Source organism: Wenzhouxiangella sp. YN9 (assembly GCF_056324165.1).
The window spans coordinates 54,441-111,896 of the sequence record NZ_JBJNIP010000055.1 but is presented as its reverse complement, the minus strand read 5'-3'; the positions used below and the strand labels follow the sequence as shown (position 1 = coordinate 111,896).

At 63.7% G+C, this 57,456-nt stretch carries 43 protein-coding genes, 9 tRNA genes and 1 riboswitch (2 of these 53 running past the window's edge); of the genes, 37 read left to right on the top strand and 15 right to left on the bottom strand.

The window, feature by feature from the left end:
- The 4 genes from pstA to ACEWQ0_RS02505 all read left to right on the top strand — a co-directional run.
- On the top strand, positions 1-500 hold the final stretch of the coding sequence (gene pstA / locus ACEWQ0_RS02520) for a phosphate ABC transporter permease PstA (RefSeq protein WP_476484381.1). It extends 1,168 nt beyond the left edge of the window; the window shows 500 of its 1,668 coding nt (coding positions 1,169-1,668); its start codon lies off the left edge, out of view; it ends in the stop codon at positions 498-500.
- Between the two features lie 42 nt (positions 501-542).
- Positions 543-1,379 (top strand): phosphate ABC transporter ATP-binding protein PstB, encoded by an 837-nt coding sequence (pstB, locus tag ACEWQ0_RS02515; RefSeq protein WP_476484380.1) that lies wholly within the window; start codon positions 543-545, stop codon positions 1,377-1,379.
- Between the two features lie 46 nt (positions 1,380-1,425).
- Positions 1,426-2,154 (top strand): phosphate signaling complex protein PhoU, encoded by a 729-nt coding sequence (phoU, locus tag ACEWQ0_RS02510; RefSeq protein ID WP_476484379.1) that lies wholly within the window; start codon positions 1,426-1,428, stop codon positions 2,152-2,154.
- Positions 2,155-2,234: 80 nt separating this feature from the next.
- On the top strand, positions 2,235-2,405 hold the full coding sequence (locus tag ACEWQ0_RS02505) for a hypothetical protein (RefSeq protein WP_476484378.1): 171 nt from the start codon (positions 2,235-2,237) through the stop codon (positions 2,403-2,405).
- Positions 2,406-2,428: 23 nt separating this feature from the next.
- Here ACEWQ0_RS02505 and ACEWQ0_RS02500 read toward each other — a convergent pair whose 3' ends face one another.
- The 3 genes from ACEWQ0_RS02500 to ACEWQ0_RS02490 all read right to left on the bottom strand — a co-directional run bounded on the left by ACEWQ0_RS02500 (position 2,429) and on the right by ACEWQ0_RS02490 (position 5,950).
- A complete protein-coding gene (locus ACEWQ0_RS02500; RefSeq protein WP_476484377.1) occupies positions 2,429-3,931 on the bottom strand; it encodes an aminotransferase class III-fold pyridoxal phosphate-dependent enzyme in 1,503 nt (500 codons plus the stop codon).
- An 82-nt stretch (positions 3,932-4,013) separates the two neighbouring features.
- The gene (tsaE, locus tag ACEWQ0_RS02495; RefSeq protein ID WP_476484376.1) at positions 4,014-4,472 is read right to left on the bottom strand and encodes a tRNA (adenosine(37)-N6)-threonylcarbamoyltransferase complex ATPase subunit type 1 TsaE; all 459 of its coding nucleotides are present in this window, start codon (positions 4,470-4,472) and stop codon (positions 4,014-4,016) included.
- Positions 4,469-5,950 (bottom strand): NAD(P)H-hydrate dehydratase, encoded by a 1,482-nt coding sequence (locus tag ACEWQ0_RS02490; protein WP_476484375.1) that lies wholly within the window; start codon positions 5,948-5,950, stop codon positions 4,469-4,471. The genes tsaE and ACEWQ0_RS02490 overlap by 4 nt, the downstream gene beginning before the upstream one ends.
- Here ACEWQ0_RS02490 and queG point away from each other — a divergent pair.
- The gene (gene queG / locus ACEWQ0_RS02485; RefSeq protein ID WP_476484374.1) at positions 5,942-7,024 is read left to right on the top strand and encodes a tRNA epoxyqueuosine(34) reductase QueG; all 1,083 of its coding nucleotides are present in this window, start codon (positions 5,942-5,944) and stop codon (positions 7,022-7,024) included. The two genes, ACEWQ0_RS02490 and queG, sit on opposite strands and share 9 nt — an antisense overlap.
- A gap of 19 nt (positions 7,025-7,043) precedes the next feature.
- On the opposite strand, the gene ACEWQ0_RS02480 is transcribed toward queG, so the two are convergent.
- Both ACEWQ0_RS02480 and ACEWQ0_RS02475 read right to left on the bottom strand, forming a co-directional pair.
- A complete protein-coding gene (locus ACEWQ0_RS02480) occupies positions 7,044-7,490 on the bottom strand; it encodes a YkgJ family cysteine cluster protein (RefSeq protein WP_476483647.1) in 447 nt (148 codons plus the stop codon).
- A 13-nt stretch (positions 7,491-7,503) separates the two neighbouring features.
- A complete protein-coding gene (locus tag ACEWQ0_RS02475; protein ID WP_476483648.1) occupies positions 7,504-8,700 on the bottom strand; it encodes an RtcB family protein in 1,197 nt (398 codons plus the stop codon).
- A 319-nt stretch (positions 8,701-9,019) separates the two neighbouring features.
- On the opposite strand from ACEWQ0_RS02475, the gene ACEWQ0_RS02470 reads away from it, so the two are divergent.
- Positions 9,020-9,433 (top strand): PH domain-containing protein, encoded by a 414-nt coding sequence (locus ACEWQ0_RS02470; protein ID WP_476483649.1) that lies wholly within the window; start codon positions 9,020-9,022, stop codon positions 9,431-9,433.
- A gap of 19 nt (positions 9,434-9,452) precedes the next feature.
- On the opposite strand, the gene ACEWQ0_RS02465 is transcribed toward ACEWQ0_RS02470, so the two are convergent.
- A complete protein-coding gene (locus ACEWQ0_RS02465) occupies positions 9,453-10,178 on the bottom strand; it encodes a DUF1499 domain-containing protein (RefSeq protein WP_476484373.1) in 726 nt (241 codons plus the stop codon).
- Between ACEWQ0_RS02465 and ACEWQ0_RS02460 the strand changes: the two genes are divergently transcribed.
- Positions 10,177-12,063, top strand: coding sequence for an LTA synthase family protein (locus tag ACEWQ0_RS02460; RefSeq protein WP_476484372.1), 1,887 nt, complete (start codon positions 10,177-10,179; stop codon positions 12,061-12,063). The genes ACEWQ0_RS02465 and ACEWQ0_RS02460 overlap by 2 nt on opposite strands.
- A complete protein-coding gene (locus ACEWQ0_RS02455) occupies positions 12,060-12,905 on the top strand; it encodes an undecaprenyl-diphosphate phosphatase (protein ID WP_476484371.1) in 846 nt (281 codons plus the stop codon). Before ACEWQ0_RS02460 ends, ACEWQ0_RS02455 begins: the two co-directional genes overlap by 4 nt.
- Positions 12,906-13,057: 152 nt before the next feature.
- On the opposite strand, the gene ACEWQ0_RS02450 is transcribed toward ACEWQ0_RS02455, so the two are convergent.
- Positions 13,058-13,498 (bottom strand): DsrE family protein, encoded by a 441-nt coding sequence (locus ACEWQ0_RS02450; RefSeq protein ID WP_476484370.1) that lies wholly within the window; start codon positions 13,496-13,498, stop codon positions 13,058-13,060.
- A gap of 395 nt (positions 13,499-13,893) precedes the next feature.
- Positions 13,894-14,137: riboswitch (cobalamin riboswitch) on the top strand.
- A 200-nt stretch (positions 14,138-14,337) separates the two neighbouring features.
- Between ACEWQ0_RS02450 and ACEWQ0_RS02445 the strand changes: the two genes are divergently transcribed.
- Both ACEWQ0_RS02445 and ACEWQ0_RS02440 read left to right on the top strand, forming a co-directional pair.
- Complete coding sequence (locus ACEWQ0_RS02445) at positions 14,338-16,923, top strand: ribonucleoside-diphosphate reductase subunit alpha (RefSeq protein WP_476484369.1); 2,586 nt, start codon at positions 14,338-14,340, stop codon at positions 16,921-16,923.
- Positions 16,924-17,009: 86 nt separating this feature from the next.
- A complete protein-coding gene (locus ACEWQ0_RS02440; protein WP_476483654.1) occupies positions 17,010-18,125 on the top strand; it encodes a ribonucleotide-diphosphate reductase subunit beta in 1,116 nt (371 codons plus the stop codon).
- Between the two features lie 42 nt (positions 18,126-18,167).
- On the opposite strand, the gene ACEWQ0_RS02435 is transcribed toward ACEWQ0_RS02440, so the two are convergent.
- Together ACEWQ0_RS02435 and mutS are read right to left on the bottom strand one after the other, a co-directional pair.
- Entirely contained in the window at positions 18,168-21,473 is a 3,306-nt protein-coding gene (locus ACEWQ0_RS02435; protein WP_476484368.1) for a S41 family peptidase, read from the bottom strand.
- An 85-nt stretch (positions 21,474-21,558) separates the two neighbouring features.
- Positions 21,559-24,135 carry a DNA mismatch repair protein MutS gene (mutS, locus tag ACEWQ0_RS02430; RefSeq protein ID WP_476484367.1) on the bottom strand — a complete coding sequence of 859 codons (2,577 nt, stop codon included), beginning with the start codon at positions 24,133-24,135 and terminating at the stop codon, positions 21,559-21,561.
- A 192-nt stretch (positions 24,136-24,327) separates the two neighbouring features.
- Here mutS and ACEWQ0_RS02425 point away from each other — a divergent pair, with 192 nt between their 5' ends.
- The 10 genes from ACEWQ0_RS02425 (at position 24,328) to ACEWQ0_RS02380 (ending at position 34,399) form a co-directional block, all read left to right on the top strand.
- Positions 24,328-24,831, top strand: coding sequence for a CinA family protein (locus ACEWQ0_RS02425; protein WP_476484366.1), 504 nt, complete (start codon positions 24,328-24,330; stop codon positions 24,829-24,831).
- On the top strand, positions 24,831-25,346 hold the full coding sequence (thpR, locus tag ACEWQ0_RS02420; protein WP_476484365.1) for an RNA 2',3'-cyclic phosphodiesterase: 516 nt from the start codon (positions 24,831-24,833) through the stop codon (positions 25,344-25,346). Before ACEWQ0_RS02425 ends, thpR begins: the two co-directional genes overlap by 1 nt.
- Before the next feature lie 293 nt (positions 25,347-25,639).
- On the top strand, positions 25,640-26,695 hold the full coding sequence (gene recA, locus ACEWQ0_RS02415) for a recombinase RecA (protein ID WP_476484364.1): 1,056 nt from the start codon (positions 25,640-25,642) through the stop codon (positions 26,693-26,695).
- Between the two features lie 14 nt (positions 26,696-26,709).
- A complete protein-coding gene (locus tag ACEWQ0_RS02410) occupies positions 26,710-27,159 on the top strand; it encodes a regulatory protein RecX (RefSeq protein WP_476483677.1) in 450 nt (149 codons plus the stop codon).
- 103 nt (positions 27,160-27,262) lie between these two features.
- A complete protein-coding gene (locus ACEWQ0_RS02405; RefSeq protein ID WP_476484363.1) occupies positions 27,263-28,243 on the top strand; it encodes an RHS repeat domain-containing protein in 981 nt (326 codons plus the stop codon).
- Positions 28,244-28,468: 225 nt separating this feature from the next.
- Positions 28,469-31,102, top strand: a complete 2,634-nt coding sequence (gene alaS / locus ACEWQ0_RS02400) for an alanine--tRNA ligase (RefSeq protein ID WP_476483675.1) — start codon at positions 28,469-28,471, stop codon at positions 31,100-31,102.
- A gap of 240 nt (positions 31,103-31,342) precedes the next feature.
- Positions 31,343-31,434, top strand: a tRNA-Ser gene (locus ACEWQ0_RS02395).
- A gap of 99 nt (positions 31,435-31,533) precedes the next feature.
- Positions 31,534-32,499 (top strand): Gfo/Idh/MocA family protein, encoded by a 966-nt coding sequence (locus tag ACEWQ0_RS02390; protein ID WP_476484362.1) that lies wholly within the window; start codon positions 31,534-31,536, stop codon positions 32,497-32,499.
- The gene (locus tag ACEWQ0_RS02385) at positions 32,496-33,602 is read left to right on the top strand and encodes a DegT/DnrJ/EryC1/StrS family aminotransferase (protein ID WP_476483662.1); all 1,107 of its coding nucleotides are present in this window, start codon (positions 32,496-32,498) and stop codon (positions 33,600-33,602) included. Before ACEWQ0_RS02390 ends, ACEWQ0_RS02385 begins: the two co-directional genes overlap by 4 nt.
- A 161-nt stretch (positions 33,603-33,763) precedes the next feature.
- Entirely contained in the window at positions 33,764-34,399 is a 636-nt protein-coding gene (locus ACEWQ0_RS02380) for a bifunctional 4-hydroxy-2-oxoglutarate aldolase/2-dehydro-3-deoxy-phosphogluconate aldolase (RefSeq protein ID WP_476481660.1), read from the top strand.
- A gap of 57 nt (positions 34,400-34,456) precedes the next feature.
- Here the strand turns inward: ACEWQ0_RS02380 and ACEWQ0_RS02375 are convergent, their stop codons facing one another.
- From ACEWQ0_RS02375 to ACEWQ0_RS02365, 3 genes are all read right to left on the bottom strand, one after another.
- Entirely contained in the window at positions 34,457-35,869 is a 1,413-nt protein-coding gene (locus tag ACEWQ0_RS02375; protein ID WP_476484361.1) for a dihydrolipoyl dehydrogenase, read from the bottom strand.
- Between the two features lie 45 nt (positions 35,870-35,914).
- Positions 35,915-38,113 carry a TonB-dependent receptor gene (locus ACEWQ0_RS02370; RefSeq protein WP_476484360.1) on the bottom strand — a complete coding sequence of 733 codons (2,199 nt, stop codon included), beginning with the start codon at positions 38,111-38,113 and terminating at the stop codon, positions 35,915-35,917.
- A gap of 70 nt (positions 38,114-38,183) precedes the next feature.
- Positions 38,184-40,325 carry a cytochrome D1 domain-containing protein gene (locus ACEWQ0_RS02365; RefSeq protein WP_476481663.1) on the bottom strand — a complete coding sequence of 714 codons (2,142 nt, stop codon included), beginning with the start codon at positions 40,323-40,325 and terminating at the stop codon, positions 38,184-38,186.
- Positions 40,326-40,535: 210 nt separating this feature from the next.
- Between ACEWQ0_RS02365 and ACEWQ0_RS02360 the strand changes: the two genes are divergently transcribed.
- The 13 genes from ACEWQ0_RS02360 (at position 40,536) to ACEWQ0_RS02300 (ending at position 49,841) form a co-directional block, all read left to right on the top strand.
- Positions 40,536-40,612, top strand: a tRNA-Arg gene (locus ACEWQ0_RS02360).
- A 292-nt stretch (positions 40,613-40,904) separates the two neighbouring features.
- Positions 40,905-40,981 (top strand) — tRNA-Pro (locus ACEWQ0_RS02355).
- 37 nt (positions 40,982-41,018) lie between these two features.
- Positions 41,019-41,095: transfer RNA gene (locus tag ACEWQ0_RS02350), tRNA-Arg, on the top strand.
- A 67-nt stretch (positions 41,096-41,162) separates the two neighbouring features.
- Positions 41,163-41,238, top strand: a tRNA-His gene (locus ACEWQ0_RS02345).
- 4 nt (positions 41,239-41,242) lie between these two features.
- Positions 41,243-41,318, top strand: a tRNA-Lys gene (locus ACEWQ0_RS02340).
- A 71-nt stretch (positions 41,319-41,389) separates the two neighbouring features.
- Entirely contained in the window at positions 41,390-42,673 is a 1,284-nt protein-coding gene (gene tig / locus ACEWQ0_RS02335; protein ID WP_476481664.1) for a trigger factor, read from the top strand.
- Entirely contained in the window at positions 42,670-43,275 is a 606-nt protein-coding gene (gene clpP / locus ACEWQ0_RS02330; RefSeq protein ID WP_476481665.1) for an ATP-dependent Clp endopeptidase proteolytic subunit ClpP, read from the top strand. Before tig ends, clpP begins: the two co-directional genes overlap by 4 nt.
- A 72-nt stretch (positions 43,276-43,347) precedes the next feature.
- Positions 43,348-44,607: an ATP-dependent Clp protease ATP-binding subunit ClpX gene (gene clpX, locus ACEWQ0_RS02325; RefSeq protein ID WP_476481666.1), complete on the top strand. Its 1,260-nt coding sequence runs from the start codon at positions 43,348-43,350 to the stop codon at positions 44,605-44,607.
- 134 nt (positions 44,608-44,741) lie between these two features.
- The gene (lon, locus tag ACEWQ0_RS02320) at positions 44,742-47,159 is read left to right on the top strand and encodes an endopeptidase La (RefSeq protein ID WP_476481667.1); all 2,418 of its coding nucleotides are present in this window, start codon (positions 44,742-44,744) and stop codon (positions 47,157-47,159) included.
- A gap of 257 nt (positions 47,160-47,416) precedes the next feature.
- Positions 47,417-47,689: an HU family DNA-binding protein gene (locus ACEWQ0_RS02315; protein WP_476481668.1), complete on the top strand. Its 273-nt coding sequence runs from the start codon at positions 47,417-47,419 to the stop codon at positions 47,687-47,689.
- A gap of 14 nt (positions 47,690-47,703) precedes the next feature.
- A tRNA-Val gene (locus tag ACEWQ0_RS02310) sits at positions 47,704-47,779 on the top strand.
- 6 nt (positions 47,780-47,785) lie between these two features.
- Positions 47,786-47,862 (top strand) — tRNA-Asp (locus ACEWQ0_RS02305).
- Between the two features lie 77 nt (positions 47,863-47,939).
- Entirely contained in the window at positions 47,940-49,841 is a 1,902-nt protein-coding gene (locus tag ACEWQ0_RS02300) for a SurA N-terminal domain-containing protein (RefSeq protein ID WP_476481669.1), read from the top strand.
- 141 nt (positions 49,842-49,982) lie between these two features.
- On the opposite strand, the gene ACEWQ0_RS02295 is transcribed toward ACEWQ0_RS02300, so the two are convergent.
- On the bottom strand, positions 49,983-50,768 hold the full coding sequence (locus ACEWQ0_RS02295) for an enoyl-ACP reductase FabI (protein ID WP_476481670.1): 786 nt from the start codon (positions 50,766-50,768) through the stop codon (positions 49,983-49,985).
- 110 nt (positions 50,769-50,878) lie between these two features.
- On the opposite strand from ACEWQ0_RS02295, the gene ACEWQ0_RS02290 reads away from it, so the two are divergent.
- The 3 genes from ACEWQ0_RS02290 to ACEWQ0_RS02280 are packed head-to-tail and all read left to right on the top strand — an operon-like array spanning position 50,879 to position 55,664.
- Positions 50,879-51,526 (top strand): TetR/AcrR family transcriptional regulator, encoded by a 648-nt coding sequence (locus tag ACEWQ0_RS02290; RefSeq protein WP_476484359.1) that lies wholly within the window; start codon positions 50,879-50,881, stop codon positions 51,524-51,526.
- On the top strand, positions 51,523-52,596 hold the full coding sequence (locus ACEWQ0_RS02285) for an efflux RND transporter periplasmic adaptor subunit (RefSeq protein ID WP_476481672.1): 1,074 nt from the start codon (positions 51,523-51,525) through the stop codon (positions 52,594-52,596). Before ACEWQ0_RS02290 ends, ACEWQ0_RS02285 begins: the two co-directional genes overlap by 4 nt.
- Entirely contained in the window at positions 52,593-55,664 is a 3,072-nt protein-coding gene (locus ACEWQ0_RS02280) for an efflux RND transporter permease subunit (RefSeq protein WP_476481673.1), read from the top strand. Before ACEWQ0_RS02285 ends, ACEWQ0_RS02280 begins: the two co-directional genes overlap by 4 nt.
- A 201-nt stretch (positions 55,665-55,865) precedes the next feature.
- Here ACEWQ0_RS02280 and ACEWQ0_RS02275 read toward each other — a convergent pair.
- Positions 55,866-55,942 (bottom strand) — tRNA-Arg (locus tag ACEWQ0_RS02275).
- An 11-nt stretch (positions 55,943-55,953) separates the two neighbouring features.
- Positions 55,954-57,114 (bottom strand): ribonuclease D, encoded by a 1,161-nt coding sequence (locus ACEWQ0_RS02270; protein ID WP_476484358.1) that lies wholly within the window; start codon positions 57,112-57,114, stop codon positions 55,954-55,956.
- A 160-nt stretch (positions 57,115-57,274) separates the two neighbouring features.
- Between ACEWQ0_RS02270 and ACEWQ0_RS02265 the strand changes: the two genes are divergently transcribed.
- Positions 57,275-57,456 carry the 5' end (the start) of an SUMF1/EgtB/PvdO family nonheme iron enzyme gene (locus ACEWQ0_RS02265; protein ID WP_476481675.1) on the top strand. 1,651 nt of this gene lie beyond the right edge of the window, so 182 of the gene's 1,833 nt are visible here — the first part of the coding sequence; its start codon is at positions 57,275-57,277; its stop codon lies off the right edge, out of view.

Sequence of the window (57,456 nt, the reverse complement as noted above, 5' to 3'; positions counted from 1 at the left end):
TCGGCACGCCGGGACTGTTCTGGGCCTCGCTGACGCTGGCCCTGCTGACGCTGCCAGTGGTGATCGTGTCCACCGAAGAGGGACTGGCCCGGATTCCGCGCTCCGTTCGCGAGGGTTCGCTGGCCCTGGGCGCCACCAAGTGGGAGACCTTGTGGAAGGTGGTCGTGCCGCTTTCGGCCCCGGCCATGATGACCGGACTGATTCTGGCGGTCGCGCGCGCGGCCGGCGAGGTTGCGCCGTTGATGCTCGTTGGTGTGGTCAAGCTTGCGCCCAGCTTGCCGATAGACGGCGAGTTCCCCTACATACACCTCGAGCGCAAGATCATGCACCTGGGTTTCCATATCTACGACGTCGGTTTCCAGAGCCCCAACGTGGAGGCGGCCCGACCGCTGGTCTACGCCACGGCTTTGACCCTGGTGGTGCTGATCCTGATTTTGAACCTGACGGCGATCGCTATGCGTAATCGCTTGCGCGAAAAGTACCGTTCCGAGAGCGATTGAGATGATGAACAAATCGCAAAGACGCAAAGAGCACAAGAGATAATGCAAGACAATCAACACGCACTACAGGTTGCAGCCGGCGTTTCCATGAAAAAGAATCGCCGGGAACTCAACATCGAGCGCGAGGATATCTGTATCGAAACGCGCGCTCTCAACCTTTACTATGGCGCGGACCAGGCGCTGAAGAACGTCGACCTGCGCATTCCGCGCAACCGGGTGACCGCCTTCATCGGACCCAGCGGTTGCGGCAAATCAACCCTGCTGCGCTGCTTCAACCGGATGAACGACCTGATCGATATCTGCCGCATCGAGGGCGAGATCCTGATCGACGGACAGGATATTCACCACCGCGACGTCGATGTCGCCGAGCACCGTCGGCGCGTGGGCATGGTGTTTCAGAAGCCCAATCCTTTCCCCAAATCGATCTTCGAGAACGTCGCCTACGGTCTTCGTCTCCAGGGGGTCAACGATCGCCGCAAGCTGATGGAAGTGGTCGAAAACGCACTGCGATCAGCCGCCCTCTGGGACGAGGTTAAGGATCGACTGAACGACAACGCGTTCGGTCTGTCGGGCGGACAGCAGCAGCGCCTTGTGATTGCCCGGGCGATTGCCATCGAGCCGGAGGTGGTCCTGCTCGACGAACCCTGCTCGGCGCTCGATCCGATTTCGACGGCCAGGGTCGAGGAGTTGATCATCGAGCTCAAGCAGCGGTATACCATTGTCATTGTGACCCACAACATGCAGCAGGCAGCACGTGTATCGGACTTTACCGCTTACATGTATCTGGGCGAGCTGATCGAGTTCGACGACACCTCGCGGCTGTTTACCAACCCGCGCCGCAAGGCCACGGAAGACTACATAACGGGTCGCTACGGCTGAGCTATCCAGATTCTTCGGGCAATCAGCTTTCAAAGGACAGATAATCATGGACAAGCTGCATCTCGACAAACATATCTCGCGCCAGTTCAACGAGGAACTCGAGGCGTTGCGCCAGATGGTGATGAACATGGGCGGTCTTGCCGAAGAGATGATCAGCGATGCTACCCGGGCGCTGGTCGCGGGCGATTCCGGGCTGGCGCAGAAGGTTGTCCAGGCCGATGATCGTGTCAACGACATGGAGAAAGCCATTGATGAGCGCTGTATCATGATTCTGGCCAGGCGCCAGCCGACCGCCAGCGACCTGCGGCTGGTCGTTGCGATCATCAAGACCATCAATGATCTCGAGCGCATCGGTGACGAGGCTGAAAAAATCGCGCGCATGGCCATTCGTCTGACCGAGGTCGATCGCCCGCGCAACAACTATCGCGAGCTCGAGATCATGGGCCTGACCGTGCGCGGCATGCTCCATGACGCTCTCGACGGCTTCGTGCGATTGGCACCTGCAGTGGCAATCCACCTGGTGCGCGAAGACGACAAGGTCGATGCCGATTACGAAGCGGCCTTGCGCCAGTACCACACCTACCTTGCCGAAGAGCCGCGCAATACGCGTCGCATCATCGACGCCATCTGGGTGGCGCGCTCAATAGAGCGCATCGGTGACCATGCCAAGAACATCGGCGAGTACATCGTTTACCTGGTCGAAGGCAAGGATCTGCGTCATGCCTCGCTGGCTGAGATGGAACGGGAGCTCGGCGAAGATCGCGATTCGCATTAGGACCACTCCGGCAGCCATTCTCAGCTTTTGAGAAGCCCCCGTGCTGAACTGGCATCACGTTCAAGTGATGGAGTACAGCCATGCAGGTCGCTTTGAGAGTTCAACAGGCCCGTCCCCGGGTCCATCGTCGCGAATCATTCCGCCAGCATGTCCGGCAACTGGGCATGGTGGCCGGTGAACTCGTGGCTCTGGCCAGTCTGGCCGTGGCGCTTGCTGCCGGGTTGACGGTGCTGACCGGGCTCCTGGGTTGAGCCCGGTCCTGTTCCAACCCCTGTCAGGCCGCTTTTTCGGACTGACGAATGGGGCCGTTGAGCAGTGCGTCGCGGGTGGCCTCGACAATCATGTCGACCTCGGCCGAGGTGATGCCGAAAGGCGGCGTGTAGCGCAGGGCGTTGGCGCCGCCGTGGATCACGTTGATCCCGTGCATCCGCAGGTATTCCTCGGTGGAGTCTTCGCCGAAGGCCTTGTAGCGGCTGTTGTCGAGTTCGACCGAAAACAGCAGGCCGGTACCCTGGACGCGCGTGATGCGCCCGTCGAGCTCCGCGGCCAGCCTGCCGAATTTCTCCAGAAACTCCTGCCCGCGGGCAACGATGTTCTCGCGCAGCTCGGGCGTGATCTCGCGCAGAACCGCCGTGCCGACGTCGAGCGCGCGTGGGTTGGCGGTCATGGTGTTGCCGTAAACTCCTTTTCGATACAGGCCGGCGGCCTTTTCGTTCATGGCCAGGACCGACAGCGGGTACTGGCCGGCGTTGAGGGCCTTGGAATAGGTTTCCAGATCGGGCGCTTCCAGGCCTTCGAAGCCGGGGTAGTCGACGATCGACAGCACGCCCTGGCTGCGCAGGCCGGCCTGGATGGAATCCATCAGCAGCAGGGTGCCGTGTTCGGCGGTCAGGCGCCGCGTCTCGGCGTAAAACTCGGGCGTGATGGCCATGCCCGGATTGCCTTCGCCCATCACCGGCTCCATGAACATGGCCTCGATGAAGACCTTGTTCTTTTCGGCCCAGTCGAAAACCTGCCTGAGCTGCTCGATGTTGTTGGGCTCGACGGTAACCAGCGTGTCTTCGTCGCGATAGGACGCCAGATGCTGAATGTAGGTCTTGCGCGTGGAGTCGGAGAAGCGCGCCGGCTGGTCGGTGCGGCCGTGGAAACTGCCGGTAAGCGAAAGCCTGTGCAGTTTGAAGCCGGGTTTGGGGCCATCCGGGTCGGTCATCTGCTTGGCGTTGACATCAGAGATACGGGTGGCCACGCTGACCGCCTCGGAGCCGGAGTTCATGCACAGAAAGCGGTGGAACGGGCAGCCGTTGTCGCGGCGATGACCGATCTCGGCGCTCAGTTCATCGAAAAAGCGCTGGTGCGAGAAGTTCGGCGTCATGATGTTGGCCATCACGTGCGGCTGGTTCATGGCCGCAAGCACGGCTTCGGGCGCATGGCCCAGGCCGAGCATGCCGTAGCCGCCTGAATCGTGCAGCAGCGCACCCTTGGCGGTGACGATCCAGGGCCCGCGCGCAGCCAGCGCCACGTAGGGATTGACGCAGTCGTCGGCGTAGAAGTTGACGTAGCCCGATTGCAGGGCTTCTTTCTGCGCCGCCTCGTCGATGCCGATCAGATCGGGGTAGGCTTCGCGCCAGCATTCGAGCACACCCAAAGCGTCGTCGACCGCCTGTCCAAGTCGGGGGTCGCTGTTGGCGAATCGTTCGATGACGTCGTCGGTCAGGCCGGTGGTCAGCGGCTTGCCGCCGAGCTGGCGCAGGGTGTCGAGTTTGTTGATGATGCTCACGCGCGTCTCCTTCGAGAATGTGGGCTGGTGTCGCAGCGGGTCAAACTGTCTATTGTAACAAGGCGGGGCCGCGAAAGCCTTTTCAGTCAGGCTCGGGCTCGCCGCTGCCCGGGCGGGCGCGCGCGATCCGGATGACGCGCCCGCCGCCGGCCCGATCGTCGATGCGGATGCGCCAGTCGGCAGCCGGCAGCCAGCCCCGGCCACGCTCGGGCCATTCGACCAGCAGCAGGCTGCCTTCGGTCAGCAGATCTTCCAGCCCGAGGTATTCGATCTCTTCGCCGTGGCCGAGGCGGTAGAGATCGAGATGGTGGATGTTCCGGCCGCCGATCGTGTAGCTTTCGATCAGCCCGTAGCTGGGGCTCTTGACCCGGCCTGAAAAGCCCAGCGAACGCAGCAGCCCGCGCACCAGGGTGGTCTTGCCGGCGCCCAGATCGCCGGACAGGTAGACGATGCCGCCGCCGGCGAACAACTCGGCCAGCTCGGCGCCCAGCGCCAGGGTGCCCGCCTCGTCAGCCGGCTTGAAGGTGATCGCGTCAATCACGCCGGCAGCACCCGGGCGAGTTCGTCGATCAGATCTCCGGCGAGTATCTGCCGGGTTGTTCGGGCCGCACGGTCACCGGCCAGGGCATGGGCAAGCACGCCGCAGCAGGCGGAATCAAAAGGCGTGAGTCCCTGGCCAAGCAGCGAGGCGACGATGCCGGTCAATGCGTCGCCCATGCCGGCCGAAGCCATGGCGGGGTTGCCGTACGGACACACGGCGGCCGGCGATCCGGGGCCGGTGACGAGGCTGCCGTGGCCCTTTAGAATCACGACCGCGTCAAAGCGCTCGGCCAGCGTCGTGGCAGCGGCGAAGCGGTCGGCCTGGATGCTGGCGACGTCGGATTCGAGCAGCCGCGCGGCTTCGCCCGGATGTGGGGTGAGAATCCAGTTCTCGCGCCGCCGCGGTTCGGCCGCCAGCAGGTTGAGCGCGTCGGCATCGACTACCAGAGGTCTGTCATGTTCCGCCGCGCGCCGCCACAGCGCGCGCGCCCACTCGTCCTGTCCCAGACCCGGCCCGAGCGCCAGCACGTCGGCGCGCTCGACCAGTTGCTCGAAGTCTTCGAGCGTCTCGACGCCGTGGCTCATCAGTTCGGGCTGGAGGCTCGGGGCGAGGGTGGCGTGGTCGGCGCGGGTGGCAAGCGTGACCAGGCCGCTGCCGCTGCGCAGCGCCGCACGGCCGGCCAGCACCGGCGCGCCGGCCATGCCGTGGTTGCCGCCGGCTATCAGCACCCGCCCGAGCATGCCCTTGTGCGCGTCGGCCGCTCGCGGCCGCAGGCAGTAACGCAGCCGTGACGCATCCAGCAGGGTGGCCTCGGGCGCGACGGCGTTGTGGATTGCCGCCGGCGTGTCGAGCGCATCGAACAGCACGTCGCCGCAGAATCGGCCGGCCTGGCCGGTGTGCAGCCCGCGTTTTCGGCCGATGAATGTCACGGTTGCATCGGCCTGTACACAGTGGCCCAGCGGCACGCCGGTATCCGCGCTCAGGCCCGACGGCACGTCAATGGCCAGCACCGGGCGGCCGGCGTCGTTGATGTGCTCGATCAGCCGGGCGTAGTCATCGCGTACCGGCCGGTCCAGGCCGGTTCCCAGCAGGGCGTCGACGATGACGTCGCCGCGCAGGCGCTCTCCGGGGGCTGCGATGCCGCCCTCGAGGGCCAGCCAGTCGCGTGCGGCCTTTGCGGCGCTGCCGGCAAGCTCATCGGCTGGTTTCATGGCGATCAGCTGAACCGACAGGCCGGCCTCGCGCGCCAGTCGGGCCATGACGTAGCCGTCGCCGCCGTTGTTGCCGCCGCCGCAGCAGATGGTCAGCGCCCGGGCTTCGGGCCAGCGGGCGCACAGGATCTCGAAGGCGCGTCGTCCGGCCCGGCGCATCAGCTCGTAACCATCGATGCCGTGCTCGGCGATGGCCAGGCGGTCGAGTTCGCCGACCGTGGCGCCACGGTAGAGCGGCACGGTGGGATAATGTTGCCCATGAGTCATGATCGCGATTATAGGCAAAGCGGCGGGGACCCTGCCGCGCTGGTCGAGCGCATTCGCCAGTGGGGTCGCGAGCTGGGCTTCTCGGCGGTCGGCGTGACCGACACTGATCTGTCGGGTTACGAAGAGGACCTGGATGCCTGGTTGGCGGAAGGGCGCCACGGCGAGATGGCCTGGATGGCCGCCCACGGGCGCAAGCGAAGCCGCCCGGCGCTGCTGCACCCCGGCACGCGTTCGGTCATCGTCACCCGCATGGACTATCTGCCCGAGACAGCGCGTCCGGTCGCCGAGCTGCTCGACGAGCCCGAGCGCGCGGTGGTGTCGCGCTATGCGCTGGGCCGCGATTACCACAAGCTCATCCGCAAGCGGCTCAAGAAGCTGGCCGAGCGCATCGAGGCCGAGATCGGTCCGTTCGGTCATCGCGTGTTCACCGACTCGGCGCCGATAATGGAAAAGCCGCTGGCGGAAAAGGCCGGGCTGGGCTGGATCGGCAAGCACACTCTCGTCCTGAGCCGTCATGCGGGCTCCTGGTTCTTTCTGGGCGAAATCTTTACCGACCTGGAGCTGCCGCCGGACGAGCCGGTCAGCCAGCACTGCGGCAGCTGCCGGCGTTGCATCGACGTGTGCCCCACCCAGGCAATCACGGCGCCGTATCAGCTCGACGCGCGTCGCTGCATTTCCTATCTGACCATCGAGCTCAAGGGCTCGATTCCCGAAGAGCTGCGGCCGCTGATGGGCAACCGCGTGTTCGGCTGCGACGACTGCCAGATGGTGTGCCCCTGGAACCGCTACGCGCAGTTCAGTGAAGAAGACGACTTCACGCCGCGCAAGGACCTGGACGCCGGCGATCTCGTCGAGCTGTTCGGCTGGGACGAGGCTACTTTTCTTGCGCGCACCGAGGGCAACGCCATTCGCCGCACCGGCCACGAGGGCTGGCTGCGCAATCTGGCCGTGGCCCTGGGCAACGCACCGACCACGCCCGAGGTTGTCGAAGCCCTGCGCGCGCGCCTGACCCATCCTTCGGAGATCGTGCGCGAGCACGTGCAGTGGGCGCTGGCCCGGCATCAGGCCGGGTAGGGCGCCGCGGACCTGGCGATTACTCGACCCGGATCGGGATGCGCGCAATCACGTGCCGGCGCATGTGTCGCCGCGGTACCGCACTGGCCGGCAGGCTGTAGCGGTTGACCTTGATGCCCTTCTTGCGCATGCGCTCACGACTGCCGGTCAGCAGCGGGTGCCACGCCGGCAGCGGCTGTCCGAAATGCAGGCGGCGATAGGCGCAGGTATCGGGCAGCCAGTGGTAGCGGGGCACGTTGGAGGCGCTGAGCTGATGGCAGTGCGGCATCTTCTCCTGCCGGTTTTCATAGTCGCTGCAGCGCACCGTGTCCATGTCCAGCAGCGGGCAGGCCACGCCGTAGACGGTGACTTCGGTGTTGCCCTTCTCGCGCATCAGGCAGCACTGGCCGCAGCCGTCGCACAGGGCTTCCCATTCTTTCCGGTTGAGCTCACCCAAGGAGAAGTGCTCCCAGAATCTTTCTCGCATGTTTCAGAACCCATCAGCCCTTGACGTTGACGATCTGGCGCAGGACGTGGACGACTTCGGTCAGGTCCTTCTGGTTTTCCATGACCTCGTCGATGTCCTTGTAGGCCGCCGGAATCTCGTCGACAACGCCCTTGTCCTTGCGGCTGATCACGCCTTCGGTCTGCTTTCTCAGATCGTCGGCGGTGTAGCGCTTTCTGGCCTGGGTGCGGCTCATGCGCCGCCCGGCGCCGTGGGCGCTGGATTCGAAGCTGTCGGGATTGCCCAGGCCGCGCACGATGTAGCTGCGCGTGCCCATGCTGCCGGGCACGATGCCCAGCTCGCCGCGGCCGGCGCGAATCGCGCCCTTGCGGGTCACCCACACCTGGTCGCCGAAATGCTGCTCGCGGGTCACGTAGTTATGGTGGCAGTTGACGGCGTTCTTGGTGATGGTGAACGGCGGCAGATGACGACGCAGGCCTTCGAGCACCAGTTGCATCATCTCTTCGCGGTTCTGGCGGGCATAGCTCTGCGCCCACTCGACGGCTTCGACGTAGTCGTCGAAGTGCTCGGTGCCTTCGCGCAGGTAGGCCAGGTTGCGGTCGGGCAGCTGAGTGTTGAGGCGCATCATGTCCTCGCGCGCCTTTTCGATGAAGTAGGTGCCGATGGCGTTGCCGATGCCACGGCTGCCCGAGTGCAGCATCACCCAGACCTGTCCGGATTCGTCCAGGCACACTTCGATGAAGTGGTTACCGCCGCCGAGCGTGCCCATCTGCTGGACCCAGCTCGAGCGTTTGCCCATGCGCTTCATCACGTCGGGGTGCTTGGCCAGCACGCGCTCGAGACCGGGCTTGAAGCGTTTGGCCGCGTTCACCCGCGCGCGCTCGCTCTCGTGCTGGGCAAAGCCCACCGGCACGTCGCGCGAGATCTGGCCGAACACGCGCTTGAGCATGCGCTCGTCAAGGTCTTCGGCCCGCAAGGACAGCTGCAGCGCCATCATGCCGCAGCCGATGTCCACTCCGACGGCGGCGGGAATGATGGCTTCGCGGGTGGCCAGCACCGAGCCCACGGTCGAGCCCATGCCCAGATGGGCATCGGCCATGGCGGCAACGTGGCGATGAATGATCGGCAGCTGCGCCGCGTTCTCGAGCTGCTGCCGGGCAGCCGGGTCGAGATCCTTTGCCCAGCTGCGAATGGGCCAGGGCCCCGTCGTTGGCTGAGTCTGAACAGTCATGAATGCAACCTTCCTTCTGATGCCGATCCTTGGGTGATGCCTGTGCGGGTCACGCCGGTCTTGCGGGCGCAGGCAAGCGACCGTCGGGGCCGGGGCCGCGGCGGCAATCACGCAGTTATCGGAAATATGCACAACGGCCGCAAAGCCGGCGCGAGTCACTTTGTTGTACATATATACACTAGCATGAACGCCCCCGACCGGGCCAGTCGGCGCCGCGTTTTCCGGCGCCCGGCGGCGGCGATTGCCTGGGCAGTGGGGTGGTAATCGGATCGGTTATGATTCAGGCGTTTACCGTCAAGAGCCTGCAGGTCAGCTGCCGATGCGAAGAGTCTACAAGTCGAAAATCGATGCCTGGCTGCTGGCGGCGCTGGCCGGCGGCGTGGCGGTCCTGGCCTATATCGCCGGCATGACGCTGATGAGCGGGGGGCCGATGGTCCGGCTGCAGAGCCTGATCGTGGTCGCTGCTCTGGCGCTGACGCTCTGGGTGCTGCTCGGCACCCGTTACACCATGGAACCCGAGCGGCTGCTGATTCGCAGCGGCCCGTTCAAGTGGACGATCGCGCTGGCCGACATTCGCGCCATCAAATCCACCAACAATCCGGTGGCCAGCCCGGCGCTGTCGCTGAAAAGGCTGCGGATCGACTACGGCAAGGATCAGGTCGTGCTGATCTCGCCGCGCGATCGCGACGCATTCGTGCGCGAGCTCGAGAGCCTTCGCCGCCAGGCGCGTTGATCACGCGCTGCTTGAAGGCTCAGGACTGCAGGTGCGCGAGCAGCTCGTCGAAGTAGTCGCGGATGCGCGCGGCGTTGGTGCCGGTATCGCTCAGGCCCACGCGCGACTTCGAGCGCACGTCGACGGCGCTGCCGCCGTCCGCGCCGCGGATGCGAATGACCACGTCGTCCTTGAAGCCGAACCAGAAGGTCGTGGCGGTCGCTTCGATGCGGCCCTGGGCCTCGTCGGCCGCGACGATTTCCCAGCCCTGCGCCCGGGCAACCGCCAGGGCGTGCTCGAAGGCGATGGCCGGCCAGGCGTCGATCTTGAGCGTCTGAATGTCGGGATAGGCCTCGCGCTGCTTGCGCGCCGTCTGTTCGCCGGCGTACTCGGGCGGGTTGGGTGCATCGGCTCGCAGCGGCGCAATGGCGACGAACTCGGGCGGGTCGGCGGTGTCGGTGGTGATGTCGTGAATCTTCGGCACCGAGCCCGCGCTTTGCGCCAGACTCCAGGGGATGCCGGCGGTGGCCAGGCCAACGACCAGCGCGGCGACCAGACCCGCCGCTCCGCCGCGGCGCGTGGTCGGAATCAGCAGCAGCGCGATCGCCAGCGCCGCGGCGGCCACGCCGCCGTACACGGCCCAGCGCATCAGGGTAAAGCCAAGGCGGAAATCCCACAGCCCCAGGCGCGTGCCCGGCCCGGCCAGAAGTAGTGCAGTAGCGGCCACGATAGCGACCAGGAGAATCAGTTGAACTAATCGGTGCATGTCGAACCCCTCGCCTGGATGGGCGAAACCATCAGTAAGCTCGTTATGCAAGCTATCATACGGGCCATTGTCAAAGCGAGAACGGATCTTCGTGTCTGAGGCTCTCAAACGACTTTACCGGCTTGTGTTTTCGGGCTGGCCGCTGCTGGTGCTGCTGTTGTTCGGCGCGTTGTTCGCCTTCCGGGCCTGGGTGGTGGAAAATCATTACGGTCAGGCGCTGGCCTGCGAAGGCTGTTTCTTCATGCCGGCACTCTTGCAGGATCTATGGATTCTGGTCATAGCCTGCGGCTTGCTGCTTGTGGTGATCCTGTCGCCATGGCGACTGATTTCGCTGGTGGCAAGTCTGGCGCTGGGGATCCTGTTCCTGGCCTACGTTGCCGACGTTTATATTCTGCATGCATTCGGCATACGTCTGTTCCTGGCCGATGTGGCCATCTATGGTCTCAACGCCTACTTGATCTTCGAGCAGTTCTCGTCTTGGGCCGGAGGGCCATTGGCGAGTGCTGTAGTTGTCTTGGTTCTGGTGCTCCTGGCTGTTATCCCGGCGCTGCTTCCGCGACCAAAAGCGCCGCGAGTGGCATGGATCGTGGTGGCTATCGCCGCGCTGGCGTCCTCGACGGCGGCGCTCACCGACGAGCCTGATTTCGTCAATAGTTGGATCTATGCCAATTTTCTGCAGGCCAATAGTCACACCAGCGAGTCGGTACGCTATAGCCCGGCGGAAGCAACGCAGCATATGGCCGCCTATGAGGAGCATTTTCCGACGCGCTGCGTCGACGCCCCGATCGACCGGCGAAACGTCATAATCCTGCTCGTCGAGTCGCTGTCGAACTATCAAAGCAAGCTGTTCGGTGGCCACCTGGATTGGACGCCTGCGCTCGATGCCGTAGCTGCAAACAGCGTTCGATTCACCCACATGCATGCGGGCGGTTTCAGCACTGTTGAAGGATTGATCAACACGCTCGGCGGAGTACGGCTGTGGGCCCCCTTTCAGCATCTGTTCGACTCGGCGGGCTTCACCAATGCGTGGGGAATCGAGGATGGTTTGGTGAGAATTTTCTTGCGAGCCGGTCACCATACGGCTTTTCTGAGCACCAGCCCGTTGAACTTCCTCCAGTGGGGTGAATGGCTGGATGATGCCGGCTTCCAATACATCGAGGGTAACCAGCACCCCTTCTACCGTGACTGGCCCAAGGTCTCTTTTCACGCGGCCGCCGACGAGGCTCTCTATCGGCGCGCCCTGCAGTGGATGGAACAGCGGGATCAGGATGAGCCTTATATGCTGGTACTGGAGACGGTCAGCAGTCACCAGCCTTTCATCAATCCCGATACCGGCGCCTACGACATGGAAGGCACCTTCCGCTATGCTGACCACTGGGCCGGCTGGTTTCATGACCAGCTCGAAACACGCGGCTATTTCGACAGCGGCGTGCTGGTCATTCTGGGCGACCACCGCAGCATGACGCCGATCAGCCAGGCCGAACACGAGAACTTCGGCCGGGCAGCCGCTTCACTGATCCCCCTCATTGTTGTCGATCGGGAGTGGGCGGGTCCGTCGGTAGTCGATCGGGTCCATGGCCAGGCCGATCTGGTGCCCGGGTTTCAACAGCGCCTGTACGGCGAGGTCTGCCTCGACGGTGTGCAGACGGCGTTGTTCGAAAACAGCGACGCGCCGCCTGGCTGCGCCTTCCATCTGCGCGGCACGCCGCGCGGCATCGTCGATGTGTTCTGCGACGATGGCGCAGGGCAGGTCAGGCTAGACGGTGACGACACGCGTTTCGTCGAGAGCAACGGTCTGTCGCGGCAGCGTCGGGAGCAATTGCTCAACGTGATCGCCGTCGAGCGTCTTCGCGGTCTGCAGCGCCGCCGGCCGCAAAAGCCATGACCCCGCTGGCGCAGGCGATCGAGGCGGCGCAGGCGGACACGCTCGGCTGGCTGCAGACGTTGCTGATTGCCCTCATCCAGGGCCTGACCGAATTTCTTCCCGTCTCCAGCCAGGCGCATCTGGTGCTGTATTCCTGGGTCACCGGCGGTGCTTATCAGGGCCTGGACTTCGACATCATCCTGCATGCCGGGTCGCTGCTCGCCGTGGTGGTGTACTTCCGGCGAGAACTCGTGGCCATGGCGCGCTCCTGGTTCGGGTCGCTGGCCGGGGGCGGTGGTGATCGTGATTCCCGCCTGGCCTGGTGGCTCATCATCGGTACCCTGCCGGCCGTGGTCTTCGGCTTCTTGCTCAAGGATCTGGCCGAAGAAGAGTTGCGCGCGATCTGGATCATGGCCGCATCGCTGGTCGTCTTCGGCCTGGTGCTGGGCTGGGCCGATCTGCGCGGGCGGCGTGAGCACGATGAGCATCAGCTGGGTTTGAAGGGCGTGCTCATCATCGGGTTTGCCCAGGTGCTGGCGCTGATTCCCGGAACCTCGCGCTCGGGTATCACCATCACCGCGGCGTTGTTTCTGGGCCTGACGCGCGAAGCCGCGGCCCGCTTTTCCTTCCTGCTGTCGATCCCGGTGATCACCGGCGCCACCGTGCTGGGGCTGCGCGATCTGTCGGTCGCCGAGCTTTCTGCACCGTGGGCGCTGCTGCTGCTCGGTTTTGTCGTCTCGGCGGTGAGCACCTTCCTCTGCATCCACTATTTCCTGGCGTTCATTCGCCGCATCGGCATGCAGCCGTTTGTTGCCTACCGCGTTGTGCTCGGGCTGGTGCTGCTCGGGCTGGTGTTGCTGTAACCGATTACGACTGTGCTGGGCTGGCGCCGGGCGCGGGCGCGCCTCTGCGCAGAAATCAACCCGGCAGGAATGGGAATGACATTCCTGCCGGGTTGATGACCACCGGCTTCGGCGTTGAAAGCGCCGCCACGCGAGTGTCTGGCCGGGATGGCTCAGAAGCTGAAAACGCGGATGCCCGGGTCCAGCATCTGCGCGGCCATGTCCAGTGGCGTGGCCACGCCCACACCGTCGATCAGGTCTTCCTTGCTGTAGTCGCTGTGGGGCAGATACAGCGCACAGACGTTGGCAGTGGCCCCTTGCTGCAGCAGCCCGCGCATCATCTGGCCCGGGGTGACGTTGTTTGGCCGGAGCGCGGGCGCGTCATATTGCTGCAGCGCCAGATCACCGGCGGTGTCACACAGCAGGATGTTCACCTTGGCGCCTTGCTGAGCCATCGTGCTGGACAGCACCATCGCCATGCCCTGGGTTTGCAAGGATTCGCTGGTCACGATGACCAGCACTTCATCGACCTTCTGTGAATCGGCTGCGTGGGCGCCGATCGAGGCGGCGAAAACCATGGCTGCCGCCACTACTGTCTTGAGCATGTTCATCATCGCGTTGTTCTCCTTGGGGTTGAGGGTGGTTCAGAGCGCCCTGGTGAAAAAACACCAGTCGGTGCAGCCGTAGCCGCTACTGGCTGTTTCCCCTTTCATTGGACATGGTGAGGTCTCCTTGAGTGGGGGACGACCGTGCGGGCCGTGTGCACGTGCGCTGCAAATAAGGGCTTGCCTGCCGTCGCGCTTGAGGGGCACGGGTAATACAGGAATATTAGATTATCATGATACAGCGTTGTCGACTGGGTATCCAATGGATCGGTCATTTATCGCTGACAGCGCTGGCTCATGCCTTCTCGGCAAGCCCCCTTCAGGGTGATCATCGACTGTTTTTCGGGCAAACGATCGAATTCCCTGATGCGCAACATGTTGTGTTGACAGTGCGTCTGTTCCCCATTATCTTGTGCCATGCTGGTACTCGACGGCGGTGCGGAAAGGTTCACCACCGCCCGAGGGTTTAATAGGGAATCCGGTGCAAGTCCGGAACTGCCCCGCAGCGGTAAGCGAAAACGAAATGCAGCATCAGCACTGGGCCGCAGATTGTCCGGGAAGCGCTGCAGAGTAGGTGGCTCCATCGATCAGCATGATCAGGGCACCGCGTTCGCAAGTCCGAAGACCTGCCGGCACGTCGGGTGCAATTGCAAGCTCGCCCGGCGCGGGTAACCGCTTCCGCGGGGAGGCGTGTTGCGCGGGGACTCCATGGCGCCGGGTTGCGGCCTGCCCCGAAGCGACGTTCTCCGAAAGCGGTGTTGCCCACAGGTCCTGCGCGAGGGAGCAGGAGAATGTGCCGCAGCGTCAGTGAACTGAACGTTCCTGCGCGCCGCAAACGGAGTCAAATCATGGATTATTCCGAACTCTCAGCGCAGCCGGAGACGGCTGAGCGCTCTTCTTCCACCCGTGCCTCCTGCGCCAGCGATAAAGCGCATACGCATGACGGCAAGGCGGGCGAGCATCATCACAGCGGGCTGAAAAACATCATCAAGCGTGATGGTCGCGTCGAGCCCTATATTCCCGGCAAGGTCAACGGTTGGGGGCAGTGGGCAGCGGCCAATATCGGCCGGCAAGTCGACTGGTCGGCTGCGGTCATTGACGCCGTCAGCGCCATGCCGGAAACCGCGCCCAGCGCCGAGCTGCAGGAAAAGCTCATCCGCAGCTGCCTCGATCACGACACCTGGTCGTGGTACCTGATGGCCGGGCGCTTGTATGCATCGCATCTGCACAAGACCATTCATGGCTCACGCATCCCGACTCTGGCCGCGCTGCACGAACGCATGGTCGAGGATGGCATCATGAAGCCGCTGGCCTATGATGGGGAAGAGTACGCGCTGGCCAATACATGGATCGATCACAAGCGCGACTATGAGACACCGCACTTTTCGCTGCACTACCTGCGCCGCAAATACAGTTTGCAAAATCGTATTACCGGTCAGGAATATGAAACCCAGCAGTTTGTGTACATGCGCATGGCCATGGCTCTGGCCGAGCATGCGCCTGCCGAAGAGCGCATGGCGCTGGTCGAGCGCTATTATCGCGCCTTTTACCGCAAGCTGATCTCCGCGCCCACGCCCAACTATGTCAACCTTGGAACGCGTCTGCGCGGTTTCGCGTCATGCTGCCTTTATGTCAGCGGTGATACCGAACAGTCGCTTGCCATCGGCGACCACATTGCCTATCGCATGACGGCGGCTTCGGCCGGGATCGGCAGCCACATCATTACCCGCAGCAAGGGCGACCCGGTGCGTGGCGGGGCCATTGAGCACATGGGCAAGCTGCCGTACTTTGCCGCGATGGGCAAGGCCATTCGCGCCAATATGCAGGCCGGTCGCGGCGGCGCCTGCACGACCTATTACTCGGGCTTTGATCCCGAGGCCGAGGTGATTGCTCATTTGCGCAATCCGCGCAGCACCGAAGACCGCAAGAATCGCGATCTGCATTATGCGCTGGTCACCAACCGCCTGTTTGCCGCCCGGGCGGCGCGCAATGAGCGCGCGTTTTCCTTCAACGTGCACAATGCACCCACGCTGACCGAGCTGTTCTTCAGCGGTGATGCCAAGGGCTTTGCCCGCGAGTATGCCCGTCTGGAGCGGGATGAGTCATTCGAAAAACAATGGTTCAGCCCGCGTGATCTGGTTCTGACCGCGCTCAACGAGGCGCTTGAAACCGGCGTGGCGTATCTGGTCAACATCGACGAGATCAATCGCCATACGCCGTTCAAGGAGCCGATTCATTCAAGCAACCTGTGTCTGGAGATCTGTGAGCCCAACCGCCCTTATCAGGACATGCGCGACCTCTACAGCAGTGAAGAGGTCGGGCGTATCACCGTGGCCGACGAGCACGGCGGCGCGCATTATTTCAACTTCAATCAGGAACTGAGGCTGTCTTGTGGACGCAGGGTGTTTGCCGGAGAGCTCGAGGCCGGGGATCAGCTGGCGGGCAAGCGCCGTGGCAGTCGTGCCGAATGTGCCGGCATCAAGGTGGCTGGCGTGCTTGAAAGCTACCCGGAGCCCGAGGTGGCTCTGTGTTCGCTGGGCGCCATTGCGCTGGACAACTTGCCCGACGGCGATGACGAGGCCTATCAGGAGGCGATGTATCTGACGCTCAAGATGATCGACTACTGTATCGATCATGCCGACTACGTTTTGCCTCATGTCGGCGTGACCGCCCGCGCGCGGATGAACGCCGGTGTGGGTTTGATGGGCGTGGCGGCGCACATGGCGCGCAGGAGACTGCAATTCGACACTCGTCGCGGCCGCGAGGAGCTGCACCACATCGCCGAGCGACACATGTACCACGCCATTCGTGCTTCGCTTCGCCTGGCTCGGGAGCGCGGCAAGCCGCGCTGGATACACAAGACGAAATGGCCCGACGGCTGGCTGCCGATCGATACCTACAATCGCAATGTCGATGAGCTGGGTGATTTCGAATACTGCTACGACTGGGAAGCCCTGCGCGCCGAGGTGGTCGCCAACGGCGGCATTGGTCACTCCTGCCTGGTGGCTTTCATGCCGGGTGAATCGTCTTCCAAAGCGCTGGGCCAGCCCAACTCGATCTACCCGGTGCGTGATGTGGTACTCGGCAAGACCGACGGCAGCGTGACGGTGCGCTGGGCGGCACCGGACAGCGACGACCCGCAGGTGGCTTATCAATCGGCCTGGGATATTGCCGAGATCGACATGATCAAGGCTTATGCCGTGTTTCAGAAGTTTACCGATCAGGCCATCTCGGCCGACTTGTGGCGGCGGATTGCCGACGACAGCAAGGTCAGCAGCAGCGAATTGCTCTCGCACTATCTGGCGATGTTCAAGTATGGCCTGAAGACGCGCTACTACTACAACTCGAACGTGGCCTCCGACAAGTCCATTGCCAACGCCGGCAGCATGACCGATGCCGAAGACACAAACGGTTGTGACAGCTGCACGCTGTAACGGCAGTGCCGCGCTTGTTGTTTGTTCGTATTTTTTCCTGCTCGGCGAAGCCGATCAGGTCACATCAAGTTCGAGGAGTTTAATCGATGACTACCGTGTTGCCAGACAAGATCTTCAACACCGAAAAGACTGACTACGCAAAGCCGGAGATCCTTCTCGGCGAAGCGCCCGGGCTGTTCGATACCATCAACAAGTCCTACCCGGAGCTGTGGAAGCTTTACAAGACGCTCAAGTCTCAGGACTGGGACGAAAACGAGTTTGACTACGCGCCCTGCAACGTGCAGTTCAAGACCTGTGACAAGACCACCTGGGACATGATGGTCAAGACCCTGGCCTGGCAGTGGGAAGCCGACAGCGTGGCCGCGCGCTCCATTGCCGGGGTGCTCGGGCCGGTTTGTACCAGCAGCGAGGCCTGGGCAGGCTGGCTGGAAATCACCCGCAATGAAATCGTGCATGCGGCCACGTATTCCGAGATCGTGCGCAACAGCTTCGACGATCCCGACGAGATTCTTGATGACATCCTGGCGGTTCAGGAGGCCATGGCGCGGCTCAAGGTCGTAACCGAAGTCTTCGATGAGGCCTGGCAGGTCAGCTACGACTACGCCCGCGGCGCCCGGCCGAACAACCAGGAAACCTTCAATGCCGTCTACCTGTTCATTGTCGGTCTTTTGTGCATGGAGCGTATTCAGTTCATGGCTTCGTTTGCCGTTACATTCGGCATCTGCGAAGGCACCGGTCTGTTCCAGCCCATCGGCAAGGCAATACAGAAGATCGCCCAGGATGAGTTCGAGGTGCACGTGACCTATGGCAAGGAGGTGCTGCGGGCGCTCTACAGGACCGAGCGCGGGCGCACCGCTTTCGAACAGTGCCGCGAGCGCATCGTGGCCATCATCGAGGAGGTCACTCGAAGTGAGGCTGAGTGGACACGCTACGCTTTTTCGGAAGGCCGCGAGTTGACCGGCATCACCTGTGAAATGATGCTCGACTGGGTCTATTTCGCGGCCACGGACGTGGCTTCATTCCTTGGTCTTGAAGCGGAAGTGAGTTTCCCCCTGGTTCATGAAAACCCGCTCAAGTACATGGAAAACTGGCTGGACATGAGCAAGATCCAGGCTTCCAATCAGGAAGAGGATACCGCGCAGTACAAGGTCGGCGTGATGCAGCGCGACGATGAAGACGCAGTATTCGACGTGGATTTCTAGCCGCAACCGCCCTGCGCCGACGCAGGGCGGACGGCCGCCGGGTCAGGACTGACCCGGCGGCGTGATATCGGCAGCGGCTTCACCCACCGGAGCGATGGGTCCGGCCTCCAGCGGCGGGATCGGTTCTTCGGCCAGCTTGTGTTCAAGGTATTCCAGCGCCGCCTCGAGCTGGGCGTCGCCGCCGGTGGCGCTGGCGTGTGGCGGGTTGGCGACTTCGATATCGGGTGCGACGCCGCGGCCTTCGATGATCCAGTCGCCGGTCATGTCGAACTGGCCGGTTTCGGCGATGCGTGCCAGGCCGCCGTCGCGCAGGCGGTTGTTGTCCGACAGCCAGATCCCGGCGCCGGCGGTACGCTGGCCGATGACCGGTCCCAGGCCCAGCGACTTGACCGCGGCGGCGAAGGTCTCGCCATCGGAGTAGGTGAAGCGGTCGGCCAGCACCACCAGGTGGCCGCGGAAGGCCTGCTGCATGTTGGTGTACGGCGGGCCGTTCGGTCCCTGCCAGAAGGCCCAGGCCCGGCGCAGCAGCTTTTCGATCACCCAGCTGTCGATGTTGCCACCGCGGTTGCGGCGCACGTCGATGATCAGCGCGTCGCGGTCGTACTGGGCGTAGAAGTCGCGCACGAAACCGGCGAAGTCTGACGAGCCCATGGCATACAGATGCAGATAGCCGACCCGGCCGTCGCCGGCGGTCTGCACCCGCTCGGCGTTGGCGCGCAGCCAGTCGCGATAGCGCAGGCGGGTTTCGGTGCGCATGGAAACCGGCTCGATGATGCTGCGGTGGCCGCTCTTGCCGCGGGCGACATCGAGCAGCACCTGCTGGCCGGCCTGGCCGCGCAGTGCGCGCGCCACTTCGGCGCGGCTGGCCACGGGTGAGCCGTTGATGGCGACGATGACATCGCCATTGCGGATATCGACGCCCGGGCGCTCGAGCGGGCCCGCATTGCCGGGCAGCTCGGGGTCGCTGCGGTAGACATGCTCGATCACGACACCGTCTTTGCTGGCGGCAAGCCGGGCCCCCAGGCTGGACGGCTCGGGCGCGTCGCGGTCGCTGCGGTAATCGCCGCCGCGCACCTGGGAGTGCAGAATGCCCAGCTCGGCGATCATCTGGCCGAGCAGGTCATCGAGCTCGCGACGGTCGTTGACGCGATCGACCAGCGGCTGATAGCGCTCGCGAACCGCCGCCCAGTCCACGCCGCGCATGGCCGGGTCGAAGGAGAAGTGGCGGTGCATGTTCCAGGCATCGGCGAACATCTGTCGCCACTCCGCGACCGGCTCGATGCGCAGCGACCAGCCGTCGAGCGCGACCCGGGCCTCAGCGGTGTCTGTCGGCGCCTTCTCGCCGGCGGGCAACAGCAGGATCTTGCCGATGCGCTGATTCTTGCCCGGCTTGATGACCATCAGCCGCTCGCCATCGGCGCTGAGCTGCATGGCCACCACGTCGTGCATCCAGGTCTTCGCCTCGTCTTCACCCGCTGCGATGGCCAGCGACCGGAGCGTGGCCCGGCGCTTTCCCGCCTCGCGCGCGAGAAGGTACAGCCGCTCGCGGCCGGCCTGCAGGCCGCTGTAGTTGCCGGGCGCAAGGGCCACCTCATGCAGGCGGTCTTCCAGATTGTCGAAGACGATATCGGGGCCGGCTTCAGCGGCTTCCGTTCCGTTGTCCTTGTCTTTGTCCTGCGCCTCGCGCGGCGCATTCGGGGCCAGCTCGTCGTCCGGCCGGAAGGGGAAGCGCAGCCCCGGCTGCAGGGCCAGCGCGTAGATGCCGGCGCGCTTGTCGAATTGGGCACCGGTGTTGCGGTCGCCCCAGGGCGAGCCGGGAGTCGGCGAGAAGTGGCGGTCGGAGATGAAGTACAACCACTTCCCGTCGCGCCCAAACGCCGGAGCGTAGCTGGCGTAGCGGTCCGAGGTCACTACGCGGATGGTCCGGGTGGCCGCTTCGGCCACGACCAGCTGGGCCATTGTGCGCGTGGTATCGGGACGCGAGAAGGCCAGGTAGCGGCCGTCGGCCGACCAGTTCAAGTCGTCGTAGCTGTTGCCGCCGCCGTACTCGGCGGTGTCGAGCAGTTCGTTCCCGCCCGATTCGAGGTCGAGCAGCCACAGTCGGTCGTGTTTGTCCGCATGCGCCAGCCAGCGGCCGTTGGGCGAGGGCCAGAGCTGCTGGCGGTAGGCATTCTGATCGTCGACCAGTACGGTAGTATCCGGCGAGCCGTCGGCGGCAAATCGCCAGATTTCACTCTTGCCGTCGTGGTCGACAATGGCGAAGACGTGCTGGCCGTCGGCCGCCGGAACTGCGGCGCGGGCGCGGGCGTCGTCGGGCACGGCCAGGCGGATGCGGCGCAGCGATTCAGTGCCCGCCAGCCAGGCCTGGCCGCGCACGCTCAGCGCCACGCGCTCGCCTCCGGCATCCGGGTTGGCATCGCTGATCCATTTCAGCGGGTTTTCCAGATAGCGCGCGCGGCGCTGCAGAAAATCGGAACCCAGGCTGATATCGAGCTTGCGGTTTGCGCCGGCGGCGATGTCGTGGAGGTGAATATCGGCGCCGACCCGGTAGATGATCCGGCCGTCGTCGATGCGTGCCTCGCGCACTGCGAAGGGTTCGTGGGCGGTCAGCTTTTCAGGGTTGGTGCCGTCGGCATCCAGTCGCCAGAGATTCGCGCGTCCGTCGGCGTCGGCAATGACGTAGAGCCGGCCGTTCCACCACATCGGATGGCTGACGTTGGCGCCCCAGTTGGCGGCCAGGCGTTCGGCTTCATCTTCATTGTCGGTGCTCCAGCGCCAGAGTTGCGCCATGGCGCCGCCGCGATAGCCGTGGACGTGATCGCCTGAAACCGCCAGCCCGAAGCGGGTGAACCACAGGGTTCGGCCGGCGTCGTCAAAGGCGGCCTGGCGAGCGTCTGCCAGCGGCAGGGCTTCGTCCTTGCCGCTGGCGGGATCGATCGTTCTCAGGCTGCGGCCAAAGCCGGGCCCGACCACGTGTTCGGTGGCGTAGGCCACCCGCCCATCGGGGACGAAGCCGGCCGGCCAGACCCGGCTGCCGTCGAAGGTCAGGCGCTCTGGCTTGCCGCCGGCCATCGGCATGATATAGAGATCCGGGGCGCCGTCGTAGGAGGCGACAAAGGCGACCTGCGTGCCGTCGGGCGAGATGACGGGGCGGGATTCGGCGGCTGGATGGGTGGTCAGGCGCTGCGCGCGGCCGCCCTCGGCCGAAGCCCGCCACAAGTCGCCCTCGGAGACGAAGACCACGGTGTCGCCGTGCAGTGCCGGATGGCGATAGTAGCCGTCCTGGGCCCAGGCCATGCTGGCGGCTGATAGCAGGGCGGCGGCAAGCAGCCAGAAAGAAAAGCGCATCGCTTCGGCTCCGATCGTGGGTCAGGGCATCGCATTGTAGCGAATACGCTGGCCGGGCCAGCCGGGGTTCGCGGCGGTGCGCCGTTCAGGTCTTGTCGAGCGCTTTCAGCCGGTAGAGCCAGTCCAGCGCCTCGCGCGGGCTGAGGTCGTCGGGGTGGACGTCGTCGAGCATCTCGCGCAGCGCATCGGAGCCGGAATCGAAAGGTTCAACGGCCTGTGATGGCGCCTGTCCGAACAGGCCCAGCTGCGGGCTGCTGCTGCCGGTGGCCTCGTTTTCGAGGCGGTCGAGGTGCTTTCTTGCCTGCGCGATGACCGCTTTGGGCACTCCGGCCAGGCGCGCGACCTGCAGACCGTAGCTCTGGCTGGCCGGGCCTTCGCGCACGGTGTGCAAGAACACGATCTCGTCGCCGTGTTCGCGCGCGTCCAGATGTACGTTGGCGATGCCTTCGTGGTCTTCGGCCAGGCGGGTGAGCTCGAAATAGTGCGTCGCGAACAGGCTCAGCGCCCGCAGGTTGAGCGCCAGCTCGGTGGCTACCGCCCAGGCCAGGGCCAGGCCGTCGAAGGTCGAGGTGCCGCGACCGATCTCGTCCATCAGCACCAGCGAGTGCTCGCTGGCGTTGTGCAGGATGTTGGCGGTCTCGACCATTTCCACCATGAAGGTGGAGCGCCCGCGGGTGAGGTCGTCGCCGGCGCCGATGCGCGAGAAGATGCGGTCGATCGGGCCGATGCGCGCGGACTTTGCCGGCACGAAGGAGCCGGCGTGGGCCAGGATGGTGATCAGGGCGGCCTGGCGCATGTAGGTGGATTTCCCGCCCATGTTGGGGCCGGTGATGACGAGCATGCGGCGCTCCGGATCCAGCCGGCAGTCGTTGGGCACGAAGGCGGCATCCTGCACCCGCTCGACCACCGGGTGGCGGCCTTCGATGATGTCGACGCCGGGCTGCTCGTCGAGTTCGGGCGCGTTGAGCTGGAGTGTTTCGGCGCGCTCGGCGAAAGTCGTCAGCACGTCGAGCGTGGCCAGCCCCGCGGCAATGATCGCCAGCCGGCCGTGCTCGCCGCTCAGGCGCTCGATGAGCTGGTCGTACAGCGCTTTCTCGCGGGCGAGGGCGCGCTCGCGCGCTGAGAGCACCTTGTCTTCGAAGGTTTTCAGCTCCTCGGTGATATAGCGCTCGGCGTTCTTGAGCGTCTGGCGGCGGCTGTATTCGGTCGGCACCTTGTCGGCGTGGGTCCTGCCGATCTCGATGTAGTAGCCGTGCACGCGGTTGAAGCCGACCTTGAGCGTCTGGACGCCGGTGCGCTCGCGCTCCTGCTGCTCGTAGCGCACCAGAAAATCGCCGGCGTTCTGGCTCAAGGCTCGCAGTTCGTCGAGCTCGGCGTCGTAGCCTTCGGCGATCACGCCGCCGTCGCGAATGACCATCGGCGGCTGCTCGATCACCGCTGAATCCAGCAGCTCGAATAGATCGGGGCAGGGCGCCAGGTCGTCGCGCAGTTCATCGAGCAGCGGCACCGAGACGCGTTCGAGCAGGTCGGCCAGCGTCGGCAGTCGTCCCAGGCCTTCGCGCAGCGTGGCCAGGTCGCGCGGGCGCGCCGACTTGAGCGCGATGCGGGTCAGCACGCGCTCGATATCGCCCAGGCCGGAGAGCTGTTCCTCGAGCTCGGGCTGGAGGTGTGCCGCCAGCAGCGCGGAAACGGCGCTGTGGCGCTCGCCCAGGCGGGTGCGATCGCGCAGGGGATGGGTAATCCAGCGCTTGAGCTTGCGGCTGCCCATGGGCGTGGCCGCGGTGTCCATCAATCCCACCAGGGTGTGTTCGGAACGCCCGTCGGGGTGCACGTCGATTTCGAGATGGCGGCGGGTGGCGGCATCGAGCACCAGGTGCTCGGCCGGCTGCAGCGCGCGCATGCCGGCAAGATGCGGCAGCTCGCCGGAGAGCATGTCGCGGGCATAGCCGAGCAGGGCGCCGGCGGCGCCGACCTCGGGGCCGCGACCGGCAATGCCGAAGCCCGACAGGTCCTGCACCCGGAACTGGCGGCACAGCTCGCGCTCGGCCGATTCGGCGTCGAAGGCCCAGGGCGGATGCTCGCGCACGGCCATGCCCTCGCGGCCGAACGATGCCGCTGCATTTTCCGGCAGCAAAGTCTCGGCCGGACGCAGGCGTTCGAGCTCGGCGTTGAGCTCGGCGGTCGATGCCAGCGCGCAGCAGCGCAGACGGCCCCCGGCCAGGTCCAGCCAGGCCAGGCCGTAGCCCTGTTTTTCGGGCAGGATGGCCGCCAGCAGGCGCTCGGCGCGATCCTCGAGCAGCGACTCTTCGGTAACGGTGCCCGGCGTGACGATGCGCACCACCTTGCGCTCGACCGGCCCCTTGGCCGCCTCGACATCACCGACCTGCTCGCAGATCGCCACCGACTCGCCCTTTTTCAGCAGGCGGGCGAGATAGCCGTCGACGCTGTGATAGGGCACCCCGGCCATCGGGATGGGTTCACCGGCTGACTTGCCGCGATGGGTCAGGGTGATATCCAGCAGGCTCGCCGAGCGCCGGGCATCGTCATAGAACAGCTCGTAGAAGTCGCCCATGCGAAAGAACAGCAGAATGTCCGGATAGTCGGCCTTGATCCGGAGGTACTGCTGCATCAGGGGCGTGTGCTGGGTGCTCGTATCGGCCATTCGTTAGCAAGCTCTCACAAAGCAGGTCCACAGATGGACATTGATGTACACAGATAAAAAAAAAACAGAAAACCGGAAGTCGAGAAGCGGTTTATCCTGCCCGACCGGTCTCAGGTGCTCTGAAGGAAAAGTTCTTATTATCCGTGTTTATCTGTGGACACAAGGTTTTCCAAAAGAAGCATTATAGAAGTCATGGCAACCCGACACGACGACGAAGCGCTTGCTCTTCTGGCCACCGCGCTGGCGGCCGAGCTGAAAATGCTCGGGCGTCGCCTGGTCACGGCCGAGTCCTGCACCGGCGGCTGGATCGCCAAGGTCTGCACCGATCTTCCGGGCAGCTCGGAGTGGTTCGAGCGCGGACTGGTGAGCTACGCCAACGAGGCCAAGACCGACCTGCTGGGCGTCAGGCCCGCCGATATCCACCGCTTTGGCGCGGTCAGCGAAGCGGTGGCAGCCGCCATGGCGCGCGGCGCCATCGAACACAGTCGCGCTGATGTGGCCGTCGCGGTGACCGGCATTGCCGGGCCGGGCGGTGGCAGCCCGGACAAGCCCGTCGGCACGGTGTGTTTCGGCTGGGCGCTGCCCGGCGACATTGTCGAAACCGAGGTTCACCACCTGCGCGGCGATCGCGAAGAGGTGCGCCGGGCCAGCGTGGTCAGGGCACTGGAGGGTCTGCTCGAGCGCCTGGCGGGGTGATGTCCGAGGCGACGCGACGCCTGTTCTTCGCCCTGTGGCCCGACGAGGACACCCGCCACGGCATGCGCGCGCGTCGCGAGCTGCTCGGCCGCGTCAGCCGCCGGCGGGTACCGGATCACAATCTTCATCTGACGCTCGCCTTCCTCGGCGACCAGCCCGTCGATCGCCTGCCGGAACTGCAGGCCGCGGCCGGCGACATCAGTGGCGCCTCCTGCACCCTGGCGCTCGATCGCTTCGGCTGGTTCGCCCGCGCTCGGGTGCTGTGGCTGGGCGGCGAGGCGCCCGCGCCCTTGATCGATCTGCAGGCGGAGTTACAGCGGCGCATGCTCGAGCTGGGACTGCGGCTCGATGCGCGTCCGTTCCGACCGCATGTCACGCTGTTTCGCCAGGTCTCACGGCCACCGCCTCTGGTCGACCCCGAGCCCCTGGCCTGGCCAATCCGGGATTTCGTGCTGGTCGAGTCACTGCCGGGCGCGCCCTATCGCGTGGTGCAGCGCTGGCAGTTACGCGCCTGATCCTCAACGGCCCGAAGTGAGGCCGCATGTGGAGCCTGCATCAAACCCCCAAGCCCCAATCCTTGGCTGATAGCGCTGCGAGTGAGAAGCGGCAGGCTGATCGGTGCGGGAGCGCAGCGACATTCTCGGGTTTTGAGAACGCAGTCCTTATACTGGTGCCTGAGAGATAGCCGCGAATCCCTGTAGGAGAAGCCAGCAACGCGGGTGAACCGCCGAGGTTCATGTTGTTGCTGTGAGATAATCCGAATCGATCGCGGCAGCACCCGAACGAATGGAAAAGAGAGGACTTTATCGTGGATGACAATCGCAAGCGGGCACTGGCCGCGGCACTGGGCCAGATCGAGAAGCAGTACGGCAAGGGCGCGATCATGCGCATGGGGGACGACGCCGGGCGCAGGGATGTGCCGGTGGTCTCCACCGGGTCGCTGGGGCTGGACGTTGCGCTGGGTGTCGGCGGGCTGCCGCGCGGACGCGTCGTTGAAGTTTACGGGCCGGAGTCTTCGGGCAAGACCACGTTGACGCTGCACGCCGTGGCCGAGGCGCAGAAGGCCGGCGGCACGGCCGCCTTCGTCGACGCCGAGCACGCGCTGGACCCATCCTATGCCGAAAACCTGGGCGTCAACGTCGACGACCTGCTGGTCTCGCAGCCCGACACCGGCGAGCAGGCGCTGGAGATCACCGACATGCTGGTGCGCTCGGGTGCCGTCGATATCGTTGTGGTCGACTCGGTCGCCGCGCTCACGCCCAAGGCCGAGATCGAGGGCGAGATGGGCGACTCCCACGTCGGGCTCCAGGCGCGCCTGATGAGCCAGGCGCTGCGCAAGCTGACCGCCAACATCAAGCGCACCAACTGCATGGTCATCTTCATCAACCAGATCCGCATGAAGATCGGCGTGATGTTTGGCTCGCCCGAGACCACCACCGGCGGCAACGCGCTCAAGTTCTATTCGTCCGTGCGCCTCGACATTCGCCGCATCGGTGCAATCAAGCGCGGCGACGAGGCGGTCGGCAACGAAACCCGCGTGAAGGTGGTCAAGAACAAGATGGCGCCGCCGTTCCGGCAGGCCGTTTTCGAGATCCTCTACGGCGAGGGCATTTCGCGCGAGGGCGAACTCATCGAGCTGGGCGTCGAGCATGGCCTGGTGAAGAAGTCCGGCGCCTGGTACAGCTACGGTGACGACCGCATCGGCCAGGGCAAGGACAAGGTGCGCCAGTTTCTCAAGGACAACCCCGACATCGCTGCCGATATCGAGCGTCAGGTGCGCGAGAAGCTGCTGCCGAAGACGGCCAACGCGACGACCGGCGAAGCCGAGGCCTCCGGCGAAGGGGCCGAGTCGAACGTCGGTTGACTCGAGAAGCGGACTTGACCGACGACGACGTCAACCCGGCCGAGCTTCGCGAGGCCGCGCTGCGCCTGCTGGCGCGGCGCGAGCACTCGCGCCTTGAGCTGGCCGGAAAGCTCGCCCGGCGCGGCTGGCCGGAGGCTGCAGTCGACGGTCTGATCGACGAACTGGCTGAAGAGAACCTGCAGTCCGACGAGCGCTTCGCGGAAAGCTACGTGCGCCAGCGCGTCGGCAAGGCCTACGGCCCGGTGCGCATCCGCGCCGAGCTTTCCGAGCGCGGCATCGATCGAAGCCAGGCCAGGTGGGCGCTCGAGGCCGAATCCCCCGACTGGTTCGCGATTGCTGCCGACTGGTACGAAAAACGCTACGGCCCCGAGCCACCGGCCGACTTCAAGGAAAAATCCCGCCGCCAGCAGGCGCTGGCGCGGCGCGGCTTCGCCCACGAACATATCCGCGAATTGCTGGATTGATACCGCCGGGCGGGTGAATGATGCAGGCTGGCTGCCCTGCGGTGTGATCCGTGTCCGTGCCGGTGTGATATCGAGCCACACGGGAACCGGGAGGAGTCATTCAATGAACAGGTACACGCGCTTGAAGCTCGGCTTGTTGGCCATGGCCGCCGCACTCTTGTTGATGGTGGCGGGCTGTGACACCGCGCCATACATGGACGGGATCAAGAAAGACAGCGATCTGAAGGAAATGGGTCTGGAAGGCCCGGTCAAGTCCCTCCGGGTCAGGAAGTATCGCATCTCCCGGAACAGGAACACCGGTGAAATCATCAATTACGGGCTGTCGAAATCCGACGCCCGGAACCTGTCCTACCGCTTCAACGAGCACGGGAATATCAGCCAAAAGACGAGCTATACCGGCGACGATGAAATCAGCAGGCGCTGGACCTATGCCCATGATCAGAACAAGGGGCGAATCACTGAAATGGTTCATCAGGGAACGGGTGATGACCCCCTTTTCCGGAACGTGGACGTCTATGACAAGAATGGAAACCGGATCGAGCATCTGAGCTATTCGCAAGGGGACGACGATCCCTACAAGGAGACGTTCAAGTACGACGCGGACGGGAATCTCCTCGAGCAGATCGAGTACGTGAACAACGGCCCCTTGAAGACCCTCTACCGCCATGACGATCAAGGCAGATTGATCGAAAAGAGCCAGCGCATGGGCGACCAGCCGATGATGACCGAGACCTTCCAATACGATGACGCCGGGAACCTGGTCTCTTCGCGTCAGGAAGAAGGGCGTACCGTGCACGCGCAGTATGTCTTCGAAAAGAAGTACGAGGGCGGCAGGGAGACCGAACGCACGGTCTACAGGGACGGCGAACGGGCCAGCCGCTTCGTCTACAGCTACAACGAGCACGGGCATCGCGCCGAGTCCCGGGAGTACGACGCGGACAACCAGCTCGTCTCCGTGGAAAAGATCGACCATGAATACGATGATCACGGCAACTGGGTGAAAAAGATTCCCTCGGACCAGCGGGGCGCGCCGCGGTACCTGCTGGAGCGAGAAATCGAGTATTTTCCGCAGCTGGGGGGCTGAGGCGGAGAAACGGTCGCGACTGTCGCCGCAGCGACCCGCAGGAGAGCGCCGCGAAGCCGCCAACCCTCGCGATCGGACTGCGCGTGTGCCTGGCCGGCGACCGGCGGCTTGCCGTCGCCAGCCTTCTTCGGCTCCGGGCTGCTATTCTTTGTAGCCCGATGCAATCGTTGCGATTGCATCAGTAAACTATACGCCCGTTCCAAACACGTTCTTCCCGGACTCCTGATGCATACCACCGCCGAAATACGCCAGGCCTTTCTCGACTTCTTCGCCGACCGCGAGCACCGCATCGTGCCTTCCAGCCCGCTGGTGCCGGCCAACGATCCGACCCTGCTGTTTACCAACGCCGGCATGGTTCAGTTCAAGGATGTCTTTCTGGGCTCGGAGAAGCGCTCGTACACGCGCGCGACCTCGTCGCAGCGCTGCGTGCGTGCCGGCGGCAAGCACAACGATCTGGAAAACGTCGGCTACACCGCCCGGCACCACACCTTCTTCGAGATGCTGGGCAACTTCAGCTTTGGCGACTACTTCAAGCGTGAGGCCATTGAATACACCTGGGCGTTTCTGACCGAGACCTGCGGCCTGCCGCCGGAGAAGCTGTGGGTGACGGTCTATGAGGACGACGACGAGGCGGCTGAAATCTGGCTCGATCACATCGGCGTCGATCCGGAGCGCTTTTCGCGCATCGGCGATGAGCCGGGGCGGAAGTTCGAAAGCGACAACTTCTGGGCCATGGGCGATACCGGCCCCTGCGGTCCGTGTTCGGAGGTCTTCTACGACCATGGCCCGGAAATACCCGGCGGCCCGCCGGGCACGCCCGAGGAAGATGGCGACCGCTACATCGAGGTCTGGAATCTGGTGTTCATGCAGTACGACCGTTCCGCCGACGGCAGCATGAGCCCGCTGCCGGCGCCGTCGGTGGATACCGGCATGGGGCTCGAGCGCCTGGCCGCCATTCTGCAGGGCGTGCACTCCAACTACGACATCGATCTGTTTCGCCATCTGATCGACGCCGCTGCCGCCCTGACCGGCACGCCGGATGGGCAGTCGGCCTCGCTGAAGGTGATTGCCGATCACATCCGCGCCTGCGCGTTTCTGATCGTCGACGGTGTGTTGCCGTCCAACGAGGGCCGCGGCTACGTGCTGCGTCGCATCATCCGCCGCGCCGTGCGCCACGGCTACAAGCTGGGCTGCAAGGACTTGTTCTTCGGTCGCATGGTCGCGCCGCTGGCCGAGGCAATGGGTCAAGCCTACCCGGAGCTGGCGAACCAGCGCGACTTTGTTGCCGAGGTGCTCGAGCGCGAGGAAAAGCGTTTTGGCGAAACCCTGGACCAGGGCATGAAACTGCTCGAGGGCGTGATTGCCGAGCTCGACGGCAGCGAAATCCCCGGCGAGGTTGCCTTCAAGCTCTACGATACCTATGGCTTTCCGGTCGACCTGACCCGCGATATCGCCCGCGAGCGGGAGCTGACCGTCGACGAGGACGGTTTCGAGCAGGCCATGAGCCTGCAGCGTGAGCGCGCGCGGGCGGCCGGCAAGTTCGCCGGCGCCGACGAGATGCCCGCCGAGCTGATCGCCGAGCTGCCGGCGACGCAGTTTCTCGGCCATGGACAGCATGCAATCGACGACGCCGAGGTGCTCGCCATTCTGGTCGATGGCCGACCGGCGGATTCGCTGGCGGCCGGCGATGAAGCCGTGCTGGTGCTCGATCGCACGCCCTTCTACGCCGAGTCGGGCGGGCAGGTCGGCGACACCGGCCGGCTCGAAGGCGAGGGCGGGCGGTTCGAAGTGAGCGATACGCGCAAGTTCGGCGGCGCCTTTCACGGGCACGTCGGCCGCCTGGCGGAAGGCGCACTACAGCTCGGCGATTGCCTGGCCGGGCAGATTGACTCGCAGCGCCGTGCTGACATTGTTCGCCATCACTCGGCAACGCATCTGCTGCATTCCGCCCTGCGCGTCGTGCTCGGCGATCACGTTCAGCAAAAGGGCTCGCTGGTTGCGCCCGAGCGGCTGCGCTTCGACTTTTCGCATCACGCGCCGGTCAGCGACGACGAGCTGGCCGCAATCGAGCGCCTGGTCAACCAGCAGATTCAGGCCAACGCCGAGGCCGAAATCCGGGAGATGCCCTTCGACGAGGCCATCGAAGCCGGCGCGCTGGCGTTTTTCGACGAAAAATACGGCGACGACGTGCGCGTGCTGCGCTTCGGTGATTTTTCGATGGAGCTGTGCGGCGGCACGCACGTCGATCGGGTGGGCGATATCGGCCTGTTCAAGATCGTCTCCGAGACCGGCATTTCCGCCGGCGTGCGCCGCATCGAGGCGGTGGCCGGCCGGGTCGCCGTCGAGTGGCTGCAGAACCTGGATCGCACGCTGCGCGCGGCTTCAAGCCAGCTCAAGACCGGCCCGGAGCAGCTTTCCGAGCGCATCGGCCAGCTGTTGGGTCGATCCCGGGAGCTGGAAAAGGAGCTCGAGCGGCTCAAGGGCAAGCTCGCCTCGGCGGCCGGCTCCGACCTGGCCTCGCAGGCGGTGGACGTCGAGGGTGTGAAGCTGATTGCCGCGCGTCTCGAAGGTGCCGACCCCAACGGCCTGCGCGATACCGTCGACCAGCTCAGGAACAAGCTCGGCTCGGGCGTGATCGTGCTCGGCACGGCCGCCGGCGGCGGCGTACGCCTGGTCGCCGGCGTCACCAAGGATCTCACCGGCAAGATCAAGGCCGGCGAGCTGGTCAACCACGTCGCCGGCCAGGTCGGCGGCAAGGGCGGCGGCCGACCGGATTTTGCGCAGGCGGGGGGGAGCGACGCGTCGGCTCTTCCCGCGGCGCTGGATTCGGTGGCGGAATGGTTGAGGGAGCGGTTGTAGTTTCGGGCAATGTTCGATTTACAAGCATCAATTCTGCAAACAAGAACCAATTCTCGAATTTCCAATGAACCAAACTGCAGCCCTGATCGCTGCCGGGGTATTGGTTCTGGTCATTGCAGATTGTTTGTGAATTGGAGTTTGGTACTTGGGCCTTGGGCCTTGGTACTCGGGCCTTGGTCAGAGCGTTGACCATCGGTACTGCGGCACGTAGGCCGCTCATGTATAATTCGCCCGCTACAAGGAGAGGTGGCAGAGTGGTTGAATGCGGCGGTCTCGAAAACCGTTAACGGGTTTATGCCCGTTCGAGGGTTCGAATCCCTCCCTCTCCGCCACCTGCACAAGCTGAAATCCACACCCGAAAGATGGCGCCACCGGGTCCGAGTCACGAAGAGGCGGGCCCCGGCCCCGCAGTATATGTCTGATCAGTTTTCATGAAACCCACCAAGTGCGCCGTCATCGGGGTTGGCTATCTCGGGCGTTTCCACGCCCGGAAGTACGCTGGCCTCGACAACGCCGAGCTGGTGGCTGTGGTCGACATCGACGAGCAGGCTGCGCGCCGCTCAGCCGAGGATTGCGACTGCCGGGCACTGCTCGATTATCGCGATGTGATCGGAGAAGTCGATGCCGTCTCCATTGCCGTGCCCACGCGGCGTCACTACGACATCGCGCGTGATTTTCTCGATGCTGGTGTGCATGTTCTGCTGGAAAAGCCCATTGCGAGCACGCTTGAGGAGGCCCGGGCGCTGACCCGACTGGCGGCCGAACGGGAGCTGGTCTTCCAGATCGGGCATCTCGAGCGCTTCAACGCTGCTTTCCTCGATCTCGGCGGATTCGAACTCAACCCGCTGTTCATTGAATCTCACCGGGTAGCGCCGTTCAAGCCACGCGGCACCGATGTCAACGTGGTGCTTGATCTGATGATCCACGACATCGATCTGATTCTGGGCATGGTTCAAAGCCCGGTCGCCTCGCTGGCCGCCAGCGGCACGCCGGTGCTGGCCGAAGAGCTCGATATCGTCAATGCACGCCTGGAGTTCGAGAACGGCTGTGTAGCCAATGTGACTTCCAGCCGGGTGAGCGTCAAATCCGAACGACGCATGCGCATTTTTCAGCCCGAGGCCTATATTTCCATCGATTTCCAGAACTGTCGGCTGGCGGTGCATCGTATCGGCGACCGGGAGATGTTCCCCGGGGTGCCGGAAATCCTGCGCGAGGAGTCGTCTTTCGAGCAGAACGATGCGCTGCTGCTTGAAATCGAGTCTTTCGTTTCTGCGGTTCGCGACGGCACGCCGGTGGTGGTGACCGGCGAAGACGGCCTGCGTGCGCTGGAGACCGCCATGCACATCACTGCGATGATTGAATCCGAAACCCGAGCCCGGAAAGTGCGTTTGGCATGAAGCCGATTCCGATGGTCGACCTGGGCGTTCAGTACGAGCGGCTGCGCGCACAACTTGATGCCGCCGTGGCGGAGGTCATGGCGGCTACGCGCTATATTCTGGGCCCCAACGTGCAGGCTCTGGAGGCCGAGCTGGCGGAGTTTCTCGGTGTGCGCCACGCGATCGGCTGTGCCTCCGGCACGGATGCCCTGCACCTGTCCCTGCGTGCCGCCGGTATCGGGCCGGGTGATGAGGTGATCACCACGCCGTTTACCTTCATCGCCACGGCCGAGGCGATCCGCTACTGCGGTGCCGAACCGGTGTTTGTCGACATTGATCCGCGCAGCTTCAATATCGATCCTGAAGGCGTTGCCGAGGCGGTGTCCGCGCGCACTCGGGCCATCCTGCCGGTGCATCTGTTCGGGCAGCCGGCCGACATGGACGCGCTCTCGGCGATTGCCGACAAGTACAAGCTGTTCATGATCGAGGACTGCGCGCAGAGTTTCGGCGCCTCGCTTTCCGGGCGCCAGACCGGCAGCATCGGTCTGGCCGGCGCCTTCAGTTTCTTTCCGAGCAAGAATCTCGGCGCCTTCGGTGATGGCGGGCTGATCACCACCAGCGACGCAGCGCTGGCCGACGAGGTCCGGATGCTGCGCAACCACGGTCGCCGGGTGGATGGCTACCAGCACGAGGTGGTGGGCTACAACAGCCGCCTCGATGAGCTTCAGGCCGCCATTCTGCGCGTCAAGCTCGGCCACGTCGACGAGTTCAATCGCCAGCGTCAGCGGGTGGCGGCAGGTTACCGCGAGCTTCTGGCAGACAGCGGGGTCGAGCTGCCCTTCGAGGATGGTTTCGGGCAGCACGTCTACCACCAGTTTACCGTTCTGGTTCCGGAAGGACGCCGCGAGGCGCTCCAGGCTGCCTTGCGCGAGGCCGACATTGCCAGCGCCGTCTACTACCCGACGCCGCTGCATCGCCAGCCGGCGTTTTCCAGCTACAGCCGCCCCGGTTCCCTGAGCCATAGCGAGTCGATTGCTGAGCGCTGCCTGTCCCTGCCGATCTTCCCGGAAATGACCGAAGCTCAGATCGAGCGCGTTGCAAAGGTTGTGAAGTGTGAAGTGTGAAGTGTGAAGTGTGAAGTGTGAAGTGTGAAGTGTGAAGTGTGAAGTGTGAAGTGTGAAGTGTGAAGTGTGAAGTGTGAAGATCGTTGCGACGATTTTGATGTTGGTGGTTTTGGTTTGATTCTTTACACTTTACACTTGACACTTCACACTGGCTTTTATAAATGTCACCACAGGATTTCGTCCAGCAGCTCGGCAATGTCCGGGCTTCCGCCATTCTCCGCACCGATGACGCCGATGCCGCCCATCAGGCGATGGAAGCGGCCGTGCGCGGCGGGTTCACGATCTGTGAATTCACCCTCACGGTGCCGCGCGTCTACGAGCTGATCGCTGATTTTTCGCAGCGCTATCCGGACATCGTCTTTGGTGCCGGCACGGTGCTGACGGTAGACGAGGCAGAAAAGGCCGTGTCTGCCGGGGCAAAGTTCGTGGTTTCGCCGGTGACCGACGAGGCCGTCATCGCAGCCGCCGCCAACCTGGGTGTGGCCGCGATGCCGGGCACGCATACGCCCACCGAGATGCTGCGCGCCCATCGTGCGGGTGCCGGGCTTCAGAAGCTGTTCCCCGCGCCCGGCATCGGTCCGGATTTCGTGCGTGCCTGTCTGGGGCCGATGCCGTTTCTCAACATCGTGCCTACCCATGGCGTGACCGAAGCCAACGCCGCCGACTGGCTGGCTGCCGGGGCGCATGCGATTGGCTTTGTCGCGCCGTTGTTCGACCCTGCGTTGATCGCCGCCGGTGACTTCGACGCCATCGAGCAGCGCGCTCGTCGACTGCTTTCAGCGCTCGACCGCGACTGAGTTTGCGGGTGATCCGTTCGACGGGCGGGCGCTTGCCCTTCCGTCGGGCAAGTGGCGCTACAGGCCGGGCAGCGATGCCTCGGGCGGGCGGCACAGCGGCAGATCGGGCCGGCGTTCGCGCTTGGGCAGCTGGCGGCGAATGCCGTGCAGGGCGGTGCGCAGGCCCTCTTCGAGCACCGGATGATAGAAGGGCAGCTTGAGCGCATCGATCACGCCCGTGCGCTGCTGGATCAGCCAGGCCAGCTCGTGAACCATGTGTTCGGCACCGGCGCAGGCCATTTCCGTACCGATGAGGCGACCTGAGGTGTCGGCGAAAACCTTCATCTGGCCGTGACGATAGCCCTTGATGACGGCGCGGCCCTGACGGCTGAAGTCGGCCTCGCCGGTCAGGGCCTCGTCGGGCAGCTGGCTGCTGCGCAGGCCGGCCCAGGCGACTTGTGGTTCGGTAAAGACAATGCCCATTGGCGTGCGCCGGGCCAGGCACTCGTCTTCGGGATGCAGCGCATGCCAGGCGGCCAGGCGGCCTTCGTCGGCGGCTTCGTGCATCAGCGGGCGGATGCCGTTGACGTCGCCGGCGAACCAGACCGGGGCATCGCCGGCGCGCAGGCTTTCGCGATCGATCTCGGGCAGGCCGCGCTGGTCGAGCGCCACGCCCAGGTGCTCCAACCCCAGATCGTCCAGCGGCGCACGTCGGCCGATGGCAGCAACGACCAGGTCGACCTCGATGGTCTGGTCGCCGCAGTGGATTTCGACGCCGTCGCCCGCTGGCGTCGGTCGGGCATCAGCGCCCAGGTGCAGCGTCATCTGCTCGGAAAAGGCGGCGTGCATGACCTGGTTGATGGCCGAATCATCGATGCCGGCCAGGCGCTGATCACGCCCGAACAGATGCACCTCGGCACCGAGCATGGCAAAGGCCTGGCCAATCTCGCTGCCGATGGCGCCGGCACCGATAACGCCGATGCGCGCGGGGATCGACGGCAGATCGAACAGGCTGTCGCTGGTCACGAGCCTGGCGCCCAGCGCCGGCCAGTCGGGCGGAACGAAGGGTTGGGTGCCGGTCGCGACGAGAATTGCATCAGCGCTGTGAGTGACGCCATCGATTTCGACCCGATCGGGGCCGATGAAGCGTGCCGGAGCATGAATGAAGCGCTCGCCCATCTTGTCGGTGGCGCGAATCGGCCCGGCGGCAAAGCGATCGCGCAGGGCGCGCACCTGGGTCATGACCGCAGCGTCGTCAAGCTGCCCGGGCGGCCCGGCAATCAAGCCTTCGGCGTGCAAGCGGCGACTGCTGGCCACTTCGCCGGCGAGCTGCAGCAGGGCCTTTGACGGCATGCAGCCGACACGGGCGCAGGTCGTTCCCAGCGGGCCCGGATCGACGAGAATCACTTCGTCGGTGAGCTCGCGCGCCTGTTTCCAGGCGCTCAGGCCGGCGGTGCCGGCTCCCAGGATAATCAGGCGGTGGTGCGGCATATCCGATCTCTCCAGTGCGCGGTTCAATGCCATCAGCCTAGCGCGTCAGCGATGCCACGTCAGGCTCAACATCGCCCAGCGGCCGGGTTCGGCCAGTAGCGGCAACGTCGGGTCGTCAGGGGCGTAGCCGATCACTCGGCCATTTTGCCAGTACCTGCGATCGGCGAGATTGAACAGGCCGAAGCCGATCTCCAGGTCATGCCGCGGGAACCAGCGACCAAGCCAATCGATGGTGACATGACCTGGCGCCGAGAACAGGGCTTCGCCTTCGGCGTCCACCAGCTCGCGCTGGCCGCGTACGCCCGTGGCGATCAGGCGGGTCTCGAAGTCGGCTGCCGGGTGGCGCCAGGCCAGTTCGACGATGGCCGTGGGCGGGGTGACGCCAGGCAGGGCGCGGCCGCTGATGCGGTCCTCGCCGCGCGACCATTCGCCGGCAAGCTCAGCGCTGAAGCCGGCCCCGAGCCGATGCCTGAGACGCAGCTCTCCGCCCTCGATACGCACGCGATCGCGATTGACTGACTGGAAAAGGTTGAACCCCGACTCCGGGTCGAAGCCCAGCGGCGCGCGCGACTGGATGAAGTCCCGATAGTCGTTGCGATACAGCGCCACTTCAGCCCGGGCATTGGTGCCGCGCCAGCGCAGGCCGGCCTCGAAAGTACGGCCCTTTTCCGGCTTGAGGTCGGGGTTGGCAATCGCGCGCACCCGAAACTGCGGCCACTCCAGGCCGATATTGACGTCTCCGAATGGCGGCGCTCGCAGGCCGCGTGCGTGCTGGGCAAAAAACTCCAGCGAGGGGCTGATGGGCCAGATCAGGCCCAGGCGGGGCAGCCAGCGGTTCAGGCTCAGCTCGGTTGGGTGGGCATCGGGAAAGGATTGATCGAACAGCGGGTCGCTGCCCAGGGAGAGGTCGTAGTGCTCCCAGCGAATGCCGGGGCTGAGTATCGGTCCACCCTGCCACAGGTGAATTTCATCGTGCAGATAGATGCCGAGCTCAGTGATCCGGCTGCGCGGAAAATCGCGCAGCGGGAAAACCTCTCCCAGAATGACATTGCTTGTGCGACCGTCTTCCAGACGCGTCTCGCGCCCGTCGCGCAGCGTGCTGACCCGGGAGCGGGTGTACTCGAAGCCATAGCCGATACGGTGGTTCAGCCCGCCGATGGTCAGATCTGATTCCAGATCGGCGCCGATACCGGCAGTGGACTGGTCGAACTCAAAGCGACGGAACACATCCACGGGCACCCGCGCGGCAGGGCGGTGGTCGTCGGTTTCCTGCCGTGTGTCGCTGTCCTGATGCCAGATGCGCCAGCCGCCGCGGCTGATCGGACCGATGGCGTTGAGGTCCTGATCAAGCACCAGGCGCCAGCTGATGCGCCGGTCGTCGCCCAGCAAGCGCTTGGTGCTGGCCAACTGGGCGCTTTTTCCAAGCGCGGCGCGAAGATCGGTTTTCCGGGTTTCGCGATTGCCGTCAAGCGTCAGCTGCAATGCTCCGGGTGCGACGTCATGACGAGCCTTGAGCAGAACCCGCTGTTGATCCCGGTCGAGCAGGTCGCGCGGCGTGTTCTCCGGGCGGCTGGCCGCGTCGATTTCGTTGCTGCGCTGGCCGGCGCCGGCAATCAGCAGGTCGAAGGAACCCTTGCGAAAGGCGGTGGCTCCACCCAGACGGGCGCGATCGCTGTCGCTGGCACCGTGCAGACTGATGCGCGTGCCGTGATCACCGGCGGCCATGATGTCATCGGCGCTGATGGTGGAAATGGCGACGACGCCCCCAAGCGCCTTGGAGCCATAGAGCGTCGAGGCCGGGCCGCGCAGGATTTCCACCCGCTGGGTCAGGCCCAGGTCAAGCAGGGCGCGGCCGGTATCGGCGAAGGCGCCTGTATCGAACTGTTCGGAAACCGGAATGTTGTCGACCACCACGGCGGTGCGGTTGCCGCCGATGCCGCGAATGCGAAAGCCGCTGAAGCCGAAGCGAGAACCGCCGCCTTCGAGGTCGATGCCCGGCTCATAGCGCACCAGGTCAGGGGCGTCGAGAACCATGTCGCGTGCCAGGCGCTCCTGGTCGATGACGGTGACGGTGCCGGCCACTTCGGAAACCTGGCGCGGCTGGCGGTGGGCAACTACCGTGATGCGATCAAGAATCGGGGTCTGTTCCTGTTCCTTGCGTTCTGTCTGTGACCCGGTTTGGCCCTGGGCGGGGGCCGCCAGCAGGAGCACGGCGGCGGCGATGATCAGGTGTTTTATGGGCATGTTGCATTCGCTGAATATCAAAGCGCCCCGGAAGTCCGGGGCGCGTGAGGAGGCATCTGCAAAACGGTGATCAGTAGATCTCGTTTCGCGTGTTGTAGTTGTTGAACTTGCCGGTGGGCGTGATGATCTTCTCGCCCTTGATGACATGCTTGAGTTCGCGGGTCTTGTCGTCAACCACCACGATTGCCGATTCTTCTTCCATGCCCGACCATACCGAGAACCAGACTTCATCGCCGCCCTTGTTGTACTCCGGCTGAACAATGCGCTTGGGTCCCGGCCCGAGATCGGCCCATTCCGCGATCGGCAGCACCTCATAACCGGCGTCGAGATCATTGATGTCGTACACCGCGACGGTCTGAGCGATCTTTTCCTCCGGATGCAGCGGCGTGTCGACCCAGAGGTTCTCCGATTCCGGGTGGGTCTTGACGAACAGCGAACCGCCGCCCTGGCCCTGAAGCACCTGGACCACCTTGAATGCCTGCTCGGGGTGGTTGTCCGGATCGGTGCCGATCAGCGTGATGTTGGCGTTGCCCAGTGCGCTGGTGACCCACACCGGACCATATTCCGGGTGCACGAAGTTGGCGCCACGGCCCGGGTGCGGAATGCGCTCGACGTCAATCAGGGCCTGGAGTTCACGATCCTTGGCGTCAACCACTGCAATCTTGTCGGACTCGTTGGCCGCGGTCAGGAAATAGCGGCCGCTGGCATCCCAGCCACCGTCGTGCAGGAAACGGGCGGCGCCGATGGTGGTTGTCTTGAGGTTGTCGAGATCCTCATAGTTGACCAGCAGGATCTGTCCGGTTTCCTTGACGTTGATGATGAACTCCGGGTGCTGATGCGAGCCGACGATTGCCGCCACGCGCGGTTCCGGATGGTACTCCTGGGTGTCGACGGTCATGCCGCGGGTCGAGACGATCTTTCGCGGCTCCAGGGTCTGGCCGTCCATCAATACATAGTGCGGAGGCCAGTAGGCGCCGGCGATGGCGATTTCGTCCTCATAACCCTTGTAGCGGGAGTTTTCGACCGAGCGCGCCTCCATGCCGATCTTGATTTCAGCCACCACTTGCGGCGGGTCCATGTACAGATCGATGAGGTCGACCTTGGCGTCACGGCCGATGGTGGCAAAGTAGCGGCCCGAGCTCGAGGCGCGCGAGATGTGCACCGCGTAGCCGGTCGGCACGTAGGAAACGACTTTCTTGCTGTCGCCGTCGATGATGGCGACTTCACCCGCGTCGCGCAGCGTGACAGCGAAGAGGTTGTCCACATCGTAGTCGTGCTGCGGCGAATCCGGGCGGTCTTCGGGCGCGACCATCACCTTCCAGGAATCCATCATTTCCGGCATGCCCCACTCCGGCGGCTGTGGCGGATCGTGCTGCAGGAAGCGCGCCATGGCGTCGATTTCCTCGTCGCTGAGCTCGCCCGAGGTGCCCCAGTTGGGCATGCCGCCCGGCGAACCGAAGTTGATCAGGGCCTTGAGATACGCACTTCCCTTTTCCTGCGTGATATCGGTTGTCAGCGGTTTGCCCGTCGCACCCTTGCGCAATACGCCGTGGCAGCCCGCACAACGCTCGAAATAGATTTGCTGCGAGCGATCGAACTCGGCCTGACTCATGTCCGGCGCGCCCGGTGTGACGACGCGCTTGCCGCCCTCGATCGGGGAGGGTGCCCCCTGATACTGGATACGGCTTTCGCCTGCGCCCGGGTGGGGGTCGCTTTTCGCCAGCTCGGGGCCATCGAGCTGTGCGCGCTGCGCGGCCACCTGTTCCACGCTGGCGCTGCTGCCGTCATTGCCCCAGGAGTTGAACACGAAGGTGACGATATTGGCGACCTCTTCGTCGTCGAGATAGTCCATCGCGGGCATGACGCCGTTGTAAGTCACGCCATCGACGGTCAGCTCACCCTCGCGACCGGCCAGAATGTTGTGAATGACGTAGTCGGCGTTACCGGCGATGTTGTCGTTGCCGGCAAGCGGCGGAAAGGCGCCCGGCAGGCCGCTGCCGTCGCCCTGGTGGCAGGCCGCGCAATGCGTCTGGTAGAGCTTTTCTCCGGCCTGCATGTCGCCGGCCGCGGCCTTGGCCACTTCGGCAGCATGAACTTCCGCGTCGCCCGACGCCGAAGACGCCTGCGGAGTCTCGGCGACGCAGGCAGTCGTCATCGCCAGCGCCAGGCCAAAGGCCCCGAGCCAGTGCATGGGATATCGAGGTCGTATCATCGTTTTTGCCCTCCAGATAGGCTGTATTGGCGTATTGCCGGTCATCATGTTAAGGGTATTTCAGATGCGCCTATTGAGCCAGATCAAAAACCCCTGCAAAGGGTATGCAGCCATCCGGCCCGGCCTTCATTTCGAGCTTGCCGAAAAGAATCCGGGGGTAGAGCTTGACAGTCAATCGCAGGTCGACGACAATGCCCGGCTTCAACAAACGCGCCCGTAGCTCAGCTGGATAGAGTACCTGGCTACGAACCAGGCGGTCGGAGGTTCGAATCCTTCCGGGCGCGCCAGATTCAAGAGAAAGCCCCGCCGGTGACGGGGCTTTTTTCGTATCCGGAGGCAAAATTCGAACCTCCGACAATTGACAAGTCGGTTCGAACCGAGCGCCGCAGGCGCGAGCTCGCTGACGCGCAGCGTCAGCCATCCTTCCGGGCGCGCCAGATTCAAGAGAAAGCCCCGCCGGTGACGGGGCTTTTTCGTATCCGGGGCGCGATGGGTGGGGGTACACTGGTGTTGGCGCCGGGCGATTTTCGCGGTTGACCGCGGGCAGGCGATTCCGTAATATTGGCCGGCTTGAGAAATCGGGGTGTAGCGCAGTCTGGTAGCGCAACTGCTTTGGGAGCAGTAGGTCACAGGTTCAAATCCTGTCACCCCGACCAAAGCGTATCGTCGGCACGATCCGGGCAGGCGGTTCATGCGCCCGTAGCTCAACCGGATAGAGCATCGGCCTTCTAAGCCGAGGGCTGCAGGTTCGAGTCCTGCCGGGCGCGCCACCCGTCTTCAAGACGGGTTATAATGAAGGATTGGCGATTTTGCGTCGCCGTACAATTTGTTTCAGTGGTGGGCGTAGCTCAGCTGGTAGAGCACTGGATTGTGGCTCCAGAGGTCGCGGGTTCAAGCCCCGTCGCTCACCCCACCATGGGCTGTTAGCTCAATTGGTAGAGCAGCTGACTCTTAATCAGTTGGTTCGGGGTTCGAGTCCCCGACGGCCCACCACTTGTGGCCGGTCGGGATTCCCGGCCGGCTGTGTTCAATTCTGACTGACACTTCACCAAAGACTCGAAACCATGCAGGTATCTGTTGAAAAGACGGGCGATCTGGAGCGGAAAATGACCGTCCAGGTGCCCGGTGAGCGCATCGAAAACAAGGTTTCAGGACGACTCAACGAGCTGCGCCGTCAGGTGCGTCTGAAGGGCTTCAGGCCCGGTCGCGTGCCCATGAATATCGTCAGGCAACGCTATGGCGCGCAGGTGCGCGAGGAAATCCTGCAGGAAGTCATGCAGTCGAGCCTGCAAGAGGCAATCGGCGAGCAGGAAATGCGCGTGGCCGGCGTCACCCGCATCGAGCCCGGGGCGCTCGAGGAGAAGGGTGATCTCGAGTTCACTGCTGAGCTCGAGGTTTTTCCCGATATTCCGGAGATCGAGGTTTCGGACCTCGAGCTCGAGCAGCCCGAGGCCGAAATCGGTGAAGCCGATGTCGACCAGATGATCGAAACCTTGCGTGAGCAGCGCCGCAGCTGGAAGACCGCCGAGCGCGCGGCCGCTGAAGGCGATCGCGTGCGGCTGGGTTACGTGGCCGAGCTGGACGGCGAAAAAGTGCCCGACGCAGGCGAACATGAAATCGCTCCTGTGCTGGGGCAGTTGGCCGCTTTTCCGGAGCTCGAAGCGCTGTTGGCCGGTGTGCGCGAGGGTGAAGAAAAGGAAGCCGAGCTGACCTTTCCGGACGACTATCGCCATCAAAGCCTGGCCGGGAAAACGGCTCAGGTCACGCTGCAGATCAAGTCGGTCGAGGAACCCGAGTTGCCGGAAGTTGACGACGCGTTCGCTGAAAGCTTCGGCGTCGACGGCGGGGTCGAGCAGTTGCGTGCCGATATCCAGAAAAACCTGGAGCGCGAGCTGCGCCATGCCATAACCAACCGACTCAAGCAGGCGGTGACTGACGGCCTGGCCCAGCGCTATGGTGACGTGGCCGTGCCGACGAGCGCGGTTGAACAGGAAATTGGTCAGATGCAGGAGCAGCTGCAGCAGCAGGGTGGCGCTCAGCAGGCGCCAGCGGCCGATCAGCTGCGCGAAAGTGCGGAAAAGCGCGTGCGCCTGGGGCTGCTGCTGGCCGAGATCGCACGCCAGCACGACATCAGCATTGATGCCGGCCGGGTTCAGGCCAGAATCGAAGAGATGGCCGAAACCTATGACGAACCCGAGCAGGTGATCGAGCTTTATCGTTCAGAACCTCGCCTGATGGATCAGGTCGAAAACATGGTTCTTGAAGAGCAGGTAGTTGACTGGGTGCTTGAAAATGCCAAGGTAAGCAACAAGTTCATGTCATTCAATGAGCTGATGGGTCGAGCATGAACGAGAAGGCACTCAACCTGGTTCCGATGGTCGTCGAGCAGTCTGCTCGGGGCGAACGGGCCTACGATATCTATTCCCGCCTGCTCAAGGAGCGGGTGATCTTCATCGTCGGGCCGATCGAGGACTATGCCGCCAACCTGATCGTGGCGCAGTTGCTGTACCTGGAGTCGGAGAATCCCGACAAGGACATCAATATCTACATCAACTCGCCGGGGGGGGCGGTGACCGCGGGCCTGGCGATTTATGACACCATGCAGTTCGTCAAGCCCGACGTCGCCACCATGTGCGTGGGCCAGGCCGCCAGCATGGGCGCGCTGCTGCTGGCCGCCGGCGCCAAGGGCAAGCGCTTTGCGCTGCCGCACTCGCGGATGATGATCCACCAGCCCCTGGGCGGCTACCAGGGTCAGGCGTCGGATATCGATATTCACGCCCGTGAGATCCTGAAGATGAAGAATACGCTCAATGAGATTCTGGTCAGCCATACCGGGCAGGACCTGGCAACGATCGAGCGTGACACCGACCGCGACAAGTTCATGTCTGCCGGCGAGGCCAGCGACTACGGGCTGGTTGACGAAGTCATGAGCGACCGCCAGTCACAATAACCGCGGGTGTTTTCGGTTACCATTCATTAGAGTCGGGAAGAACCACGGACGAATCGGGAAGAATTACGGGTCATGAGCGAATCCTCCAGCGACGGCAAGATTCTGTACTGCTCCTTCTGCGGCAAGAGCCAGCACGAGGTGCGCAAGCTGATTGCCGGCCCCAGCGTCTATATTTGCGATGAGTGCGTCGAGCTGTGCAACGACATCATCCGCGAGGAGCTCGAGGGGGCCAGCGAGACCGAGCCGGAAAGCCTGCCCACACCGCACAAGATTCATGATTTTCTCGATAGCTATGTGATTGGCCAGCAGTCGGCCAAGAAAGTGCTTTCAGTAGCCGTCTACAACCACTACAAGCGGCTTGAGTCCTCGCGGCATCGCGATGATGTCGAGCTGTCGAAGTCGAACATCCTGCTGATTGGCCCGACCGGCTCGGGCAAGACCTTGCTGGCGGAGACGCTGGCGCGCATGCTCAATGTACCCTTCACCATTGCCGACGCGACGACGCTGACCGAGGCCGGCTACGTGGGTGAAGACGTCGAAAACATCATCCAGAAGCTGTTGCAGAAGTGCGACTACGATGTCGACAAGGCGCAGCAGGGCATTGTCTATATCGATGAAATCGACAAGATCTCCAAGAAGGCCGAGAACCCGTCGATTACCCGCGATGTTTCCGGAGAGGGCGTGCAGCAGGCGCTGCTGAAGCTCATCGAAGGCACGATGGCCTCGGTGCCGCCGCAGGGCGGCCGCAAGCATCCCCAGCAGGAGTTCCTGCAGGTCGACACACGCAATATCCTGTTCATCGTCGGCGGTGCCTTTGCCGGTCTCGACAAGGTGATTCAGGAGCGTTCGCAGTCGGCCGGCATCGGTTTTCACGCCGAGGTGCGCAACCCCGAGGCTGAAGACGTTTCCGAAATTCTCGCTGGAGTCGAGCCCGAGGATCTGATCCAGTACGGTCTGATTCCCGAGTTTGTCGGTCGCTTGCCCGTGGTCGCCACGCTTACCGAGCTTGATGCCGAAGCGCTGGTCCGCATTCTGACCGAACCGAAGAACGCCGTGGTCAAGCAGTTCTACAAGCTGTTCGAGATGGACAACTGCGAGCTCGAGATTCGCGACGACGCCTTGCACGCCATTGCCCGCAAGGCCATGGCGCGCAAGACCGGTGCTCGCGGGTTGCGCACCATCATCGAAAACGTGCTGCTTGATGTGATGTACGACTTGCCGTCGACCGAAAATGTGACCAAGGTCGTTATCGACGAAGCCGTGATCAACGGTGAATCCGAGCCCTATCTCATCTACGAGAACCCGCCTCAACGCGCCGGCGCGGAATCCTGAGCGATTTCCGTCAGCTGTCAGTCCTTCATTGTCATCCGCCGGCTTGAATCGAGCCGGTCGGGCGCCAATATCTGGTGTCAGTTCACATCAAGCCTGACGGGCCGTTGGGTCCGCAGAGCGCTGCAGAGAGAGTAATGGCCGACTACGACGTCAGCAAAACCAATCCGCCCCGCCAGCCCGTGCCGGTCTTGAGCCTGCGCGATGTGGTGGTTTATCCGCATATGGTCATCCCGCTGTTTGTGGGCCGCGACCGTTCGGTGCGCGCGCTTGAAGAGTCGATGAATGTCGACAAACAGATTCTGCTCGTCACCCAGAAAAATCCCGAGGTTGAAGAGCCTGGGCCCGACGAGCTGTTTGACTGCGGCACAATGGCGACCGTGCTGCAGATGCTGCGCTTGCCCGATGGCACCACCAAGGTGCTGGTCGAAGGCGGACAGCGCGTGCACATCGATGAGCTCGACAACGACGGTGAATATCTCGCCGCGCGCTATACCGAGCTGGCAAGCGAGGAGTCGGAGGATCTGCGTATCCTCGACGTGACCACGCGCAGCCTGACGAGCCTGTTCGAACAGTACGTCAAGCTCAGCCGCAAAGTGCCACCGGAGCTCATGACCACGCTGTCAGGCATTGAAGATCCCAGCCGCCTGGCTGACACCATAGCCGCGCATCTGGCTGTACGTATCGAAGACAAGCAGCGCGTTCTGGAGCTGGCACCGGTCGCTGATCGCATGGAGTTTCTGATGGGGCTCATCGAGGGCGAGATCGATGTGCTCAAGCTCGAAAAGCGCATTCGCGGCCGGGTCAAGAACCAGATGGAGAAGAGCCAGCGCGAGTACTATCTCAACGAGCAGATGAAGGCCATCCAGAAGGAGCTGGGTGACCTCGATGAATCCGGCCACGATCTGGGTGATCTGGAAGCGAAGATCGAAAAGGCGGGCATGCCGAAAGAGGCACTGGAGAAGGCTCGCAGCGAATTCAACAAGCTCAAGATGATGTCGCCGATGTCGGCCGAGGCGACGGTGGTTCGCAACTACCTGGACTGGATGTTGCTGCTGCCGTGGAAAAAGCGCAGCCGTATCAGCCACGACATCAAGGCCGCCTCCGATATTCTGGAAGCTGACCACTACGGTCTCGAGCGCGTCAAGGAGCGCATTCTGGAATACCTGGCGGTGCAGAAGCGCGTCAAGAAGCTCAAGGGTCCGATTCTGTGCCTGGTGGGCCCGCCAGGCGTGGGCAAGACCTCGCTGGGGCGATCGATTGCCCGCGCCACCGGGCGCGAGTTCATCCGCATGAGTCTGGGTGGTGTGCGCGACGAGGCAGAAATTCGCGGGCATCGTCGAACCTATATCGGTTCTCTTCCCGGACGCGTGCTGCAAAGCCTGAGCAAGGTCGGCAAGCGCAACCCGCTGTTCATGCTGGATGAGCTTGACAAGATGTCGATGGATTTCCGCGGCGACCCGTCCTCGGCCCTGCTGGAGGTGCTTGACCCGGAGCAGAACGATACCTTCTCGGATCACTATCTCGAAGTCGATTTCGACTTGTCTGAAGTGATGTTCGTGGCGACGGCCAACTCGCTCAACATTCCGGCGCCCCTGCTGGACCGCATGGAAATCATCCGCATTCCGGGCTATACCGAAGACGAAAAGCTCAATATCGCCACGCGCTATCTGCTGCCCAAGCAGCTGCGCGAGCATGGCCTCGAGGAAGCGGAGCTGCAGATCAGCGAGGGCGCGATCATCGACATGATCCGCCATTACACCCGCGAGGCCGGGGTGCGCAATCTCGAGCGCGAGATCGCCAAGGTCTGTCGCAAGGTGGTCAAGGAGCTCAGCCTTGACGCTGCGCTCGACAAGCGTCACGTCACCGTCCAGAACCTGAGCAAGTATCTGGGCGTGCGCAGGCATCGTTATGGTCGTGCCGAAGAGCACAACGAAGTCGGGCAGGTTACCGGCCTGGCGTGGACCGAAGTCGGCGGGGAGCTGTTGCAGATCGAAGCCGCTGCCGTTCCCGGGAAGGGCAAGCTCACGCATACCGGTCAGCTCGGCGAGGTAATGAAGGAGTCGGTTCAGGCAGCGCTTTCGGTGGTGCGCTCGCGCGCATCCGCCCTGGGCATTCCCGAAGACTTTCATCAGAATCGGGACCTGCATATTCACGTGCCCGAAGGGGCCACGCCGAAGGATGGTCCAAGTGCCGGTATCGGCATGGTGACCGCCCTGGTCTCGGTGCTGGCCGGCGTTCCGGTGCGTGCTGACGTCGCCATGACCGGCGAGATCACGCTGAGGGGCAAGGTGCTGCCCATCGGCGGGCTCAAGGAAAAGCTCCTGGCCGCGCGACGCGGCGGTGTCAGCCTGGTGCTCATCCCCGAAGAGAACAAGAAAGACCTCGACGAGATCCCCGAGCGCATCAAGAAAGGCCTCGAGATTCGGCCGGTTCAGTGGATCGACGAAGTGCTCGAGCTGGCCCTGGTCGGGCTGCCGCCGGCCGATCAGGCAGGCGAGGGTGAAGGTGCGTCGAGCAAGCGGCGAGCAAATCAAGGCGTGCGCGCACATTGATATTCGACGCTGATGTTCACCGGCCCGCACGGCAAATCGTCTTGCGGGCGGGTGAATCGTGACAAAAGCCCCCTGAGCGGGGCTTTTTGGGCATTTTTCCGGGTTTCGCTATTGATGACAGGGATGGGCTGATATACCATCACTGGCCAACAGACGGCTGGTTGCTGCCCTGGAGGGAGCGCTTTCACGATTGCAGCGAAGGGCCTGGCCGTTGCCATCCGCATAATGAACTTGATAAGGTCTGGAGTGACACTCATATGAACAAAACCGAATTGATTGCAAATATCTCCGAGCGCGCAGGTCTGTCAAAGGCCGACGCGCAGCGTGCCCTGGACTCGACCCTGGAGTCCATTACCGAAGCGCTCAAAGGTGGGGACACCGTGTCTCTGGTAGGATTTGGCACGTTTTCGGTCAGAGAGCGGGCGGCGCGTGCCGGCCGTAACCCGGCTACCGGAGAGACGATTCAGATCAAGGCATCGAAAACTCCTGCATTCAAGGCTGGCAAAGGTTTCAAAGACGCGATAAGATAGTGGGCTGAAGCCCGGGGTGCTTAGCTCAGCTGGGAGAGCATCGCCCTTACAAGGCGAGGGTCGGAGGTTCGAGCCCTCCAGCACCCACCAGGATTAGGAGTGGTAGTTCAGTTGGTTAGAATACCGGCCTGTCACGCCGGGGGTCGCGGGTTCGAGTCCCGTCCACTCCGCCACTAATCTGCAGGGCGCCCATCGGGGCGCCCTGTTTATTTCTGACAACTGAAAATACAACCGGGGTCATCCAAGGATCATGCTTCAGGCCATTCGTGATCGCGTAACCGGGATCGTCGCTATCTTCGTGCTCGGCCTGCTGGCCGTTCCGTTTCTTTTCTTCGGCTTGGACAGCTACATGCGTGCCGTCCCGCAGGACGCGGTGGCCGTGGTCGGCGACGACGAGATTTCCTCTGCCGACTTTCAGACCAGCTTCGCCCGTTATCGGGCGCGACTGCGCGACCAGCTGGGTGATCGCTACAGCGATCTTGAAACCAATCAGCCGGCGGTCCGCCGGGAACACCTTGAAAGCCTGATTGATCAGCTGCTGCTGCGCCAGCACGCCGAAAAGCTGGGGCTGCGGGTCAGTGAGCGGACCATCGCTGAAATGATTCGTGACGTGCCCGCCTTCCAGATCGAGGGCCAGTTCAATCCCGACGTCTATCAGCAGGCTCTGCGCGCCGCGGGCGAGACGCCCAGGGGCTTTCAGCAGGGGGTGCGCCAGGATATCCAGACGCGGCTGGTTGCCGAGGCAATTGCCGAGTCTTCGGTGGTGACTGAAACCGAGGTGGATCGCATGATCGGCCTGCAGCGCCAGCGCCGGCAGGTCAGCCTGGTGGATATCAGCTCGGCGCCATTCACCGATGAGGTCGAGATCACGCCGGCGGATATCGAGTCCTATTACCAGGACAACCTTGACCGCTTTACCAACGAGGAACGCGTGCGTCTGGCCTATGTCGAGCTGCAGCCTGACGAGCTGCTCGACGAGGCAACGCTCAGCGAAGAAGAGTTGCGGCAGCGCTATGAGGCCGCCAGTGCGCGCTATCTCACGCCCGAGGCGCGACAGGCCTCACACATCCTGATTACCGAAGACAGCGCTGGCGATGCTGAATCGGCCCGGGCGCTGGCCGAAGATCTCCGGGAGCGCCTGGAAAGCGGTGACTCCTTTGCCGAGCTGGCAGCCGAATACTCCGACGACCCGGCATCCTCGGGGCAGGGCGGCGACCTGGGCTGGATCGAACCCGAAGACATGGTCCAGCCGTTCGAAGACGCGTTGTATGCGCTGGCGGAACCCGGTGCAGTCTCCGACCCGGTCAAGACGCAATTCGGCTGGCATCTGATCCGGCTCGATGGCATTCGCCCGCCCGAGGGAATGAGCTTTGAGCAGGCGCGGACGGAGATTCTGAGTGACCATCTGCAGCGCCAGCGCGAGGAGCTCTACATCGACATGTCCGAGCGCATGATTGACCTCGTTTACGCCGACGACAGCAGCCTCGAGCCGCTGGCCGAGGAGCTGGGTCTGGAGATCAGGCAGACCGACTGGTTGACCCGAGCCGGTACCGATTCCGGGATCGCTTCTGACGAGCGCGTTGTCGACGCGGCATTCTCCGACCTGGTGTTGCGTGACCATGCGGTCTCCGATCCGATCGAGATCGAGCGCAATCACATGGTGGCCATCAAGGTGGTCGAGCACGAGCCGGCCGAGCCCAAGCCGCTCGAGGAAGTATCTGAGCAGATTCGTCAGCGTCTGATCACTCAGCGCAGCGGCGAGATGGCCCGCGAGCGTGCACAGTCCCTGCGCGAGCGGGTGGCCGGCGGAGAAAGCCTGGAGTCGGTGGCGCAAGCCGAAGAGCTGGAGCTGGAAACCCTCGAGTCGCTGGGCCGAACCGACTTCCAGCAGGGGCCGTCGTTCATCCAGGAAGTGTTCAGGCTGCCGGCACCCGGAGACGATCCCACGCTTCACGTGCTGCCGCGTCAGGGTGGTTATGCGCTGGTTCGTCTCGAACAGGTACGCCCCGGGGACCCGACCGAGGCGAGCGATTCCGAGCGCGAAATGATTCGTCGCCAGATTCGCAGCAGCCGCGCCCAGGAAGCGATCGAGGGCCTGATCGCTCAGCTGCGCGAGCAGACTACCGTCAGCGTGGTCGAGGAAAGGCTGTGATAAGTGTGAAGTGTGAAGTGTGAAGTGTGAAGTGTGAAGTGTGAAGTGTGAAGTGTGAAGTGTGAAGTGTGAAGTGTGAAGTGTGAAGTGTGAAGTGTGAAGTGTGAAGAAGCCGGGCTTGCCCGGCTTCTTGCTTTCTGGTTACTTCAGGCCGGCCATGCCGACGGTGTTGTAGCCGCCGTCGACGTAGGTGATTTCGCCGGTGATCCCGGCAGCCAGATCGGAGCAGAGGAAGGCCGCGGCGTTGCCGACGTCTTCCTTGGTGATGTTGCGGCGGATCGGCGAGGTTTCACCGACATGATCCAGCATTGAACGCAGCTGGGATACCCCCGAGGCCGCAAGCGTCTTGATCGGCCCGGCCGATATGCCGTTGACGCGGATGCCGTCTGCACCCAGACCGTGGGCCAGATACCGAACCGACGCTTCCAGCGAGGCCTTGGCCAGACCCATCACGTTGTAGCTGGGCATGGCGCGCACCGCGCCGAGATAGCTCAGCGTCAGGAGCGCGGCGTTGCGGCCTTTCATCAAGTGCTTTCCGGCGCGCGCCAGGGCGGCGAAGCTGTAGCTGGAGATGTCGTGAGCGACATGGAAGCCTTCGCGGTCGATGACGTCGGCAAACTCGCCTTCGAGCTGCTCACGCGGTGCGTAACCAACGGCATGAACGATGATGTCCAGCGCTCCCCATTCCTTTTCGATGGTCTCGAAGACCGCCTGAATCTGTTCGTCGCTGGCGACATCCAGCGGCATGGTCAGCTTCGACCCGGTCTGGTCGGCAATCTTCTGGACGCGTGACTGCAGCTTTTCGTTCTGATAGGTAAAGGCCAGTTCCGCGCCTTCCCGGTGCATCGCCTCGGCGATTCCCCAGGCAATCGAGCGCGGGCTGGCAACCCCGACAATCAAGGCTTTCTTGCCTTCGAGCATGCCCATGTTTCCGACTTCCTTGTGTTGTTTGCAATGAAACGTCAATTGTAACGACGGCAGTGTTAGAATGACACCAACCGACCGGTCGGTCGGGTCAGCTGATCCGTGATCGCCGCATGCACGTGAAATCCCCTGTAAACGAGGCTCCGCCGAGCGGGCTGCAGCGCCTGCTGGAGGCGGCCGCGGCCATCTTCTCGCAACGAGGTTATGCCGCCGCTTCGATTGCTGCCATCGCGCGACGGGCCGGCATGAGCAAGTCGACGGTGTTTCACCACTTTCCCTCCAAGGAAGCCCTTTATCTGGCCGTGATCCGGAATGCCATCGAGGGTTTTGGTCAGCATCTCGATCATGCACTGTCGCAGGCGGACGATCTGCCCGGCGCACTGAAGCGCTTTCAGCGTGAGCATCTGCGGCACATGGCGGCCCATCGGCAGGTCGTCCGGCTGATCCTGCGTGAGCTTCATGACCCGGCCCTGGAGCACAAGCGCCCCCTGATTCGCGAACTGCTTGCAATCAATTTCAGTCGCCTGGTGCGCTACCTGGAGTCGGCGCAGGCCGCGGGCAGCATCCGGTCGACGGCCGACTGCCGGGTGAGCGCTCTGATGCTGTTTGCCAGCAATGTGTTCCTGTTTCAGCATGCCGGTGAACTGGTCGACATGCCCGGGCTGCAGCTGGCCGGAAATCCCGATGAGTTTGCCGATTCATTCACCGATATTCTCTACAATGGCCTTGTTTCCGAGGCCGCGAACGGAGCCGAACAATGAACAAGAAAGTCCTGCTGCTGAGCGTGGCCGCGCTGTTGCTGAGCGCCTGCGGTGAAGAAGAAGGCTCAGGCCCCGAGGAGCGCGCCACGGCCGTTACCGTTACCGCAGTCGAGTCGCAAACGGTCGAGCGCACCGAGCTTGCTGTGGGGCGACTGCGTGCCACCACCACGCCGGCGATTTCGGCGGAAACGGCCGGGCGCATCGCGCGCATCCACGCCGACGTCGGCGACGCAGTGGAAAGCGGCGATGCGCTCGCCGAAATTGCTCCCGACGTGCAACGCATCGCGGTCAGCTCCGCGCGTGCCGAGCTCGCCCGGCTGGAGGCCCTGCGGGCCAATCAACAGCGTCAGGTGCAACGCCTCGAGCGTCTGGCCGCCCAGCAGTCGGTGGCCGAAGACCGCCTGGACGAGGCGGTGACCCAGCTTGAATCGATCAAGGCGCAGCTCGAGGCGGCGCAGGCGCGCCTGGAAGACGCCGAATACAACCTCGAGCAGACACGCATCGTCAGCCCGGTCAGCGGGATCGTGCAGGCGCGGCTGGTCAGCGTCGGTGACTACGTCAGCCCGGGGACGCGCGTCTACGAGCTGGTTGCCACTGAAGCGCTGCGCGCCTTCCTGCCTCTGCCTGAACACCTGCAGGACCGCATTGCGGTGGGTCAGCGAGTGCGCCTGAGCGTACCCGCCAGGCCAGAGAAACAGCTCGAAGCCGAGGTCAGCGAGCTGCGCCCGAGCGTGGGCGAAGGTTCGCGTGCCATCGACCTGATTGTCGAACTCGACAATCCGCGCGGCTGGCGGCCGGGCGGCTCGGTAACTGCGCACATCGTGCTCGATCGGCATGAGGGCCTGGTGGTTCCGCCCACCAGCCTGGTGCGCCGTCCCGACGGCGAGGTGGTGTATGTCGTTGATGGCAAGCGCGCCCGGGAGCGCCAGGTCGAGGCCGGCCTGCGCGGTGACGGCTGGATTGAAATCGCCGACGGCGTTGAAGCCGGTGAGCAGGTGGTGGTTGACGGCGCCGGCTTCCTGAGCGACGGCGCGCTGCTCGATATCAAGACGCAGGGAGAGGAACGATGACCCTGCCGGAGTTATCCATTCGCCGGCATGTGCTGGCCTGGATGATATCGGTGGTGATGGTGCTGTTCGGCCTGATCGGGTTTCGCTCGATCGGCGTGGATCGCTTCCCCGAGATCGAGTTTCCCATCGTGTCGATCACCACGGTGCTGCCCGGGGCAAGCCCCGAAATCGTCGATGCCAGCATCACCAACATCATCGAAAGTTCGGTCAACAGCACGCCGGGCATCGACTACATCCAGTCGAGCTCTTCGCCGGGCGTATCGAACGTGGTCGTCACCTTCAAGCTCGACAAGGACATCGACGTCGCTTTCAACGAGGTGCAGGCCAAGGTCAACCAGATTCTGCGCCAGCTGCCCGACGATGCCGACCCGCCGGTAGTGGCCAAGATCGAGGCCGGCGCCAGCGCCGTACTGTGGGTTTCTTTGCAGGGCGATCGCACCCTGCAGCAGCTCAACCAGTACGCGAACAACACCATTCGCAAGCGCCTGGAAACCATCGACGGCGTCGGCAAGGTGCAGATCGGTGGTCGTCGGGAGCGCACCATCCGTGTCGAGGTCGATCTCGATCGCATGGCCGCGCTCGGGGTCACCGCCGGCGACATTCGCCAGGCTTTCGCCACCGAGCACGTGCAGTACCCCGGTGGTTTTCTGGTCTCTGGCGCGACCGAATCGCTGGTCAAGCTCGATCTTGAATATCACTCCCCCGAGGCGCTTTCGGAAATGGTGGTGCGCCATGTCGACGGCGCGCCGGTGCGCATCGGCGATTTCGCCGAGGTCGTCGACGGGCTGGCCGACAACCGCGCCATCGCCCGTTTCATGGGCGAGCCGACCGTGGGCCTGGGCATCGTCAAGATTGCCGGTACCAATACGGTGGCCATTGTCGAGGAGGTCAAACGCCGCCTCAACGAAGAAATCATTCCGCAGCTGCCCAAGGGGATGAGCATCGACATTGCCTCCGATGACTCGGAGATGATCGAGGAGATCGTCGCGGCGCTGGAAGAGCATCTGATCGAAGGCACCCTGCTGGCGGCCCTGGTGGTGCTGTTCTTTCTGCGCACCTGGCGCGGCACGCTGATCATTGCGCTGGCCATTCCGGTTTCGCTGCTGGCAGCAGTAGCCGTGATCTACATGCTCGGCTATACCTTCAACACCATGACGCTGCTGGGGCTGCTGTTGCTGATCGGCGTCGTCGTCGATGACGCCATCGTGGTGCTGGAAAATATCTACCGCTTCCGTGAAGAAGTAACGCCCGACCCCATCGAGGCGGCCATTGGCGGCAGCAACCAGGTGTTCTTTGCCATTATCGCCACCACTCTGACGCTGGTATCGATCTTTGCCTCGGTCATCTTTCTCGGCGGCATCATCGGCCGCTTCTTCGAGTCATTTGCGGTCACCGTGACCGTCGGTGTGCTGGCCTCTGCGGTGGTGTCGCTGACGCTCACGCCCATGCTCAGCTCGCGCTTTCTGCGTGTGCGCCAGAAAGACCAGCAGCGCGGGCGCATCTATCACACCTTCGACCGTTTCTTTACCGGCATGGACAATGGCTACCGCCGCGCCCTTGACTGGACCCTGGATCACCGCTGGGGCGTACTGCTGCTGTCTTTGCTCGTGGTGCTCAGCTCGGGCTTCTTCCTGTTCGATATCGACAAGGAGTTCGTCCCCGAAGAAGATGAAGGCCGCTTTGTCGTCTCCTTCCGCGCGCCGCTGGGTACCGGCATCGACATGACCGCAAATTACCTCGACCGCATCGAGCAGGTGCTGGGCTCGCACGAGGAGATCAGGACCTACTTTACCGCCGTCGGCCTCGGCCAGGCCGGTGAGGTCAATCGTGGCATTGCTTTCGTGCGCATGGTCGACCGCGATCAACGCGACGTCACGCAACAGGTCTTTCTCGACACCATCCGGGCCGAGCTGGCCGAGACGCCGGGCGTTACCGCCTTTGCCTCGCCGCCGTCAATCGTTGGCGGCCAGCGTGGCGATCCGCTGCAGTTCGTCATCAACGGACCGGATCTGGAACAGGTGGCCAGCCTGGCTGACCGAATGCGCAGCCGCCTGGAAGACATTGACGGGATGGGGCGTCTCGATCTTGACCTGCAGCTCGATCTGCCGCAGCTCGATGTCAACGTCGACCGCGTGCGCACCGCTGAAGCCGGCCTGAGCTCCTCGGACGTGGCCTTTGCCGTCAACATGCTCGTCGGCGGCGTTGATATTGCCCGCTACAACGACCAGCCCGGCGACGGTGAGCGCTACGATATCCGCGTCAAGAGCGCTCAGGGCGAAATGACTCGCCCGTCGGATCTGGGCAAGATCTACCTGCGCACGCGCGACGGCGAGCTGGTGCGCTTCGACTCGCTGGCAAGCATCGATCAGACCGTCGGCCCGGCGGTCATCACCCGTTTCAACCTCAACTACTCGGCCGATTTCTACGGCAATCCGGACATGCCCCTGGGTCAGGCCGTCGATACCATCGATCGGGTCGCAGCCGAGCTGCTGCCGCTCGGTTACCGGGTGGAATACAAGGCCGAGGCGCGTGAGTTCCAGCAGACGGTCGGCTACGTGCTGTTCGCCTTCGGCCTGGCGGTGGTGCTGGTCTTCATCGTGCTGGCCAGCCAGTTCAACTCCTTCCTTCAGCCTTTCATCGTCATGACCGCGCAGCCGCTGGCGGTCATCGGCGGCATTCTGCTGCTGTGGCTGACCGGCCACTCACTCAACATCTTCTCGATGATCGGCATGGTGCTTCTGGTCGGACTGGTGGCCAAGAACTCGATTCTGCTGGTGGACTTGACCAACCAGTATCGCGAGCGTGGCGACAGTATCGACGAGGCTTTGCGCGAGGCCTGTCCCGTGCGGCTGCGCCCTGTGTTGATGACTTCGTTTACCGTCATCCTGGCGCTGCTGCCGCCGGCGTTGGGCTTTGGTGCAGGCGCGGACACCAACGGTCCGCTGGCAATTGCCGTGATCGGCGGCATGCTCAGCTCCACGTTGCTGACCCTGGTGGTGGTGCCGGCGGCCTATTCCATCCTCGAGAAGCGCTTTGGCCACCAGCGCGGAGAAACAGCACCGAGCTGACGCGGCCGGGCCGGCAAGGCGGAATGGTGCCCCGAGCAGGGGTGTTTCGCGGCCTGCGGCCGCTTGCCCTTCGGGCTGTCGCTTCGCTCCAGCGATTGCGCTGTGCGCAATGCGAACCTGATTGTCGTGGGTCGCCGGTTCGAATTGCGGCACCGTAAAGAACGGGCACTGCCGGTGGGTGCTTGTGCCCACTCTAGTATTTGGTGCCCCGAGCAGGATTCGAACCTGCGACCTGTCGCTTAGGAGGCGACCGCTCTATCCTGCTGAGCTATCGGGGCGCGCTGGAAAGTCAGCGGGGAAAAATATTAACAGAAGCCGAGTCAAGGCGCCCGTCCAGCACCTGCCCGCGCCAGCCGTCGAGCCATTCCGGCCGCTCGCCGCGCACCAGCCGGGTCAGCTCGCGTTTGCTGGCAATCACCGCCGGCTCGATGCCCAGTTCCGCAGCCACGTTGCGCACGCACTCCTGCAGGGCTTTGAGCTGACTGCGCTGCCCGGGGTCGAGCGGGTCGATCCAGTCGGGGCGCTGAAAGTGCGCGGTGTCAACCTCGTCGAGCACCTGCTCGAGGGCGTCGGCATAGCGCTTGCGATGCTTGCCCGGCAGCGCCCGGCCGAGATGCTCGCGCAGCGAGCGCTCCCCGGTACGGGCGAGTTCGATCAGGGTTTCATCGCCCAGCACGAAGCGTTTGGGCAGGTCTTTCCGGCGCGCCATGACATCCCGCCAGCGCGCCAGCGCATCCAGGCGCGCCAGGTCCGGAGTATCCAGTCGGCCGGCCCCCTTGACCCGGCTCAGCGGCGGCACACTGTCGCCCGAAGCCGCTTTCTGCAGCAGCCGCTGGCAGTCTTCGCGATGCCATTCCATGCGGCCGGCAGCCTGCAGCCGCGCCTCGAGATCGGCCTTTACCGCCGGCAACCAGATGACGTCTTCCGCGGCGTAGCGCAACAGCTCCTTCGATAACGGCCGTTTGCACCAGTCGTTGCGCGCCTTGCCGCCGCTCAGCTCAACGCCCAGCAGCTGCGCAACCAGGTGTTCGTAGCGCATCTGCAGCGGCAGGCCCAGCAGGGCCGCTGCCGTCTGGGTATCGAACAGCGGGTCGGGAAGGCAGCCGCCAACGTCGCGCAGCACCTCCAGATCCTCGCCCACGCTGTGCAGCACCTTGACCGTGCTGCGGTCAGCGAGCAGACGGCCCAGGGCCTCGGAGCGCGGCAGGGCGACGGCATCGAGCAGCCAGATCCGCATGCCGTCGCTGAGCTGTACCATGCCCGGGCGGGCGTAGAATGTACGCTCGCGAACGAATTCGGTGTCCAGGCCGACCGTATCGGCAGCGCGGCACTGCGTCTCGACCGCCTCGACCGGCTCTGGCTCGTCCAGCCAGAGTGCGTGCTCGACCGCCTCGATGGCGCGGTCTCGTTGTTGTTGTGTTGCGGCGTGTTGGGGCAGCTCTGGATGCATGAAAAGGGCTCTTCCGTGGTCGATGAAGGTTGTCGCAAGCGTCCGGATACGCTATTTTCACATATTCGATCAGTCTGCCCGCGCTCACGTGCGGGTCGGGGGTGTCACAATTGCAAAGCATCAATCCTTCGTTTTACCGGCAACAGGAGCTGTGATCTAGATGAGATATCTGCTGCTCGCAACTAGCGTCGTCTTTCTGTTCGTCGCGTGGCCCGCCAGGGGTCAGGACGAACCCGAGACGGCCGAGGGGGCCGAATCCGAGGCGCAGGCCGAGGAGGCGCAAGAGCAACGCCGGGTTCGCCGGCTGGGAGATGTGGTCGGAGCCGGGTCGGACGAGTTCGA

Bases quoted from the DNA above. Each gene is read 5' to 3' on its own strand.
- pstB (WP_476484380.1), top strand. From the start codon at position 543: ATGCAAGACAATCAACACGCACTACAGGTTGCAGCCGGCGTTTCCATG.
- phoU (WP_476484379.1), top strand. From the start codon at position 1,426: ATGGACAAGCTGCATCTCGACAAACATATCTCGCGCCAGTTCAACGAG.
- ACEWQ0_RS02505 (WP_476484378.1), top strand. From the start codon at position 2,235: ATGCAGGTCGCTTTGAGAGTTCAACAGGCCCGTCCCCGGGTCCATCGT.
- queG (WP_476484374.1), top strand. From the start codon at position 5,942: ATGAGTCATGATCGCGATTATAGGCAAAGCGGCGGGGACCCTGCCGCG.
- ACEWQ0_RS02490 (WP_476484375.1), bottom strand. From the start codon at position 5,950: ATGACTCATGGGCAACATTATCCCACCGTGCCGCTCTACCGTGGCGCC.
- ACEWQ0_RS02480 (WP_476483647.1), bottom strand. From the start codon at position 7,490: ATGCGAGAAAGATTCTGGGAGCACTTCTCCTTGGGTGAGCTCAACCGG.
- ACEWQ0_RS02475 (WP_476483648.1), bottom strand. From the start codon at position 8,700: ATGACTGTTCAGACTCAGCCAACGACGGGGCCCTGGCCCATTCGCAGC.
- ACEWQ0_RS02470 (WP_476483649.1), top strand. From the start codon at position 9,020: ATGCGAAGAGTCTACAAGTCGAAAATCGATGCCTGGCTGCTGGCGGCG.
- ACEWQ0_RS02460 (WP_476484372.1), top strand. From the start codon at position 10,177: ATGTCGAACCCCTCGCCTGGATGGGCGAAACCATCAGTAAGCTCGTTA.
- ACEWQ0_RS02465 (WP_476484373.1), bottom strand. From the start codon at position 10,178: ATGCACCGATTAGTTCAACTGATTCTCCTGGTCGCTATCGTGGCCGCT.
- ACEWQ0_RS02455 (WP_476484371.1), top strand. From the start codon at position 12,060: ATGACCCCGCTGGCGCAGGCGATCGAGGCGGCGCAGGCGGACACGCTC.
- ACEWQ0_RS02450 (WP_476484370.1), bottom strand. From the start codon at position 13,498: ATGATGAACATGCTCAAGACAGTAGTGGCGGCAGCCATGGTTTTCGCC.
- ACEWQ0_RS02445 (WP_476484369.1), top strand. From the start codon at position 14,338: ATGGATTATTCCGAACTCTCAGCGCAGCCGGAGACGGCTGAGCGCTCT.
- ACEWQ0_RS02440 (WP_476483654.1), top strand. From the start codon at position 17,010: ATGACTACCGTGTTGCCAGACAAGATCTTCAACACCGAAAAGACTGAC.
- ACEWQ0_RS02435 (WP_476484368.1), bottom strand. From the start codon at position 21,473: ATGCGCTTTTCTTTCTGGCTGCTTGCCGCCGCCCTGCTATCAGCCGCC.
- mutS (WP_476484367.1), bottom strand. From the start codon at position 24,135: ATGGCCGATACGAGCACCCAGCACACGCCCCTGATGCAGCAGTACCTC.
- ACEWQ0_RS02425 (WP_476484366.1), top strand. From the start codon at position 24,328: ATGGCAACCCGACACGACGACGAAGCGCTTGCTCTTCTGGCCACCGCG.
- thpR (WP_476484365.1), top strand. From the start codon at position 24,831: ATGTCCGAGGCGACGCGACGCCTGTTCTTCGCCCTGTGGCCCGACGAG.
- ACEWQ0_RS02405 (WP_476484363.1), top strand. From the start codon at position 27,263: ATGAACAGGTACACGCGCTTGAAGCTCGGCTTGTTGGCCATGGCCGCC.
- alaS (WP_476483675.1), top strand. From the start codon at position 28,469: ATGCATACCACCGCCGAAATACGCCAGGCCTTTCTCGACTTCTTCGCC.
- ACEWQ0_RS02390 (WP_476484362.1), top strand. From the start codon at position 31,534: ATGAAACCCACCAAGTGCGCCGTCATCGGGGTTGGCTATCTCGGGCGT.
- ACEWQ0_RS02385 (WP_476483662.1), top strand. From the start codon at position 32,496: ATGAAGCCGATTCCGATGGTCGACCTGGGCGTTCAGTACGAGCGGCTG.
- ACEWQ0_RS02380 (WP_476481660.1), top strand. From the start codon at position 33,764: ATGTCACCACAGGATTTCGTCCAGCAGCTCGGCAATGTCCGGGCTTCC.
- ACEWQ0_RS02375 (WP_476484361.1), bottom strand. From the start codon at position 35,869: ATGCCGCACCACCGCCTGATTATCCTGGGAGCCGGCACCGCCGGCCTG.
- ACEWQ0_RS02370 (WP_476484360.1), bottom strand. From the start codon at position 38,113: ATGCCCATAAAACACCTGATCATCGCCGCCGCCGTGCTCCTGCTGGCG.
- ACEWQ0_RS02365 (WP_476481663.1), bottom strand. From the start codon at position 40,325: ATGATACGACCTCGATATCCCATGCACTGGCTCGGGGCCTTTGGCCTG.
- tig (WP_476481664.1), top strand. From the start codon at position 41,390: ATGCAGGTATCTGTTGAAAAGACGGGCGATCTGGAGCGGAAAATGACC.
- clpP (WP_476481665.1), top strand. From the start codon at position 42,670: ATGAACGAGAAGGCACTCAACCTGGTTCCGATGGTCGTCGAGCAGTCT.
- clpX (WP_476481666.1), top strand. From the start codon at position 43,348: ATGAGCGAATCCTCCAGCGACGGCAAGATTCTGTACTGCTCCTTCTGC.
- lon (WP_476481667.1), top strand. From the start codon at position 44,742: ATGGCCGACTACGACGTCAGCAAAACCAATCCGCCCCGCCAGCCCGTG.
- ACEWQ0_RS02315 (WP_476481668.1), top strand. From the start codon at position 47,417: ATGAACAAAACCGAATTGATTGCAAATATCTCCGAGCGCGCAGGTCTG.
- ACEWQ0_RS02300 (WP_476481669.1), top strand. From the start codon at position 47,940: ATGCTTCAGGCCATTCGTGATCGCGTAACCGGGATCGTCGCTATCTTC.
- ACEWQ0_RS02295 (WP_476481670.1), bottom strand. From the start codon at position 50,768: ATGGGCATGCTCGAAGGCAAGAAAGCCTTGATTGTCGGGGTTGCCAGC.
- ACEWQ0_RS02290 (WP_476484359.1), top strand. From the start codon at position 50,879: ATGCACGTGAAATCCCCTGTAAACGAGGCTCCGCCGAGCGGGCTGCAG.
- ACEWQ0_RS02285 (WP_476481672.1), top strand. From the start codon at position 51,523: ATGAACAAGAAAGTCCTGCTGCTGAGCGTGGCCGCGCTGTTGCTGAGC.
- ACEWQ0_RS02280 (WP_476481673.1), top strand. From the start codon at position 52,593: ATGACCCTGCCGGAGTTATCCATTCGCCGGCATGTGCTGGCCTGGATG.
- ACEWQ0_RS02270 (WP_476484358.1), bottom strand. From the start codon at position 57,114: ATGCATCCAGAGCTGCCCCAACACGCCGCAACACAACAACAACGAGAC.